The organism is Amycolatopsis sp. NPDC051372 (assembly GCF_040682095.1).
GTDB lineage: Bacteria > Actinomycetota > Actinomycetes > Mycobacteriales > Pseudonocardiaceae > Amycolatopsis.
In genome coordinates this window covers 169,122-213,978 of the sequence record NZ_JBFBAF010000015.1, presented here as the reverse complement: position 1 = coordinate 213,978, position 44,857 = coordinate 169,122, and the positions used below count along the sequence as shown (strand labels likewise).

46 protein-coding genes and 1 pseudogene (1 of these 47 running past the window's edge) are annotated in these 44,857 nt (G+C 71.1%); 24 read left to right on the top strand and 23 right to left on the bottom strand.

Features of this window, described 5'->3' with window-relative positions; genetic code table 11:
• The 3 genes and pseudogenes from AB0M56_RS23745 to AB0M56_RS23735 form a co-directional block, all read right to left on the bottom strand.
• Positions 1–113: pseudogene (locus AB0M56_RS23745) on the bottom strand (lipoyl synthase); the annotation flags it as partial.
• 37 nt (positions 114–150) lie between these two features.
• Positions 151–1,101, bottom strand: coding sequence for an oxidoreductase (locus AB0M56_RS23740; RefSeq protein ID WP_364179602.1), 951 nt, complete (start codon positions 1,099–1,101; stop codon positions 151–153).
• Positions 1,102–1,136: 35 nt separating this feature from the next.
• The gene (locus AB0M56_RS23735) at positions 1,137–1,682 is read right to left on the bottom strand and encodes a hypothetical protein (RefSeq protein WP_364179600.1); all 546 of its coding nucleotides are present in this window, start codon (positions 1,680–1,682) and stop codon (positions 1,137–1,139) included.
• A 132-nt stretch (positions 1,683–1,814) separates the two neighbouring features.
• On the opposite strand from AB0M56_RS23735, the gene AB0M56_RS23730 reads away from it, so the two are divergent.
• Together AB0M56_RS23730 and AB0M56_RS23725 are read left to right on the top strand one after the other, a co-directional pair.
• Positions 1,815–2,435, top strand: coding sequence for a TetR/AcrR family transcriptional regulator (locus tag AB0M56_RS23730; RefSeq protein ID WP_364179598.1), 621 nt, complete (start codon positions 1,815–1,817; stop codon positions 2,433–2,435).
• A gap of 25 nt (positions 2,436–2,460) precedes the next feature.
• Positions 2,461–3,393 carry an LLM class F420-dependent oxidoreductase gene (locus tag AB0M56_RS23725; RefSeq protein WP_364179596.1) on the top strand — a complete coding sequence of 311 codons (933 nt, stop codon included), beginning with the start codon at positions 2,461–2,463 and terminating at the stop codon, positions 3,391–3,393.
• Between the two features lie 65 nt (positions 3,394–3,458).
• On the opposite strand, the gene lipB is transcribed toward AB0M56_RS23725, so the two are convergent.
• From lipB to lpdA, 5 genes are all read right to left on the bottom strand, one after another.
• Positions 3,459–4,202 carry a lipoyl(octanoyl) transferase LipB gene (gene lipB, locus AB0M56_RS23720; RefSeq protein ID WP_364179594.1) on the bottom strand — a complete coding sequence of 248 codons (744 nt, stop codon included), beginning with the start codon at positions 4,200–4,202 and terminating at the stop codon, positions 3,459–3,461.
• Entirely contained in the window at positions 4,199–4,828 is a 630-nt protein-coding gene (locus AB0M56_RS23715) for a phosphatase PAP2 family protein (RefSeq protein ID WP_364179592.1), read from the bottom strand. The genes lipB and AB0M56_RS23715 overlap by 4 nt, the downstream gene beginning before the upstream one ends.
• Positions 4,825–5,709: a TIGR01777 family oxidoreductase gene (locus AB0M56_RS23710; protein ID WP_364179590.1), complete on the bottom strand. Its 885-nt coding sequence runs from the start codon at positions 5,707–5,709 to the stop codon at positions 4,825–4,827. The genes AB0M56_RS23715 and AB0M56_RS23710 overlap by 4 nt, the downstream gene beginning before the upstream one ends.
• A 238-nt stretch (positions 5,710–5,947) precedes the next feature.
• The gene (gene sucB / locus AB0M56_RS23705) at positions 5,948–7,750 is read right to left on the bottom strand and encodes a 2-oxoglutarate dehydrogenase, E2 component, dihydrolipoamide succinyltransferase (protein WP_364179588.1); all 1,803 of its coding nucleotides are present in this window, start codon (positions 7,748–7,750) and stop codon (positions 5,948–5,950) included.
• A 56-nt stretch (positions 7,751–7,806) separates the two neighbouring features.
• A complete protein-coding gene (gene lpdA / locus AB0M56_RS23700; protein ID WP_364179586.1) occupies positions 7,807–9,180 on the bottom strand; it encodes a dihydrolipoyl dehydrogenase in 1,374 nt (457 codons plus the stop codon).
• Positions 9,181–9,362: 182 nt separating this feature from the next.
• Here lpdA and AB0M56_RS23695 point away from each other — a divergent pair, with 182 nt between their 5' ends.
• Entirely contained in the window at positions 9,363–9,707 is a 345-nt protein-coding gene (locus AB0M56_RS23695) for an oxidoreductase (RefSeq protein ID WP_220237928.1), read from the top strand.
• Here the strand turns inward: AB0M56_RS23695 and AB0M56_RS23690 are convergent.
• On the bottom strand, positions 9,704–10,672 hold the full coding sequence (locus tag AB0M56_RS23690) for an SMI1/KNR4 family protein (protein ID WP_364179584.1): 969 nt from the start codon (positions 10,670–10,672) through the stop codon (positions 9,704–9,706). The genes AB0M56_RS23695 and AB0M56_RS23690 overlap by 4 nt on opposite strands.
• 68 nt (positions 10,673–10,740) lie before the next feature.
• Positions 10,741–12,243: a leucyl aminopeptidase gene (locus AB0M56_RS23685; RefSeq protein WP_364179582.1), complete on the bottom strand. Its 1,503-nt coding sequence runs from the start codon at positions 12,241–12,243 to the stop codon at positions 10,741–10,743.
• A 102-nt stretch (positions 12,244–12,345) separates the two neighbouring features.
• Between AB0M56_RS23685 and AB0M56_RS23680 the strand changes: the two genes are divergently transcribed.
• Together AB0M56_RS23680 and AB0M56_RS23675 are read left to right on the top strand one after the other, a co-directional pair.
• On the top strand, positions 12,346–13,203 hold the full coding sequence (locus AB0M56_RS23680) for a sulfatase (RefSeq protein WP_364179580.1): 858 nt from the start codon (positions 12,346–12,348) through the stop codon (positions 13,201–13,203).
• Positions 13,190–13,822, top strand: coding sequence for a DUF402 domain-containing protein (locus AB0M56_RS23675; protein WP_364179579.1), 633 nt, complete (start codon positions 13,190–13,192; stop codon positions 13,820–13,822). The genes AB0M56_RS23680 and AB0M56_RS23675 overlap by 14 nt, the downstream gene beginning before the upstream one ends.
• A gap of 15 nt (positions 13,823–13,837) precedes the next feature.
• Here AB0M56_RS23675 and AB0M56_RS23670 read toward each other — a convergent pair whose 3' ends face one another.
• Positions 13,838–14,143, bottom strand: a complete 306-nt coding sequence (locus AB0M56_RS23670) for a hypothetical protein (RefSeq protein ID WP_364179577.1) — start codon at positions 14,141–14,143, stop codon at positions 13,838–13,840.
• A 112-nt stretch (positions 14,144–14,255) separates the two neighbouring features.
• Between AB0M56_RS23670 and AB0M56_RS23665 the strand changes: the two genes are divergently transcribed.
• Positions 14,256–15,359 carry a branched-chain amino acid aminotransferase gene (locus tag AB0M56_RS23665; protein ID WP_364179575.1) on the top strand — a complete coding sequence of 368 codons (1,104 nt, stop codon included), beginning with the start codon at positions 14,256–14,258 and terminating at the stop codon, positions 15,357–15,359.
• Positions 15,360–15,423: 64 nt separating this feature from the next.
• On the opposite strand, the gene cobT is transcribed toward AB0M56_RS23665, so the two are convergent.
• Positions 15,424–16,503: a nicotinate-nucleotide--dimethylbenzimidazole phosphoribosyltransferase gene (gene cobT / locus AB0M56_RS23660; RefSeq protein ID WP_364179573.1), complete on the bottom strand. Its 1,080-nt coding sequence runs from the start codon at positions 16,501–16,503 to the stop codon at positions 15,424–15,426.
• 152 nt (positions 16,504–16,655) lie between these two features.
• Here cobT and AB0M56_RS23655 point away from each other — a divergent pair, with 152 nt between their 5' ends.
• Complete coding sequence (locus AB0M56_RS23655) at positions 16,656–17,225, top strand: dihydrofolate reductase family protein (RefSeq protein ID WP_364179571.1); 570 nt, start codon at positions 16,656–16,658, stop codon at positions 17,223–17,225.
• Between the two features lie 11 nt (positions 17,226–17,236).
• Positions 17,237–17,926, top strand: coding sequence for an IspD/TarI family cytidylyltransferase (locus AB0M56_RS23650; protein ID WP_364179570.1), 690 nt, complete (start codon positions 17,237–17,239; stop codon positions 17,924–17,926).
• Between the two features lie 22 nt (positions 17,927–17,948).
• Here the strand turns inward: AB0M56_RS23650 and AB0M56_RS23645 are convergent, their stop codons facing one another.
• Together AB0M56_RS23645 and AB0M56_RS23640 are read right to left on the bottom strand one after the other, a co-directional pair.
• A complete protein-coding gene (locus AB0M56_RS23645; protein WP_364179568.1) occupies positions 17,949–18,944 on the bottom strand; it encodes an aldo/keto reductase family protein in 996 nt (331 codons plus the stop codon).
• A 192-nt stretch (positions 18,945–19,136) separates the two neighbouring features.
• Positions 19,137–19,784: a DUF3043 domain-containing protein gene (locus AB0M56_RS23640; protein WP_364179566.1), complete on the bottom strand. Its 648-nt coding sequence runs from the start codon at positions 19,782–19,784 to the stop codon at positions 19,137–19,139.
• A gap of 145 nt (positions 19,785–19,929) precedes the next feature.
• On the opposite strand from AB0M56_RS23640, the gene AB0M56_RS23635 reads away from it, so the two are divergent.
• Positions 19,930–20,307, top strand: a complete 378-nt coding sequence (locus AB0M56_RS23635; RefSeq protein WP_220237940.1) for an iron-sulfur cluster assembly accessory protein — start codon at positions 19,930–19,932, stop codon at positions 20,305–20,307.
• A gap of 91 nt (positions 20,308–20,398) precedes the next feature.
• On the opposite strand, the gene AB0M56_RS23630 is transcribed toward AB0M56_RS23635, so the two are convergent.
• Entirely contained in the window at positions 20,399–20,581 is a 183-nt protein-coding gene (locus AB0M56_RS23630) for a hypothetical protein (protein WP_220237941.1), read from the bottom strand.
• Between the two features lie 145 nt (positions 20,582–20,726).
• Here AB0M56_RS23630 and AB0M56_RS23625 point away from each other — a divergent pair, with 145 nt between their 5' ends.
• Positions 20,727–21,716, top strand: a complete 990-nt coding sequence (locus tag AB0M56_RS23625; RefSeq protein WP_364179564.1) for a carbohydrate kinase family protein — start codon at positions 20,727–20,729, stop codon at positions 21,714–21,716.
• 130 nt (positions 21,717–21,846) lie between these two features.
• On the opposite strand, the gene asnB is transcribed toward AB0M56_RS23625, so the two are convergent.
• On the bottom strand, positions 21,847–23,781 hold the full coding sequence (asnB, locus tag AB0M56_RS23620) for an asparagine synthase (glutamine-hydrolyzing) (RefSeq protein ID WP_364179562.1): 1,935 nt from the start codon (positions 23,779–23,781) through the stop codon (positions 21,847–21,849).
• A gap of 195 nt (positions 23,782–23,976) precedes the next feature.
• Between asnB and coxB the strand changes: the two genes are divergently transcribed.
• Both coxB and AB0M56_RS23610 read left to right on the top strand, forming a co-directional pair.
• On the top strand, positions 23,977–24,924 hold the full coding sequence (gene coxB, locus AB0M56_RS23615) for a cytochrome c oxidase subunit II (RefSeq protein WP_364179561.1): 948 nt from the start codon (positions 23,977–23,979) through the stop codon (positions 24,922–24,924).
• 39 nt (positions 24,925–24,963) lie between these two features.
• Positions 24,964–25,386 carry a cytochrome c oxidase subunit 4 gene (locus AB0M56_RS23610; protein WP_220237945.1) on the top strand — a complete coding sequence of 141 codons (423 nt, stop codon included), beginning with the start codon at positions 24,964–24,966 and terminating at the stop codon, positions 25,384–25,386.
• On the opposite strand, the gene AB0M56_RS23605 is transcribed toward AB0M56_RS23610, so the two are convergent.
• Positions 25,331–26,275, bottom strand: coding sequence for a DMT family transporter (locus AB0M56_RS23605; protein WP_364179559.1), 945 nt, complete (start codon positions 26,273–26,275; stop codon positions 25,331–25,333). The two genes, AB0M56_RS23610 and AB0M56_RS23605, sit on opposite strands and share 56 nt — an antisense overlap.
• 83 nt (positions 26,276–26,358) lie before the next feature.
• Between AB0M56_RS23605 and AB0M56_RS23600 the strand changes: the two genes are divergently transcribed.
• Positions 26,359–27,330, top strand: coding sequence for a helix-turn-helix domain-containing protein (locus AB0M56_RS23600; protein ID WP_364179557.1), 972 nt, complete (start codon positions 26,359–26,361; stop codon positions 27,328–27,330).
• An 82-nt stretch (positions 27,331–27,412) separates the two neighbouring features.
• On the opposite strand, the gene trpD is transcribed toward AB0M56_RS23600, so the two are convergent.
• From trpD to AB0M56_RS23585, 3 genes are read right to left on the bottom strand one after another with little or no spacing between them, the layout of a single operon-like run.
• Entirely contained in the window at positions 27,413–28,462 is a 1,050-nt protein-coding gene (trpD, locus tag AB0M56_RS23595; RefSeq protein WP_364179555.1) for an anthranilate phosphoribosyltransferase, read from the bottom strand.
• A gap of 7 nt (positions 28,463–28,469) precedes the next feature.
• Positions 28,470–28,880: a hypothetical protein gene (locus tag AB0M56_RS23590; RefSeq protein WP_354863944.1), complete on the bottom strand. Its 411-nt coding sequence runs from the start codon at positions 28,878–28,880 to the stop codon at positions 28,470–28,472.
• Positions 28,881–28,940: 60 nt separating this feature from the next.
• Complete coding sequence (locus tag AB0M56_RS23585; protein WP_364179553.1) at positions 28,941–29,366, bottom strand: ribonuclease E inhibitor RraB; 426 nt, start codon at positions 29,364–29,366, stop codon at positions 28,941–28,943.
• 95 nt (positions 29,367–29,461) lie between these two features.
• Between AB0M56_RS23585 and AB0M56_RS23580 the strand changes: the two genes are divergently transcribed.
• From AB0M56_RS23580 to AB0M56_RS23565, 4 genes are read left to right on the top strand one after another with little or no spacing between them, the layout of a single operon-like run.
• Positions 29,462–30,088 (top strand): heme-copper oxidase subunit III, encoded by a 627-nt coding sequence (locus AB0M56_RS23580; protein ID WP_285969328.1) that lies wholly within the window; start codon positions 29,462–29,464, stop codon positions 30,086–30,088.
• 54 nt (positions 30,089–30,142) lie between these two features.
• Positions 30,143–30,961: a c-type cytochrome gene (locus AB0M56_RS23575; protein ID WP_364179551.1), complete on the top strand. Its 819-nt coding sequence runs from the start codon at positions 30,143–30,145 to the stop codon at positions 30,959–30,961.
• The gene (locus tag AB0M56_RS23570) at positions 30,958–32,109 is read left to right on the top strand and encodes a ubiquinol-cytochrome c reductase iron-sulfur subunit (protein ID WP_364179549.1); all 1,152 of its coding nucleotides are present in this window, start codon (positions 30,958–30,960) and stop codon (positions 32,107–32,109) included. The genes AB0M56_RS23575 and AB0M56_RS23570 overlap by 4 nt, the downstream gene beginning before the upstream one ends.
• Entirely contained in the window at positions 32,106–33,803 is a 1,698-nt protein-coding gene (locus AB0M56_RS23565; RefSeq protein ID WP_364179547.1) for a cytochrome bc complex cytochrome b subunit, read from the top strand. The genes AB0M56_RS23570 and AB0M56_RS23565 overlap by 4 nt, the downstream gene beginning before the upstream one ends.
• Before the next feature lie 69 nt (positions 33,804–33,872).
• On the opposite strand, the gene AB0M56_RS23560 is transcribed toward AB0M56_RS23565, so the two are convergent.
• Positions 33,873–34,157, bottom strand: a complete 285-nt coding sequence (locus AB0M56_RS23560) for an Lrp/AsnC ligand binding domain-containing protein (protein WP_220237955.1) — start codon at positions 34,155–34,157, stop codon at positions 33,873–33,875.
• 52 nt (positions 34,158–34,209) lie between these two features.
• Positions 34,210–35,928, bottom strand: a complete 1,719-nt coding sequence (locus tag AB0M56_RS23555; protein ID WP_364179545.1) for a DEDD exonuclease domain-containing protein — start codon at positions 35,926–35,928, stop codon at positions 34,210–34,212.
• Positions 35,929–36,070: 142 nt separating this feature from the next.
• On the opposite strand from AB0M56_RS23555, the gene AB0M56_RS23550 reads away from it, so the two are divergent.
• From AB0M56_RS23550 to AB0M56_RS23535, 4 genes are all read left to right on the top strand, one after another.
• Positions 36,071–37,495, top strand: a complete 1,425-nt coding sequence (locus AB0M56_RS23550) for an NYN domain-containing protein (RefSeq protein ID WP_364179543.1) — start codon at positions 36,071–36,073, stop codon at positions 37,493–37,495.
• Positions 37,496–37,752: 257 nt separating this feature from the next.
• Complete coding sequence (locus AB0M56_RS23545) at positions 37,753–37,944, top strand: hypothetical protein (RefSeq protein ID WP_364179624.1); 192 nt, start codon at positions 37,753–37,755, stop codon at positions 37,942–37,944.
• 425 nt (positions 37,945–38,369) lie between these two features.
• Positions 38,370–39,434 (top strand): NlpC/P60 family protein, encoded by a 1,065-nt coding sequence (locus AB0M56_RS23540; RefSeq protein WP_364179542.1) that lies wholly within the window; start codon positions 38,370–38,372, stop codon positions 39,432–39,434.
• Between the two features lie 105 nt (positions 39,435–39,539).
• Positions 39,540–40,697: a glycosyltransferase family 4 protein gene (locus tag AB0M56_RS23535; protein ID WP_364179541.1), complete on the top strand. Its 1,158-nt coding sequence runs from the start codon at positions 39,540–39,542 to the stop codon at positions 40,695–40,697.
• A 10-nt stretch (positions 40,698–40,707) separates the two neighbouring features.
• Here AB0M56_RS23535 and AB0M56_RS23530 read toward each other — a convergent pair whose 3' ends face one another.
• Positions 40,708–41,334, bottom strand: a complete 627-nt coding sequence (locus AB0M56_RS23530; RefSeq protein ID WP_364179540.1) for a uridine kinase — start codon at positions 41,332–41,334, stop codon at positions 40,708–40,710.
• A gap of 134 nt (positions 41,335–41,468) precedes the next feature.
• On the opposite strand from AB0M56_RS23530, the gene AB0M56_RS23525 reads away from it, so the two are divergent.
• From AB0M56_RS23525 to AB0M56_RS23515, 3 genes are all read left to right on the top strand, one after another.
• A complete protein-coding gene (locus AB0M56_RS23525) occupies positions 41,469–42,638 on the top strand; it encodes a cytochrome P450 (RefSeq protein ID WP_364179623.1) in 1,170 nt (389 codons plus the stop codon).
• A 44-nt stretch (positions 42,639–42,682) separates the two neighbouring features.
• A complete protein-coding gene (locus tag AB0M56_RS23520; protein ID WP_364179538.1) occupies positions 42,683–43,969 on the top strand; it encodes an adenosylmethionine--8-amino-7-oxononanoate transaminase in 1,287 nt (428 codons plus the stop codon).
• Positions 43,970–44,198: 229 nt separating this feature from the next.
• Positions 44,199–44,857, top strand: partial view of a bifunctional SulP family inorganic anion transporter/carbonic anhydrase gene (locus AB0M56_RS23515; protein ID WP_364179536.1) — the 5' end (the start) only. Its footprint extends 1,600 nt past the window's final position; the window shows 659 of its 2,259 coding nt (coding positions 1–659); the start codon lies at positions 44,199–44,201; its stop codon lies off the right edge, out of view.

Here is a 44,857-nt window from a genome sequence, read left to right as displayed (position 1 = left end):
TCCGGCCCCATCCGCACCTTCGTCCTGATCCACGACGGCTTCTTCTCAATCGGCGTCTCGCTGTTGCGGACCTCCAGCCGCAGCAACTTCCGCCCTTCAGGCGCAGCAGTCACGTCCACCACACTACGCCCGCGGTACCGGGCGAATCGCCTACTGCGGGTCGGGCGTGACGTTCGTCAAGCGGGCCGTCAAGTCCCACAATGCGGTCGCAGTCGCGAGGTCGCGGGCGGCAGCGAGCGGGCGCACCTTGGTGGGGTGGCCGCGGGAGCCGGACAGCCGGTCGGGGCCGTAGTAGTCGCCGCCCTCGACGTCGGGCTGCGTGGCCGCGTAGAGCTGCGGCAGGGCGCCGTGCGCGATGTCCTGGCCCACCAGCAAGTTGCCGAGCCACATGGTCCCCTGCATGACGTTGCGGACGACGGCGTTGCTGTACGACTTCGCCATGGCGGGCTGCAGGCCGGTCGATGTGTAGCCGGGGTGGGCGAGCACGCTGATCACCGGGGAGGCGGCCGCGCGCAGCCGCCGGTCGAGCTCCAGCCCGAAGATCTGGTCCGCGAGCTTCGACTGCCCGTAGGCGGCGGCCGTGTGGAATCGGCCGTGCTCGAAGTTCGGGTCCGCCAGCCGGATTCGCGCGCCCGTCGCGGCGATGCTGGAGAGCGTGACCACGCGTGCCGCCGTGCCGCCGCGTAGCGCGGGCATGAGCAGCCACGTGAGCGCGGCCGGCCCGAGGTAGTTGGTGCCGAATTGCAGCTCGAAGCCGTCGGCCGTCCGGCCCTGGGGCGTGCCCATGAGGCCGGCGTTGTTCACGAGCACGTCGAGCGCGTCACCGGTCAGCTCGCGCACCGACGTGGCCGCCTTGCGAACCGACGCGAGGTCGGCCAGATCCAACTGCACGAGCTCCGGCGCGGCACCGGAGGCCACCGAACGCACACGCTCGAGAGCGGCGGCACCGCGCTCGGCCGAACGGCACGCGATGAGCACCCGCGCGCCGCGGCCGGCGAGGACCTCCGCCGTGCGCAGACCGAGGCCCGAGTTGGCGCCGGTGACCAGGACGGTCCGGCCGGTCTGGTCGGCCAGGTCGGCCTCGGTCCACGGTCGGTTCATGGGGTTCACCTAACTACACGCCTGTAACTACGCGGTCACGCGCTGGGTGCGAGCAGGCGCATGAGGTGTCCCATGGGGCTGCGCCGTCGCACCGGGCAGGCCGCGCGGTCCGAGCGGTCACTGCCGGCGCGCACCAGCGAATCGAAGGCGTAGCCGACGCGGGTGATCTCCTCGGTGGGCTCACCGGGCGAGGCCAGCCCCGCGGTGAGCGCCAGCGTGCGCAGCTCGCCCTCGTGCAGGTTCACCAGCGACGGGTGCCGGGTCAGCGCGCCGTCGAGCACCGCACGCAGCGTCTCGTGCTCGGACTGCGCGCGCCGCCACGCGCGGGAAACGGCGTCGACCTGGTCGCCGACGCCGTCGGCCGCGGCGTCCTCCGGGTCGGCCAGCTCGGCGCGCAGGTGCCCCCCGAGCACCTGCGTCCACTTGTACTGCAGCGCCAGCAGCAGGTTCTCTTCACAGCCGAAAACGTCGGTGGCGCCAGGGATCTCGGCGAGAACGAGCGGCTCACCCGGGGTGCGCTGCGCGTGGCGCACGGCCGCCTCGAGGATCTCCCGGCGTCGGTAGAAGTCGGTCCAGCTCATGGTGTGGGCTCCCCTTCCGTGACCCGGGTCGTACCGCGGGTTTGCGGCATACTCCCGGTACGGACCTGACGCAGTGAACATACCATGGGTATGGAGATCGCCGTCCGGCGTAAGGTTGTGAGGGTGCCGACAATGAGGTCCAGACGACTCGACTACTCGGAGTCCACACGATCCGCCCTGGTCGACAGCGCCGTCGAGCTGTTCACGAAACGCGGTTACGCGGGTACCTCGCTCGACGAGGTGGCCAAACGCGCCCGCGTGACGAAGGGCGCGCTGTACCACCACTTCAGCGGCAAGCAAGCCCTGTTCGAAGCCGCGTTCGACTCCGTGGAAAGCCTGGTCTACGACCGGCTGGAGAAGATCATGACCGGCCCCGGCACGCCGTGGGAACGGGTGCTGGGCGCGCTCAACGCGTTCATCAAGAGCTGCCTCGACCCGGCCTACCAGCGCATCGCGATCCACGAGGCGCCGGTGGTGATGGGCTGGGAACGCTGGCGTGAGGCCGAGGAGCAGTGCAGCTTCGGGCTCGTGCGGGCGGGCCTGCAGTCGCTCGTGGACGCCGGCGAGGTCGAGCCCGTGCCGGTCGACATCACCGCGCGGCTCCTGTTCGGCGCGCTGTCGTCCGCGGCCACGGAGATCGCGAGCGCGGCCGACCCGAAGAAGATCGGTGAGCAGATCGAAGGCGTGATCGTGCGGATGCTGCTGCGCCTGCGTCAGCCCGGCGAAGCGGGGGAGCGACCGGCCGCGAGCTGAGCGGCTCCGTGGCTAGGCTGGCGCCATGGACTTGAGGATCTTCACGGAGCCCCAGCAGGGCGCCACGTACGACGACCTCCTGCGCGTCGCCAAGGCGACCGAGGCCGCCGGTTTCGACGCGTTCTTCCGCAGCGATCACTACCTGAAGATGGGCGACGGCGACGGCCTGCCCGGGCCCACCGACGCGTGGATCACCTTGGCCGGGCTCGCCCGTGAGACCAAGCGGATCCGGCTCGGCACGCTCGTCACCGCAGCGACGTTCCGCCACCCCGGCCCGCTCGCGATCTCCGTGGCGCAGGTCGACCAGATGTCGGGCGGGCGCGTGGAGTTCGGTCTCGGCGCGGGCTGGTTCGACACCGAGCACACCGCCTACGCGCTCACGCTGCCGCCGCTGAAGGAGCGCTTCGACCGCTACGCCGAGCAGCTGGAGATCATCACCGGCTTGTGGAAGACGCCGGTGGGCGAGACGTTCTCGTTCTCCGGTGAGCACTACACCGTCGTCGACTCGCCCGCGCTGCCGAAGCCGGCGCAGTCGCCCGCGCCGCCCGTGATCATCGGTGGCGGGGGCAAGAAGCGCACGCCCGAGCTGGCCGCGCGCTTCGCCGACGAGTTCAACCTGCCGTTCGCGAGCCCGGAAGCCGCGCTGGCGCAGTTCGAGCGCGTGGCCGCCGCGGCCGAGGCCGTGGGCCGCGACCCCAAGGAGATCCTGCGTTCGGTGGCGCTCACCGTCGCGATCGGCCGCGACGACGCCGAGGTGGCGCGCCGGGCCGGAGCCATCGGCCGTGACCTCGCTGAGCTGCGCGAGTCCGGCCTGGCCGGCACGGCGGCCCAGGTCGTCGACCGCATCGGGCAGTGGCGCGAGAAGACTGGTATCACGCGGCTCTACCTGCAGGTTCTCGACCTGCAGGACCTGGACCACCTCGAGTTCATCGCCTCGGACGTGGCACCGCAGCTGTGACTTGCTCGTGAGGGGCGGCGCCGGTTCGGTTCTTGTTCGAACGCAGCGCGGCCCCTCACGAGTTCTCAGTTCTGCAGGGCGAAGGTGACGCCCGGCGCCGAAGGCGCTTCCGGGCGCGGCAGCCAGCGGTCGTCACGCACGACCAGCTCACCTTCTAGCGCGGCCAGCACGGCGTCGCGCACCATCGGCAGCACCTCCGCCACGGTGATGTCGCGCTGCAGTTCGTAGGACAGCGAAGTGACGCCGGCGTCGCGGATGCCGCACGGCACGATCGAGTCGAACGCGCCGAGGTCGGCGTTGCAGTTCAACTCGAGGCCGTGCATGGTCACGCCGCGCTGCACGCGGATGCCGATCGCGGCGATCTTGCGCTCGATCCCGCGGTCGTCGGCCGCGATCCACACGCCGCTGCGGCCCTCGACGCGGCCGGTGTGCACACCGAGCCGCTCGCACACCACGATCAGCGCCTCCTCGAGGCGCCGCACGTAATGCATGACGTCGATCGGGTCGGCGAGCTCGATGATCGGGTAACCGACGAGCTGGCCGGGGCCGTGCCACGTGATCTTGCCGCCGCGGTCCACGTCGATCACCGGGGTGCCGTCGGTCGGCCGATCCTCGGGCTCCGTGCGCTTGCCCGCGGTGTAGACCGACGGGTGCTCCAGCAGCAGCAGGGTGTCCGGTCCGGTCTGGTCGGCGCGCGCGGTGAGGATCTCGCGCTGCAGGTTCCAGGCCTCGGTGTAGTCGATCGTGCCGAGCTCCCGGACTACGACGGGTTCGGTGGCGGCACGGCAGGAATCGGTCGAAGAACTCACTCGTCGAGGCTACGCCCGTCAGGCCTGCGAAAGGGCACGAGCCGAAGTGCCGTCGCCGACACCAGGCCCATTCCCAGCACCGCGAGCGCGGCGCCGACGGTGTCCGTGACCCAATGCACACCCAGCACGACCCGGCAGGCCGCCGCCACGACGGTCGCGGCCACGGCGATCCCCACCGCCCACCGGACGAACCGCGGCGCGAACCAGCCACACACGAGCACCACGACCAGTCCGGTCGAGGCCACCGCGACGACGTGGCCGCTGGGGTAGCTCAGGTCCGGGTACTCGCGCGGACGCTGGCGCAGGAACACGGGTTTGAACGTCAGGCTCGTCAGCCGGCACAGCACCAGCACCACAGCCAGCCGCACGCACAACGACAGCTTCGAGCGGTCCCGCAACGCCAGTGCGAGCAGCGCCACGCCCAGCACCCAGGGCAGCACGGGACCGAGGACGTTCGTGACGACCCCCGCGACCAGCCCGGCCGGGCGGGTGTCCTGGCCGCGCAACACGTTCGCGACCTCCGTGTCGAACTGCAGCGGCTGCCGGTCGACGAGCAGGCCGAGCGCGAGGAACGCGGCGAACAGCACCACACCGGTCACGACCCAGCGGACGCGCGGCACGGTCATGTCGCCGCGGCCAGCGCGCTCTCCAGAGTGCGGTGGCGGAACTCGTAACCCGTGTGCTCCAGCCGCCGCGGGACGGCGCGCTGGCCGTACAACGCCATTTCCTCGCCGGCCTGCCCGAGCGCGAGCTTCAGCGCGACCCCCGGAACCCACCACGGCGCGGGCCGGTGCAGGGCTTGGCCGAGGGCTTTCGTGAACTCGGCGTTGGTGGCGGGCGCGGGGCCGGCGAGGTTGACCGGGCCGGCCAGCGTTTCGTGCTCCAGCGCGTGGACGAGGGCGCCGACCTCGTCGTCGAGCGAGATCCACGGCATGAACTGGCGGCCGTCGCCGAGGCGACCGCCGAGGGCGAAGCCGAACAGCGGCCGCAGCACGTCGAGCAGGCCGCCCTTGCGCGCGAGCACGAGGCCGGTGCGGACGAGCACCACGCGGGCGCCGGCCGTGGCGGCGGGGGCGGTCGCGCCTTCCCACGCCGTGCAGAGCTCAGCCAGGAAACCCGTGCCCGTACCGGCGGTTTCGTCGACCACGCGGGAACCGGTGTTGCCGTAGAACCCGACCGCGGAGGCGTTCACGAGCACCTGCACGCCGTGTTCGGCCACGGCTTCGGCGAGCACCTCCGTGGGCTCGACGCGGCTGTCGAGCAGCACCTGCTTGCGCATCGCGCTCCAGCGGCCCGGCAGCAGAGGCGCGCCGCAGAGGTTCACGACGGCGTCGACCCCGTCGAACGCGCCCTCGTCGATCCGCGCCGACGGCGGGTCCCAGCCGTGTTCGTCGGCCGCCCGCGCGGTGCGCCGCACGAGGCGGCGCACGTCGTGGCCGGCCGAGCGCAGCCGCGCCGCCAGTGCCGTGCCGATGAGCCCGCCGGACCCCGCGATGAGTACCCGCATGCCTGAGATCGTGTCCTATCCGTGCGTGTTCCGCACCCCCGGCCCGTGGTCGGCGACCCCGTGCGGGACCGTCCGGAATGGACAGGACGGGGGTGACCGTGGCACCGCCAGTGTCCCAGCCCGGCCCCCGGTCCCGCCACGGCGGACCGCGGCCGACCGTCTACATCGGACACCCGAGAACGGCGAAGGCCCCGCACCCCTGGAGGAGTGCGGGGCCTTCGACAGACCGGCTACCGCGTCAGAGGCCGAGCTCGTCCTCGAACTTGCCCTCTTCCAGACGCTGCTTGATCGTCGTGAGGAAGCGGCCGGCGTCGGCGCCGTCGACCAGGCGGTGGTCGTAGGTCAGCGGCAGGAACGCCATCGAGCGGACGGCGATCGTGTCGTTGCCCTCGGCGTCGGACACGACGACCGGGCGCTTCACGACGGCGCCGGTGCCGAGCATGCCGGACTGCGGCTGCACGATGATCGGCGTGTCGAACAGGGCGCCGTTGCTGCCGATGTTCGTGACGGTGAAGGTGCCACCGGTCAGCTCGTCCGGCTTGATGTGGTTGGCCCGGGCCCGCGCCGCCAGGTCGGCGATGCGGTGCGCGAGACCGGCCAGGCTCAGCTCACCCGCGTCGTGGATCACGACCGACAGCAGGCCGCGGTCGGTGTCCACCGCGATGCCCAGGTGCACGGCGCCGTGGTAGGTGATCTCCTTCGTGTCCTCGTTGTAGGACGCGTTGACGTTCGGGTGCTGCTTGAGCGCCTCGACGGTGGCCTTCGCAAAGAACGGCAGGAACGTGAGGTTCACGCCCTCGCGCTCGCGGAAGGCCGCCTTCGCGCGCTGGCGCAGCTTGGCGATCTTCGTCACGTCCACCTCGTGCACCTGCGTGAGCTGCGCGGAAACCTGCAGCGACTCGCGGGTCTTGGTGGCCGTGATCTGCCGGATCCGGCTGGCCTTCTGCACCGTGCCGCGCAGGGCGGCGATGTCCGGCGAGACCGCGGCCGGAGCCGACGGGGCAGCCGCGGCGGGAGCCGGGGCCTGCGCAGCCGGGGCCGGGGCAGCAGCCGCGGGCGCCGGCGCGGCCGCCTTCTGCTTGGCCTCGGCCGCCGCGAGCACGTCCTGCTTGCGGATGCGGCCGCCGACACCGCTGCCGGTCAGCGTCGCCAGGTCGATGTCGTGCTCGGACGCGAGCTTGCGCACCAGCGGCGTGACATACGGGCCGTCGGCCGAACCGTTGTCCTCGGCCTTGGCGGCCGGGGCGGCAGCGGCCGGAGCCGGAGCGGCCGGAGCCGGAGCAGCCGGGGCGGGCGCGGCAGGCGCCGGGGCAGGAGCGGGCTTGCTCTCCTGAACCGGGGCCGGAGCCGGGGCAGCCGGGGCCGGAGCGGCGGGCGCCGGGGCGGCGGCCGGAGCCGCACCCGCGTCACCGATCACCGCGAGAACCCCACCGACCTCGACGGTCTCGTCCTCACCGGCGCGGATCTCGAGCACCGTGCCGGCGACCGGCGACGGGACCTCGGTGTCGACCTTGTCCGTGGAGATCTCGAGCAGCGGCTCGTCGACCTCGACCGGGTCGCCGACCTGCTTGAGCCAGCGGGTCACGGTGCCCTCGGTGACGCTCTCGCCCAGCTCGGGCAGCTTCACCTCGGTGCCCTGGCCACCCGACGCCGGCGCGGTGTCCGGACGCGACGGGGCCTCGGCCTGAGGAGCCTGCGCGGCGGGCGCCGGCGTCGGCTCGGGCTCGGGCGCCGCCTGCGGCTCCGGAGCGGCTTCCTGCGCGGGCGCGGCGGCCGGCTCGGCAGCGGCGGGGACGCCGCCGGTGCCGTCGTCGATCACCGCGAGCTCGCCGCCGACCTCGACGGTCTCGTCCTCACCGGCGCTGATCTTCACCAGGGTGCCGGCCACGGGGGACGGGACCTCGGTGTCGACCTTGTCGGTGGAGATCTCGAGCAACGGCTCGTCGACCGCGACGGTGTCGCCTTCCTGCTTCAACCACCGGGTGACGGTGCCTTCAGTGACGCTCTCACCGAGCTCCGGCAACGTGACGGAGTAGGCCATCGTTCGCTGACTCCCTTGATCTGTAAGACGTAGGTTTGGATTGTGCTGGTGAGACGTCAGCTGTGCACGTGCAGCGGCTTGCCCGCGAGGGCGAGGAACGCTTCACCGAGGGCCTCGGTCTGGGTGGGGTGCGCGTGGATGAGGGGGGCGACGTCCTCCGGGAACGCCTCCCAGTTGTAGACCAGCTGCGCTTCGCCGATCAGCTCGCCGACGCGGTCGCCCACCATGTGCACGCCGACGACCGGGCCGTCGGGCGCCTTGACCAGCTTCACGCCACCGGAGGTCTTGAGGATCTGGCTCTTGCCGTTGCCGCCGAGGTCGTAGGTGTAGGTGGTGACGTCGTTGCCGTACTTCTCCTTGGCCTGCGACTCGGTGAGCCCGACCGAGGCGACCTCGGGGTGCGAGTAGGTGACGCGCGGGATGCCCTTCTCGTCGATCACGCGCGGGGCGAGCCCGGCGATCTCCTCGGCGACGAAGATGCCCTGCTGGAAGCCGCGGTGGGCCAGCTGCAGGCCCGGCACGATGTCGCCGACGGCGTAGACGTTCGGCAGGTTCGTGCGCAGGCGGTCGTCGGTGAGGACGAAGCCGCGGTCGATCTTGACGCCGGCCTCCTCGTAGCCGTGGCCCGCGGAGTTCGGGCCGCGGCCGACGGCGACCAGCAGCAGGTCGGCGTCGATGGTCTCGCCGGACTCCAGGGACACGCTCACGCCGTTGTCGTCCTGCTTCGCGCCGGTGAACCGCACGCCCGTCTTGAAGGCGATCTTGCGGCGGCGGAACGCGCGCTCGAGCTGCTTGGACGCGAACTCGTCCTCGGCGGGCACCAAACGCGGCAGGGCCTCGACCACGGTGACGTCGACGCCGAAGGAGGCCCAGACGCTCGCGAACTCCACGCCGATCACGCCGCCGCCGAGCACCACGACCTTCTTCGGCACCCAGTCGAGCGCGAGCGCCTGCTCGCTGGCGATGATCCGGCCGCCGAGCTCCAGACCGGGCAGGGTCCGCGAGTACGAACCGGTGGCGAGGATGACGTTCTTGCCCGTGTAGCGGGTGCCCTCGACCTCGACGGTCGTGCCGCCGACGAAGGTGCCGGTGCCCTCGACCAGGTTGACCTTGTGGGCCTTGGCCAGACCCTGCAGGCCCTTGTACAGGCGGGCGACGACGCCGTCCTTGTACTTGTTGACCCCGGCGATGTCGATGCCTTCGAACACGGCCTTGACCCCGACCGACTCCGATTCGCGAGTTTCGTCGGCGACTTCGGCGGCGTGGAGCAGGGCCTTGGTCGGGATGCACCCACGGTGCAGGCAGGTCCCGCCCAGCTTGTCCTTCTCGATCAGCGTGACGGAAAGGCCCAGCTCGGCCGCGCGGAAAGCCGCGGCGTAGCCGCCCGATCCGCCTCCCAGGATCACAAGGTCGGCGGAGGTGTCGCTCACTTCAATAACTCCTCGGCAGCGGTGTAGGGGTGAAGCTCGGTCGTCGCGCAGCCCCGGTATAACCGCGCGCGCGACACCAGCCATCTTGTCACTACGCCGATCCGGCCGACCAACCCGGCCGTGCGACACCGACCACACCTGATCGTGGGAATAATGGAGTTCGTACTCCTGCAGGAAGAGAGGTGGTCGGAGTGGGGATCTTCGACTCGCTGCGTCGGCGAGGCCGAGGCGGCAGACGTCCGGGAACGATGCGCAAGGCCACCTCCGAAGACACCCGTCACCTGGAGGAATGGGCCGCATCGCGGCGTGGCGTGGAGGCCTACGTCGAGCCCCGCACCACCGTGACGGAAGCCACTGTGGTCCTCATCGCCCACGACGGCGAGTGGACCCGTCGGCGCATCGGCAGTCTCCAGGCGGCACTGCACTTCGGCGAGAAGCGGTCGATTCCCGTGTATGAGGTGTCGCGGGTCGGTTACCCCAAGCGCATGCGTGAATACACGGAGCGGAAGAAGCGCGGCCAGGTCTAGCGGCTCGCTTCGAGCAGGCCGAGGTGGTGTTCGAGCAGCGCGCGGAATGTCGGGTGCGCGGTGCTGCCGAACGCGAGGTCGACCTCCACGGCGTGGCCGGTCGCGGTCAGCAGCACGAGTGCGGGGTCGGAGACGATGACGACACCGTTGTCGGCGCGCAGTTCCTGCGCGGGCAGCAGGCGCGGGAAGGTGACGTCGTCGGGGAGGCCGTTCGTTGTGCGGAGGAACTCGCGGTAGTCGGCGGGCAGTGTCGTGGCGAGCCGGCGTTCGGCCTCTTGGAGGTCTCCTTCGGACGCCGGTGGCGGAGCCGTCTGGCCGCGTTCGTGCATGATCGCCGCAACGAGCTCCGGCCAGCTGTCCGGCTGCGTCGGGTAACGCTCGCGCAGCGCGGCGATCAGGGCACCGGCGCACTGATCGGGCCAGTCCGGGCCGAGGTCGAGCGGATCGGCGCCGGCGACGAGCCGTGAGGCGAGCGCGCGCGTCGCGGCCAGTGCGGCGACGTCTGGAGCCGGGTGAGAGGCAACGAGCTCCGCCCACGCCTCGAGGTCGCCCTCCGCCAGGGCCGTACGGACGCGGTCGGGACGGCCCGGGGCGAGGGCGGACACGACGCCCGCGACGGGGGAGCCGTCGAGGACACCGTCCAGATCGGACACCCGGCGGGTCAGGAAGGCTTGGTGCGCCTGCTCTTCGGCGTCGAGGTCGAGCGGGATGAGTTCGTCCGCCCACTGTGGACGGTCGCCGCGCGCCTCGAACAGCATCGCCCACGCGCGCGCCCGCACGGCGTCGTCGGCGAGTTGCGTGGCCGGGCGGCCCGTGACCGCGCGCCAGTGCGTGACGAGCCGGTCGGCGTCGGCGCCCGCCGTGGCCAGCAGCAGGGCGGTGTGCCCGACGCGGCGATCGAGGGCCGGCTCGTCGGCGGTGAGGACGTCGCGGATCGCGGCTTCGAGGTAGGCGTCACGGTCCATGGTCGCGAGGGTGCCACAAAAGAAGGCCCCCCACCGCGCGCGGTGAGGGGCCTGGCGTCGAGAACGGGTCAGCCGCGGTCGGCGATGTCGGCCAGGACGGCGGCGATGGTGCGGACGGGGACGCCCGTGCCGCCCTTGCCGGTGTAGCCCCAGGGGCCGCCGGTGTTGAAGGCGGGGCCCGCGACGTCGATGTGGGCCCACGGCAGGCCCTCGGCCACGAACTCCTTGAGGAACAGGCCGGCCGCGAGCATGCCGCCCCAGCGGTGGCCCGTGACGTTGGCCAGGTCGGCCAGGCGGGAGTCGAGGTCGGCGCGCAGCTCCTCGGGCAGCGGCATGGCCCAGCCGCCCTCGCCGGTGGCCTGCATGATGCCCGCGACGCGGTCACGGAACTCGTCGGAGCCCATCACACCGGCGGTGCGGTTGCCGAGCGCCACGACCTGCGCGCCGGTGAGGGTGGCGGTCTCGATGAGGTAGTCGGGGTTCTCCTCGGCGGCGCGCACCATCGCGTCGGCCAGGACCAGGCGGCCCTCGGCGTCGGTGTTGAGGACCTCGACGGTCTTGCCGCCGTACATGGTCAGGACATCGCCCGGACGGTAGGAGCTGCCCGACGGCAGGTTCTCCGCCAGCGGGATGTGCGCGGTGACCTCGAGCGGGTACTTCAGCTTCGCGGCCAGCACGACCGACGCCAGCACCGCGGCGGCACCGGACATGTCCGAGGTCATGTGGTCCATGCCCGCGGCAGGCTTGATCGAGATGCCGCCCGAGTCGAACGTGATGCCCTTGCCGACCAGCGCCACGCGCTTGCTCGCCTTGGCCGGCTTCCAGCCCACGCGCAGCAGACGCGGCGGACGCTCGGAACCGCCGCCGACGCCCAGGATGCCGCCGAAGCCCTTGCGCTTCAGCTGCTTCTCGTCGAGCACCTCGAAGTCGAGGCCGTTGTCCTCGGCGAGCTTCTTCGCGCGGTCGGCGAACGAGGCCGGGAACAGGTCGTTGGGCGGGGTGTTGATCAGGTCGCGGGTGATGATCACCGACTCCGCGATGGCGGTGGCGGCTTTCAGCGTCGCCTTGTGCTCGCGTGCGGTGCCGTCCTCCGGGCTGACGAAGTCGGCCTTGGCCAGCGGGGCGTCGCCCTTCGAGGAGCGGTACTCGGTGAAGGTGTACGCGCCGAGCGCGGTGCCTTCGACGGCGGCCTGCAGGTCGAGCGCCGAGAGCGTGACGAATGCGCGCTCCGTGCCGGCCAGCGCCCGCGCGGCGGCACCGGCGGCGCGGCGGACCTGCTCGGCCGTCACGGCACCGTCGGTCGCCTTGCCCAGGCCCACGGCCAGCACGACGCCGGCGGTGAGCTTGCCCAGTGTGGGCAGCTTCACGACTTGCTCGGCCTTGCCGGTGGCGCCGAGCGTGGCGAGCACCTCGGTGAGCTTGCCGTCGAACGCGGCGTCGGCGCCCGCGGCGCCCGCGGCGAGCACCGGGCCGTCCTCGCCCTGGAGGGTGCCGATCACCACCACGTCGGCGCGGGTCTTGGTGAGCGCCGCCTCGGTGTTCTCGGACAGGGCAAGCTTCGGCACGGTCACTTCTGGCTCCTCGCGCGTTCGCGGTGGTACCGGGCGACGTGCCCGGACGGATCGTGAGCCATGCTAATGACAAGCGCGGCCGGACGTCGGGAGGGGACCATCGTGCGACTCGGGGGCGGGCTCCTCGTGGTGCTGGCGGTGGGGGCCGCCGGGGCCGGCTACTGGGTGCTGGCGGGCGTCGTGCTCGCGGCGATCGCCGCCGGTGTCACGGCCCGGCTGCCCCCGCTCGGCGACACGCAGGCCGAGCGCTGGACCGGCGGGATCACGCGGCTGGCGCTGGTGGCTGTGCAGGCGATCGTCTTCGGCGCGTACGTCGTCCCGGCGCAACCCGCGTACGCGGCGGCCGGGCTCGTGGTCGTGGTCGCCGTGACCGATTTCGCCGGCCTGCGGCTGCCCGCCGCCTTGGTCCGCTGGCTCACGATCGTGCTGATCGCCGCCGCGGTGGTGCTGATCGTGCTGTGCGCCGTCGTGGCCCCGGTCGTGACGACCTCGCCGATCGCCGCGCCGGACGTCGCCGGGGTCATCGTGGCGGCCGTGGTCACGCTGCCGTTCCTGCTGCCGGTCGCCGCGGACCGCGTCACCCTGCGCGCGCTGACGCTCGGCGGGCTCGCGGTGCTGGTCACGATCGTCGCGCTCGTGCAGCTCGGCCCGGACCGGCTCGGGCTTTCGGCCACGTCGATCCGCGACCTCCTCTACGCCGCCGACGCGGGTCAGCTGCAGCCGGTGCTCACCGTGGTCGTCGTGCTCGCGACGGTCCCCGCGGCCCTCACCACGTACACCGACGCCCGCGAGCGGTACGCACCGGACAAGGGCTGGCTCGCCGCCGCGGGAGCCGTCGTCACGCTGGCCGCGGCGCTGTTCGCGACGCCGTACGCGGTGCTGGTCGTGGCCGGGCTCGGCACCGTGCTGGAGCTGGTGCTGCGGGCCCGCCGCTACCGTGACGCCCATGCCCGCGAGTGATCACCTCTGGGAGTCGGGGGAGACCGTCGTCGAACGCTTCCTGCGGCCCGACGGCAGCATCGGCCAGCACCACCCCCTGCGCGTGGTGTCCGACGACGGGCAGGTGCTGCTCGGCTGGCTCCCGATGGGCACGCCGATCGTCGGCAGCCGGCTCACCGACGGCCGCACGATGCGCGAGGCCCCGCTGGAAGAGCGCTTCCGCGTGCCGCGTGTGCCGGTGCCCGACACGTGGCGCGGCACCTCGACGCTGCGGATGATCCCCGAGGGCCAGTGGTCCTCGGTGTGGTGGTTCTTCGAGCCGGACGGCACGTTCCGCGACTGGTACGTGAATCTCGAGATCCCGCTCGGGCGCACCGCGAGCGGCCCGGACCGCATCGACGGCGTGCTCGACGTAGTGGTGACACCCGGTATCGGCTGGCGCTGGGACGACGAGGACGAGGCAGAAGAAGCGCTCGCCGCCGGCCGGCTCACGGCCGGGCAGCTCGACCGGCTGCGCGCGGAGGGGGAGCGGATCGGGGCATTGGCCGACGCCGGCGCGTTCCCGTTCGACGGCACGCACACGGACTTCCGGCCGGACCCGTCGTGGCCCGCGCCGGAACTGCCGGCCGCGCTGCTGTGACTCCTGGACCGAGGCTCAGGCCGCGGTGAGCAACAGGATCGCGGCGAGCACGACGTTCACCACGAGCAGGATGATCACCGACCGAGTCGGCAGGTCCCGTGCGAACACCTGGCCGTGGAGGCTGCGCCACCAGTAGACGCCGAAACCGCCCGCGGCGAGGCCGAGAACAGCGCCGAAGCCGCTGCCCAGCAGCGCCCAGCCCACCATGCCGAGCAGGCCGACGCCGAACGTCAGCAGCACCGCGGTCGCGAAGGTCTTCACGTCGGGGCCGGCGCCCGGCTGTGCGGGTCGACGTCCCTGGGAGGTCGCTGGGAAGCTCACCTGTCCATCGTAAGGGCATCCGCGTCTCACGCACCGAACGTGCGGGTGTGCGGCGCGTGAAACAGGAGGTCTTCCGACTAACGCGCTTCCGACCAAGCGCTAAAGTTGGGCCATGACGACAGCGACGCACTTCTCCCGAGTCCCGCACCCGAACCCCGCGACTCCCGAGCGCGTCGCCGAGGTACTCGACAAGCCCGGGTTCGGTCTGTACTTCACCGACCACATGGTCACGGTGCGCTGGAGCGAGGAGCGCGGCTGGCACGACGCCAAGGTCGGGCCGTACGAACCGTTCTCCCTCGACCCGGCCACGTCGGTGCTGCACTACGGGCAGGCGATCTTCGAAGGCCTCAAGGCCTACCGCCAGGCCGACGGCACGGTCGCCGCGTTCCGGCCCGACGCCAACGCCGAGCGCTTCCAGGCCTCGGCCGAGCGCCTGGCGATGCCGCAGCTGCCCGTGGAGGTCTTCCTCGAGTCGTTGCGCGAGCTGATCGCGGTCGACGAGCGCTGGGTGCCGACCCGCAAGGGCGACTCGCTCTACCTGCGGCCGTTCATGATCTCCACCTCGACCGGGCTCGGCGTGAACAAGCCGGCCACCGAATACCTGTACACGCTCATCGCCTCGCCCGCCGGCTCGTACTTCGCCGGTGGCGTGAAGCCGGTCAGCGTGTGGCTGTCCACGGAGTACGTGCGGGCGGCGCCGGGCGGCACCGGCGCGGCGAAGTGCGCCGGCAACTACGCGGCGTCGTTCGTGGCGCAGGCGCAGGCCGTGGAACAGGGCTGCGACCAGGTGGTGTGGCTCGACGCAGTGGAGCGCCGCTGGGTCGAGGAGATGGGCGGGATGAACCTGTTCTTCGTCTTCGGCTCGGGTTCCGACGCCCGCGTGGTCACGCCGGAGCTGTCCGGCTCGCTGCTGCCGGGCATCACGCGCAAGTCGCTGCTGCAGCTGGCCGAGACCGCGGGTCACCGCGTCGAGGAGCGCCGGATCTCCACCGACGAGTGGGAGAAAGCCGCCGCTTCCGGCGAGCTGACCGAGGTCTTCGCCTGCGGCACCGCGGCCGTGATCACGCCCGTCGGGCACGTGAAGCACGCCGGTGGCGAGTTCACGATCGGCGACGGGCAGCCGGGTCCGATCACCATGAAGCTGCGGGAGGAACTGGTCGGCATGCAGGAAGGTGACCTGGCCTTCCCGGACGGCTGGATGCGTCCGCTGATCTGATCCACTGTGGACACGAGAAGGGCCGCCCGGGTTCGTCCCGGGCGGCCCTTCTCGTTGACTGGCTTCAGGAAGCCGGCACCGGTGTAAGCGGGCCGGACACTCCGGACTGCTCGTGCGTGGTCATCTCCGCGAGCACGCGCGCGGCCATCATCAGCAGCGGCAGCGCGGTGACGGCGCCGGTGCCCTCGCCGAGGCGGACGTCGAGGTCGAGCAGCGCGCCGAGGTCGAGGTGTTCCAGGGCGAGGGCGTGGGCGGGCTCGCCGGTGAGCTGGCCGGACATCCACCAGCGGCGCGCACCGGGGGCGAGCTCCTCGGCCACCATCGCCGCCGCGCAGACGACGAGACCGTCGAGGACGACCGGGGTACGGCGGACGGCCGCCTGGGCCAGGAAGCCCGCCATGGCGGCGATGTCGGCGCCGCTGGAGGTGCGCAGCAGGGCCAGCGGGTCGGCGAGGACCACGCGGGCGCGGCGCAGCGCGTCGCGCACGGCGGTGGCCTTGCGCATCCACGCGTTGTCGTCGATGCCCGAACCGCGCCCGACCACGGCCACGGGCTCGGTGCCGGTGAGCGCGGCGACCAGCACGGACGCCGGGGTGCTGTTGCCGATGCCCAGGTCGCCCGCGATGAGGAGGTCGGCGCCGCCGTCCACCTCGGCGTCGGCGACCTTCATGCCGGCGAGCACGGCCGCGCGCACCTCGTCGTCGGTGAGGGCGTCCTCGACGTCGATCGAGCCGGAGCCGCGGCGGACCTTGTACTCGCCGATGGAGCGCATGGCCGACTCTCCGGTGTCCACGGCCATGTCGACCACGCGCACGCTGGCGCCGGCCGCGGCGGCGAGCACGTTGATGGCCGCGCCGCCGGTCAGCATCGTGCCGACGAGCTGCGACGTGACCTCCGCCGGATAGGCGGACACGCCCTTCCTCGCGATGCCGTGGTCGCCGGCGAACACCACGACCCGGGGCCGCGTGAACGGCCGCGGCGGCGCCTGGCCCTGGCACGACGAGATCCACACGCCGAGCTCCTCGAGCCGGCCGAGCGATCCCGCGGGCTTCACGAGCTTGCCGTGCAGGGCGATCGCCGCCGACCGGGCCTGGTCGCTGGGTGGTTCGATCTCGCCGAACTCGATGCTGGTGTCCGCGTCCACGCCAGGCCTTTCTCTCGCGGGAGTCCTCACGGGTCAACCTACCGGCCGCCGGAGAAAAAACTTCCGCGACCGTGTCGAACCGCGGCGGTACCGTTCGACGCGTCTTCGAGAGCCGCCCACCTCGGGCGGAACCGGACGGAGGGGAGCACCCGATGGGCAGGATCGTCAACGCCACGTTCATGACGCTCGACGGCGACATCACCAACATGGCCGACTGGCACTGGGACTACTTCAGTGAGGAGGCCACCGCCGCCGCGCAGGCTCAGCTCGATCGCAGCGACGCCCTCATCATGGGCCGCAAGACCTACGACGGGTTCTCCGCCGCGTGGCCGCAGCGGTCCGGCACCGACCTGTTCGCCGACCGGATGAACTCGATCGACAAGTACGTCGTCTCCTCGTCGCTGACCGATCCCCAGTGGACGAACAGCCACGTGCTCGGCGGTGCCGGCGGTGACGCTGTGGCCGCGGTGCGCGAGGTCAAGGAGCGCACCGACCGCGACATCCTGCAGTACGGCTTCGGTGATGTCACCCGGCTGCTGCTGGCCAACGGCCTGCTCGACGAGCTGCGCGTGTGGCTGCACCCCGTGATCTCCGGTGCGGCCAAGCCCGACGAGCTGCTTTACCGCGACACCGCGAAGGCGAGCTTCACGTTCAACGGCAGCGAAGTGTTCGGCAACGGGATGGTGATCCTCAGCTACACCCCGGCGAACGCGGCCCAGTAGGGTCGCCGACCGTGGAGACGACAGCGGCAGGGGTCGTGCTGGCCAGCGGCGCCGGCACGAGGGTCGGCGCGGCGCTCAACAAGGTGTACCTGCCGATGGCGGGCCGCCGGGTCGTGGAGTGGTCGCTGGCGGCGTTCGCCGCGGTGCCCGAGGTCGGCGTGCTGGTGCTCGTGATCCGCGAGCAGGACACCGAGCTGGCCGACGAGGTGCTGGCCGCGCACCCGGGGAAGGTCGAGGTCGTCACCGGGGGTGCGACGCGGCAGGGGTCCGAGTTGAACGCCCTGCGCCACCTCGCCCCGCGCATCGAGTCGGGCGCCGTCGACGCCGTGCTCATCCACGACGCCGCCCGCCCGCTCGCGACTCCCGCTCTGATCGGCGACGTCCTCGCCCGGACCCGCGAGTTCGGCGGCGCAGTGCCGGGGCTGGCCGCCGACGACGTGGTCTCGATGGCCGCCGACGGTTCGGTCGCCGCGCCGCTGCCGGGCGCGATCCGCGTGCAGACGCCGCAGGGCTTCCGCGCCGAGCCGCTGCTGGCGGCCTACGAACAGGCCGAGACCGAGGGCTTCCTGGGCACGGACACGGCTTCGTGCATGGAACGGTTCTCCGCGCTGCCGGTGCACTGGGTGCCCGGCGGCGCGGAGAACCTGAAGATCACCTACCCGCACGACCTCGCGGTGGCCGAGCGGCTGCTGTCCCGCTGAACAGGCTGCCCAGCGGGACAGATCACAGCGACGGGCTGCGGGTCAGCGACGCGTCGCGCTCGACAACGGACTCGAGCGCCTCGTCGATCGCCGTCAGCAGGTCGGCGTCGAGCTTCACGCCGACGGCCTTGACGTTCTCGTGCACCTGCGCCGGGCGGGAGGCGCCGATGATCGCCGAGGCGACGTTCGGGTTCTGCAGGACCCACGCCACGGCCAGCTGCGCCATGCTCAGTCCGGCCTGCGCGGCCAGCGGCTCCAGCTTGGCGACCGCGGTCAGCGTCTCGTCGTTGAGGAAGCGCTTGACCATGTTCGCGCCGCCGTTCTGGTCGGTCGCGCGCGAACCCTCGGGCAGGGGCTGGCCGGCCTTGTACTTGCCGGTGAGCACGCCCTGCGCGATCGGCGACCAGACGATCTGGCTGAGCCCTTCGCGCTCGGACGCCGGCACGACCTGCGACTCGATGACGCGCCACAGCATCGAGTACTGCGGCTGGTTGGAGATGAACGGCACCTTCAGCTCACGCGCGAGCGCCGCGCCCTGCGTGATCTGGTCGGCCGACCACTCCGAGACGCCGATGTAGAGGACCTTGCCCTGGCGGACGAGGTCGGCGAACGCGGTCATCGTCTCTTCGAGCGGCGTGTTGTGGTCGAACCGGTGCGCCTGGTAGAGGTCGAGGTAGTCGGTGCCGAGCCGCTGCAGCGACGCGGTGGCCGACTCCATGATGTGCTTGCGCGAGAGGCCCTTGTCGTTCTGGCCCTTCGGCCCGCTCGGCCAGAACACCTTCGTGAAGATCTCGAGGCTCTCCCGGCGCTGGCCCTTCAGGCCCCGCCCGAGCACCGACTCCGCCGCCGTGTTCGCGTACACGTCGGCCGTGTCGAAGGTCGTGATTCCGGCGTCGAGCGCCGCCTTGATACAGGCCTGGGCCTGCTCCTCTTCGACCTGGGACCCGTGGGTGAGCCAGTTGCCGTAGGAGATCTCACTGATGTTGAGGCCGCTGCGGCCGAGTCGTCGAAACTCCATGCCGCTCAGCCTAGGCGGAGGTTGTTCGCGTTGCTAACGAACCTCCCCGATCGGGAAGTGGTGGTGCTCACGGATGGTCGGCGCCGGCGTTCAAGGTGCGTGCACAGCGCTCACCGGGTACTCGCCGGCAAGCAGCCGGACATGACAACGGCCGCCCCACCCGTGAAGGTGTGGCGGCCGTCACGAAAGCGCTCAGCCGGGGATCGGGTCGCCCGGGCGCAGGCGCGGCTTCGGGACCCGCAGCTTGCGGATCTGGCTCGCGCGCACGAAGGCGTACCAGCCGACGCCTCGGGTGGGCTCCTTCGGGAACCGCTCCCGGGCCAGACGGGAGATCTTGCGGCCGTTGACCACGCCCTCGATGGCCATGACCAGCAGCATCGCCATGCAGATGAGGGTGATGTACTGCTGCGCCGCGGGAACCGGGATCAGCAGCGCGAGGAACACGAGGATCGCGAGCGGCATGAACAGGCCCAGGATGTTGCGGCGGGAGTCCACGAGGTCGCGCACGTACGCCTTGACCGGGCCCCGGTCGCGCACGGGCAGGTACTTGTCGTCACCCGACATCATGCGTTCGCGGCGCTGCTTGGCGGCCGCCCGGCGGTCGTCCTTGCTGACCGGGTTCTCCTTGCGGAGCTGCTTGTTGCGCTTCATCGCCTCGCGCATGCTGGTGGGTGGCGGGGCGACCGGGCCCCGCTTGCGCCCTTCCGCTTCCCGCCGCGACGGTGTAGCCCGGCCTTTGCCCGGCGTATACGCCTTCCCGGTGGTCGACGCGGGGTCGACCACGTCGGCGTCGACGTCGTCGGCGGGGGTCTTGGTGGTGCTTCGGCGCAGGAACCTCACCTCACCAGGGTATTGCAGGCGTCACGACGATGTTCGGCAGGTCGTGCGATGTGCAACCATGGAGGGGGAACAGATCGGGTACCCGGAGAGTTGAACTGTTTCGGACGAGAAGTACCCGCAGTGAGTTCGACCTAGAGGGAGTGCCATGACGACCGCTGAGCAGACCGGTGCGGCGCAGGCCGAGACCGCCGAGGAGACCCACGGCGTGACCTTGACCGACGCCGCGGCGGTCAAGGCGAAGGCCCTGCTCGAGCAGGAGGGCCGCGACGACATGCACCTGCGCATCGCCGTCCAGCCCGGTGGCTGCGCGGGCCTGCGCTACCAGCTGTTCTTCGACGAGCGCGAGCTCGACGGTGACCTCTTCCGCGACTTCGACGGTCTGCGCGTGGCGGTCGACCGGATGAGCGCTCCGTACGTGTCCGAGGCCGTGATCGACTTCGTCGACTCGATCGAGAAGCAGGGCTTCACGATCGACAACCCGAACGCGACCGGCTCGTGCGCGTGCGGTGACAGCTTCCACTGAGCCGCGCGCTCAGCCAGCACAGACACGAAGAAGGGCCCCCGCCGAGTCGGTGGGGGCCCTTCTTCGTGCTCGGAGGTGGGGTGCCGGGGTCTCAGACGTAGGCGTCGAGGTCGGCGACCTGCGCGTGGCAGGCGTCGTCGACCTGCCACGGCCGCGCGGCCCGCGGGTGCGGCATCCGGTCGGTGGTGAGTCCCTCGCTGCGGAGCGCGGACGGGATGTGGGCGCAATCGGCGATGAGCTCGCCGAGGTCTTCCGGTTCAGTGGCCGTGTTCACTTCCGTAACGCTATTGATCCTTCAGCGACTGGGAAAGCGGTACCAGCCGGTAGTGTCGGCCGAGGCGTGGGAACTACCCGGACGGGTCATGACCTGCGGGTAACCGCGCCAGAGTCGCATGCACACGACAGCCAGAGGAGAACCGGTGGCAGACAAGGCCAGGATCGCCGTGTCCGGCAGCATCGCAACCGATCACCTGATGCACTTCCCCGGCAGGTTCGCCGAGCAGCTCGTGAAGGAACAGCTCCACCGGGTTTCCCTGAGCTTCCTGGCCGACGACCTCGTCGTCCGCCGCGGCGGCATCGGCGCCAACATCGCGTTCGGTCTCGGCGTGCTGGGCGTGAACCCCGTACTCGTGGGTGCCGTGGGCTCCGACTGGGCCGACTACGCGTCGTGGCTGGAGCGCCACGGGGTGGACACCTCCGGGGTGCTCGTGTCCGAGGTCGCGCACACCGCGCGGTTCGTGTGCACCACCGACGAGGACCTGTGCCAGATCGCGACGTTCTACGCCGGCGCCATGGCCGAGTCGCGCAACATCGAGCTCAAGCCCATCGCCGACCGCGCCGGCGCGCTGAGTCTCGTGCTGATCAGCCCGGACGACCCCGAGGGCATGGTCCGCCACGCGCAGGAGTGCCGCCAGCGTGGCTACACCTTCGCCGTCGACCCGTCGCAACAGCTGGCCCGCATGGACGGCGCCCAGGTGCGCGACTTCATCGCGGGCGCCAAGTACCTGTTCAGCAACGACTACGAGTGGGAGCTGCTGCTCCAGAAGTCGGGCTGGACCGAGGCCGACGTGCTGGAGCGCGTGGGCATGCGCATCACGACGCTGGGCGAGAAGGGCGTGGAGATCATCGGCCGCGACGGCCTCGCCCTGCAGATCGGCGCCGTCCCGGAGCGCGGCAAGGCCGACCCGACGGGCGTCGGCGACGGCTTCCGCGCCGGCTTCCTCGCCGCGCTCGACGGCGGCCTGGAGCTGGAGCGCGCCGCGCAGCTCGGCTCGCTCATCGCGGTGCTGGTCCTGGAGACCGTCGGCACGCAGGAGTGGATCTTCGACCGCACCGACGTCCTGGCGCGCCTCGGCGACGCGTTCGGCCCGGAAGCGGCGGACGAGATCGCCACGGTGCTGCCGGCCTGACGCACCTCACGACTGTGGCCGCCCCGGACGTCCGGGGCGGCCACAGTCGTGTCCGGGGTCGTCGCGGCCCTCGCGGAACCGCTGCCGGACGGCGTCCGGGGTGACGTTGGCCACCCCGGACGCCGGAAGCTCAGAGCTTCACCGGGTACACCGGCTCCGGAATCTCCGGCTTGATGCGGTGCTCGACGAAGATGCCGTGCCACAGCATGAACACCAGCAGCGCCCAGATCTGGCGGCTGCGGTCGAGCTGGCCCGCCTTGTGCTCCTCCAGCAGGCGCAGCACGGCGGGCTTGTCGAGCAGCTCGTCGGTCTTCGAATCGTTGATGATGCCGCGCGCCCAGTCGTACATCTCGTTGCGCAGCCACAGGCGGATCGGCACGGGGAAGCCGAGCTTGCGCCGGTTGAGCACGTGGGCCGGGATGATCTTCGCGAGTGCCTGGCGCAGCGCGTACTTCGTGGTGCCGTGCGCGAGTTTCTGGTCCAGGGGAATGGAAGCGGCGACCTTGAACACCTCGGCGTCGAGGAACGGCACGCGCAGCTCCAGCGAGTTGGCCATGGTGACCTTGTCGGCCTTCACGAGGATGTCGCCGCGCAGCCAGGTGAACAGGTCCACGTGCTGCATGCGCGCCACCGGGTCCCAGCCGCGCGAGACGTCGTACCAGGGCGCGGTGACGTCCTTGAAGCCCACACCGTCCTGATAGGTCCGCAGCACGTTGCGCAGCTGGTCGTCGCGGAAGTTGCGGGCGTTGCCGTAGTAGCGGTCCTCCAGCGGCAGCGCGCCGCGGCGCAGCAAGTCCTTGCCCCGCGTGCCTTCCGGGATCTTCGTGGACACCTTGCCGATGAGCTTGCGCACCCCGCCGGGCACCTTTTCGAACGGTGCCAGCGAAATCGGCTCGTTGTAGATCGTGTAGCCGCCGAACAGCTCGTCGGCGCCCTCGCCGGAAAGCACGGCCTTCACATGCTTTCGGGCCTCGCGCGCGATGAACCACAGCGGCACCAGCGCCGGGTCGGCCACCGGGTCGTCGAGGTACCAGACGATGAGCGGCAGGGCCTCCATCATCTCGTCGGCCGAAACCGTGCGCACCACGTGCTTCACGCCGATCGCCGCGGCCGATTCGGCGGCGACGTCCACTTCGGAGTAACCCTCGCGCTCGAACCCGGTGGTGAACGCGATGAGGTTCGGGTTGTGCTCCTTCGCCAGCGTCGCCGTGGCGGTGGAGTCGATGCCGCCGGACAGGAACGCGCCGACCGTCACGTCCGGGTCGGAGATCATGTGCTTGCCCACCGAGTCGCGCATCACATCGGCGATGCGCTGGTACAGCTCCTCGGCCTCACCGGTGCCGTTCACGGGCTTCGCCGAGAACTGCGGGTGGAAGTAGCGGGTGAACTCGACCTGCCCGCCCGGCACCACGCGGAACGACGTGCCCGACTCGACGCGGCGCACCGCCGTGTGCAGCGATTCCGGCTCCGGCACGTACTGCAGCACCAGGTAGTGCTGCAGGGCCTTGCGGTCCAGCTCCAGGGCCACGCCGAGGGTGTCCGCGAGCTCCAGCAGGCTCTTCTTCTCGCTGGAGAACGCCACGCCCTGGGGGCCGGCGGAGTAGAACAACGGCTTGATGCCGAACGGGTCCCGCGCGCCGAACACGACCTTGTCGGCGGAGTCCCAGATCATGAAGGCGAACATGCCGCGCAGCTTCTTCACCGCGTCGGCGCCCAGGTAGTGGTACGCCGCGACGATGGCCTCGCCGTCGCCTTCGGTCTCGAACTTCGCGCCGAACTTTTCAGCGAGCTCTTCGCGCAGCTCGCGGTAGTTGTAGATCTCGCCGTTGAAGTTCATGGTGTAGCGGCCCGGCGCCTCCGACGGACCCCAGTGCAGCGGCTGGTGGGCGTGGTCGACGTCGATGAACGCCAGCCGGTTGAAGCCGTAGACGACCTCGCCGTCGGCCCAGGTGTCCTGCTCGTCGGGGCCGCGGTGGCGCTGGCAGCGCATCGCCGTGCCCACGGCTTCACGGGCGTTCGCCGCGTCGGTCTCGGTGCCGCAGATCAGTCCAAGCAGGCCGCACACGCGTACTCACACACCTCAGGGTCTTCGCCGGTCCGGGAAGGGCACAGTATGCCGCGAACCGTGCACCGCGGACCGCATCGGGTGGACGCGCGCGCGTTGTGGTCACCCCTTGGACAGCGGGAACCGTGAACTCGGCTAGGCTCCGCCTGTCACGAAGATCGGTCGAGGAGGCTCTGGGTGAAAGGGCGAGGCGCAGTGGGAAAACCAGCGCGCACCCACGGGAGTAAGCGTGTCGGCCGGGTCGCCGCGCTGGCCGTGCTGGTGGCGCTGACCGCGACGGGCTGCTCCGGGGACGAGATCCTCCGATTCGGCTGGCCGGTCGGGGTCACCCCGCAGGCCGAAGAGATGCAGAACCTCTGGACGTGGACGGTCGTCGCCGCGCTCGCCGTCGGTGTCATCGTGTGGGCCCTGATCTTTTGGACCGCGACGTTCCACCGCAAGAAGAAGAACTCTGCGGTCGAGGGGCCTGACGACCTCCCGCGGCAGTTCCAGTACAACATCCCGCTCGAGATCTTCACGGTCGTCGTCCCGACGATCATGGTCTGCGTGCTGTTCTTCTTCACCGCGACGACCGAGAGCAACGTCCTGGACAAGAAGCCCGACCCGGACGTGACCGTCGACGTGGTGGCCTTCCAGTGGAACTGGGAGTTCAAGTACGACGACGCGAACGCGAAGCGTCCGGACGGCAGCCAGGTCAGCACCGTCGGTTCCTCCGGCGAGATCCCGCTGCTGGTGCTCCCCACGAACAAGACGATCGAGTACCGCCTCCGGTCCACCGACGTCATCCACTCGTTCTGGGTCCCGGAGTTCCACTTCAAGCGCGACGTCTTCCCGGACCCCGAGAAGAACAACCAGGACAGCTCCTTCCAGAACTCGATCGACCGCGAAGGCTCCTTCGTCGGCCGGTGTGCGGAACTCTGCGGCACGTACCACTCGGTGATGAACTTCGAGGTCCGCGCGCTCTCGCCGGACAAGTACGACCAGTACATCAAGCTGCGCACGGAAACGAACCCGAAGACGGGCCAGCCGAACACGGCTTCCGAGGCGCTGGCGGCGATGAACTGCGGCGAGCTGTGCACCCCGCACGCGGTGACCACGCAGCCGTTCAACACCGACCGCACCGCGCGTACCGCGTCCAACTGACCGGTTCCGGCGAACCAGAGGAGTAGGGGAGAAAGTCCCATGAAGGTCGAAGCCCGGATTTTCTACATGGTGGCGGCGTTCGCCGTCGTCATGGCCGTCATCTACTGGGTCATGACCGCCCTCTACGCGACCGACCAGAAGGCCGAGCCCGTCGGCATCGTCTCGCTATTCCTGACCGGTGGTCTCGCGTTCCTCGCGGGCAGCTACATGCAGTTCGTGTCCCGCCGGATCGAACCGCGCCCCGAGGACCGCGAGGACGCCGAGATCAGCGACGGTGCGGGCGAGCTCGGCTTCTTCAGCCCGGGCAGCTACTGGCCGATCGCCATGGCGGCCTCGGCCGCGCTGGGTGGTCTCGCGCTCGCGTTCTTCCACATCTGGCTGCTGGTCATGGCGCTCGTCGCCCTGCTCATCGCCGTGGGCGGGCTGGTGTTCGAGTACCACACGGGTCCGAACCACGAGTGACGCTTTCCCCGGCCGTTCGCGACCGGGACCTGCCGCCGCGCTGGGGTGCCAGCGCGGCGGCGAGCACCGCCAACATGCCCAGGCCCTCCGGCCACGACAGCCGGTGGCCGAACGCCAGCACGTCCACCACCACCGCGACCACCGGGTAGAGGTAGGACAGCAGCGCCACCGTCGTGGTGGGCAGCTTGCCGATGCTCGCGTACATCAGCACGTACATCACCGCCGTGTGCACGGTGCCGAGCAGCACCAGCCACAGCAGCCCCGGAACCGAGTGCGGTAGCGGCGTGAACGCCAGCGCCGGGGCCAGCAGTACCGTCCCCACCGCCAGCTGCACCGCCGCGAGCAGGTGCGGGCGCACGTGGGTGAGCTGCTTCGCCACGAACGACGTGCCGGCGTAGAGCACCGCCGCGCCCAGCGCGAGCGCGATCCCCGCGAACCGCACCGGTTGCCCGTCGTCGCCGTGCGCCGAAAGGGAGATCACCACCACGCCGGCGAACGCGAAGCCCGCCCGCGCCAAGTGCGTCTTCGCGACTTTTTCACCCAGGAACGCCGCCGCCAGACCCACCAGGATGAGCGGCTGCGTGTGGTACACGACGGTGCTCACGCCGATCGACGACAGCGTGTACGACGTGAACAGCAGCACCCAGTTGGCCACCAGCAGCACGCCCCCCAGCGCGGCCAGCAGCAGGTCGCGCAGGGACGGTCGCCAGCTGCGCAGATAGCCGCGCGCGAGGCACCACACCACGAGCAGGACACCGCCGACGAGACAGCGGGCGAACGCGACGGCGGGCGCGGCGGCACCGCTTTCCAGCACTACCGCGCCGATCGTGCCCGACAGGGCCATGGCGGCCGACCACTGCAGGACCGGGCGGGTTTCGGGGTTTTTCATGCCTCACAGATTCGGCCCGCGAGCCCCGCGCGAACAGTGTCAGAGATGACAACGACCGCAAAACTTGTGACACGCTGGGGTGCGTGGATGTGCAACGGGTCGCGGTGGTGCTGGCCGACCGGGTCTCACCGTTCGAGCTGGGCGTCGCGTGCGAGGTGTTCGGCACCGACCGCAGCGCGGACGGAATCGAGGGCTGGGAGTTCGGCGTGTGCTCGCCGAAGGGGGCCGAAAACCACACAGTGGACACCTGGTCCGGTTTCGGGCTCACGGGACTGTCCGGATTGGACTTCGCCGCGTCGGCCGATCTGCTGATCGTGCCGACGTGCGAACCGCGCATGGTGGCGCCGCCGGAACCGGTTCTGGAGGTCCTCCGGGACGCCAGGGAGCGCGGCGCGTGGGTCGCCGGTTTCTGCGCAGGTGTGTTCTCCCTCGGCTACGCGGGCCTGCTCGACGGCCGCCGCTGCACGGTGCACTGGGTGTACGAACAGGACTTCCGCAGGCTCTTCCCGAAGGCCCTTGTGGACCCGCAGGCGCTGTACGCGGACGACGACGGCGTGTCGACGAGCGCGGGCACCGTCGCGGCCGTCGACCTGTGCCTGCACCTCGTGCGGCGGCTGCGCGGCGTCGCGGCGGCCACCACGCTCGCGCGGCGGATGGTCGCGGCGCCGCACCGCGCGGGCGGGCAGGCGCAGTTCGTCGAGGCACCGCTGCCCGCCACCGCCTCGCCGGACGACGCCGTGGTCGCCGAGGCGCTGGAGTGGGTGGAACGGCGGCTGGACCGGCCGTTCACGGTCGCGGAGCTCGCGCGCCGCAGCGGGCTGGGGGAGCGGACGTTCCTGCGCCGGTTCTCCGCCGCCACGGGCACCACGCCGCACCGCTGGCTCACCGAACGCCGGCTCGACCGCGCGCAGGCGCTGCTGGAGGAGGGCCGGCTGTCCGTCGAGGACATCGCGACGGCCTGCGGCTACGCCTCAGCGGCCGCGCTGCGCCACCAGTTCACGCGCCTGCGGGCCACCACCCCGAGCGCCTACCGCGCGGCTTTCCAGGGCTCCTGAGCCGCTTTTGTCCCCGGCACCGCTCCCGCGCACGACGAAGGCGGCACCGGAAGATTCCGATGCCGCCTTCGTCGTGGTCGGGTCAGCGAGACGCCGAGGAGAACTTGATCCAGCGCTCCAGCAGGGCCGCCGCCGCGCCGGAGTCGATGGCGCGGTTGGCCTGCTCCAGCCCGGTGGCCAGATCGTCCTCCAGCGAACCGGAGAAGCCCCGGAACGCGGCGAGCGCGGCTGCCGCGTTGAGCACCACGGCGTCGCGCACCGGACCGGTCTTGCCGGCCACGAGCTGGCGCACCACTTCGGCGTTGGCGGTCGCGTCGCCGCCGCGAAGGTCCTCGGCCGTGGCGCGCGGGATGCCGAGCGCGCCGGGGTCGAAGCTGCGTTCGGTCACAGTGCCGTCCGAGACCACCCAGACCGACGTGGTCGTGGTGGTGGTGATCTCGTCGAGGCCGTCGTCGCCGCGGGCCACGAGCACCGAGAAACCGCGCTGTGCGAACACTTCCGCCAGCACGCGGGTCTTGTCCGCGTACGCGCAGCCGATCAGCGCGCTGCGCGGCTGGGCCGGGTTGGTGAGCGGGCCGAGCAGGTTGAACGTCGTCGGCACGCCCAGCTCCCGCCGCGGCGGCCCGGTGTGGCGAAACGCCGGGTGGAACGCGGGCGCGAAGCAGAAGCCGATGCCGATCTCACGCAACGACCGGTGCACCGCGTCCGGCGGCAATTCGATCGCGACGCCGAGCGTCTCCAAAACGTCGGCCGCGCCCGACTTCGACGAAGCGCTGCGGTTGCCGTGCTTGGCCACGGGCGCGCCCGCGGCCGCTGTGACGATCGTCGCCATCGTGGAGATGTTGACCGAGTTGGACCGGTCGCCACCCGTGCCGACGATGTCGACGGCGGGCGCGTCCAGCTCGATGCGGCGCGCGTGCGCCAGCATCGCCTCGGCCATGCCGGAGATCTCCTCCGGCGTCTCGCCCTTGGCGCGCAACGCGATCGCGAACCCGGCGATCTGCGCCTGCGTGGCCGCCCCGGACATGATCTGGTCCATGGCCCAGGCCGTGTCGTCGGCGGACAGGTCCGAGCGCCCGATCAGCTGCGTCAGCAGGCCGGACCAGGTGTGGGGGACCGGGGTGGTGCCCATCCCCGGCTCAGCCGTTGACGGCGGGCACGCGCCCGGCGCGCAGCACGCCGGCGACGGTCTCCGCCGCGGTCAGCGGGTCGAGTGGGTGCACCAGCACGGCGTCGGCCTGCGACCAGGTGGCGAGCCAGCGGTCGTCCTTGCGCCGCACGGCCACCACGATCGGGGGGCAGTCGGTGATCTCGTTCTTGAGCTGGCGGGTCAGGCCGATGCCGCCGGTGGGCTGGGCCTCGCCGTCGAGGATCGCGAGGTCGACGGTGCCGGCGTCCACCTCGGACAGCACGTCGGCGATCCCGGCCGCCTCGACGTACTCCACGCGGCCCAGGTCGGCGGCGGGCCGCCGGCCGACGGCGTTGATGATCGCGTCGCGGACCTCGGCCTTGTGGCTGAACACCAGGATCCGCTTCGTCTGCTCGCCCATTGAGCACGCCTCCGTCTCGTCACGGGTGGAACTTCGCGATCGTATCGGCCGAGATGCATCTCACGCGGACGCGGTGGGCGACTCACCCGGTTGCCGCGCGTCCCAGCCGAGCGCGTCGCCGCCGAGGCGCTGCGCCAGACCGGCCATTCGCGACCGTTCCTGGGCGCAGTGCAGGGCGTCGAGCACCTGCACCCGCAGGGCGTGGACCAGCACTCGGTCGCCGTCGGGACCTTGCTCGCGCAGCTCCCACCCGTCCTGGGCGAGGATCGCCGCCGCCTCGGCCACGCGCTCGGGCGGCAGGCTCAGGTGGTGGACGAAGACCGCGGGGGCGGACGCGACCCAGCCGGGTGAATTCGTGAGCACGGCCGAGTCCGCCACGGCGGGGTCGAACGCCTCCGCGACGATCACCAAACCGGGTGCATCAGGCGTCAGAGCGGGACTTTCGCGCTTTCGGGCCAGGTCACGAAGCCGACCGAGCAAACTCACGAGTAGCTCCTGCCTGTGCCGGGTTCGGGTGTGATGCGAAGCTCCCACGACCCGCCGTGGACCCGAAGGGCGGGGTGCCCGCGCGGGAGGACATAATGCGATCCGTGACAACGGCAGCTCCCACCATCAGCCAGCGGGTCCACTCGCTGAACCGGCCGAACATGGTCAGCGTCGGCACAGTCGTGTGGCTGTCCAGCGAACTGATGTTCTTCGCCGGACTGTTCGCCATGTTCTTCACCGTCAAGGCGCAGAACGCGGCCGGCGCACCCTGGCCGCCGCCCCTGCACGGCGAGGAATTCCACCTCAACATCCCGTACGCGATCCCGTTCACGGTGATCCTGGTGCTGTCCTCGCTGACGTGCCAGTTCGGCGTGTTCGCCGCGGAGCGCGGGGACGTCTACGGGCTCCGGCGCTGGTACATCGTCACGTTGATCATGGGCGCGATCTTCGTCGCGGGCCAGGCCAACGAGTACCACAACCTGGTGAACGAGGGACTCACGATCCCGTCCGGCCCGTTCGGCACGGTGTTCTACCTCGCCACCGGTTTCCACGGCCTGCACGTGATCGGCGGGCTCATCGCGTTCGTGTACCTGCTGATCCGCACCAAGCTCAGCAAGTTCACGCCCGCGCAGGCCACCTCGGCGATCGTCGTGTCGTACTACTGGCACTTCGTCGACATCGTGTGGGTGGGCCTCTTCGCGGTGATCTACATCCTCCCCTGATCCCGCCCGCCGCCACCACCATCGGCCTGAACTGACAGCAAGGGTTGCCGCAAGATGACCACCAGCAAGAAGTCCCCGGAGCGCCGGTTCCGCGCGCGTTCGAAGCTGCGCAGGCGTTTCGCCGGCCTGCTCGCACTCGGTGTCGCGCTGGTGGGAGCCGGCGCCCTGTACGCCGTGTTCGCGCCCGAGCCCCAGACCGCGCAGGCCCAGGGCGACCCGGCTCTGCTGCGGCAGGGCGAGCAGGTCTACAACAACACCTGCATCGAGTGCCACGGCAAGAACCTCGAGGGCGTGCAGGACCGCGGTCCGAGCCTCATCGGCGTCGGCGACGCGGCCGTGTACTTCCAGACCTCGTCCGGTCGCATGCCTGCCGCGCGCCAGGAGGCGCAGATCGAGCGCAAGCCGCCGAAGCTCACGCCGAGCGAGATCGACGCCGTCGGCGCCTTCGTGCAGGCCCACGGCGGCGGCGCGCAGCGCCCCGACGAGACCGGTGCCGCGCTGCGCGGCAGCGACCCGGCGCGCGGTGGCGAGCTGTTCCGCCTCAACTGCGCGTCGTGCCACAACTTCACCGGTCGCGGTGGCGCGCTCTCCGCGGGCAAGTACGCGCCGAACCTCGACCCGGCCACCGAAGAGCAGATCTACGACGCGATGCTCACGGGGCCGCAGAACATGCCGAAATTCTCCGACCGGCAGCTCAACCCGGAGGAGAAGAAAGACATCATCGCTTATGTAAAGTCGGTGTCAGACGGCAACAACAACCCGGGTGGTAACGGCCTCGGCGGGTTCGGTCCCGCTTCCGAAGGCCTTATCGCTTTCGTCGTCGGAATTGTCGCGCTCGTGGGCATCACACTGTGGATTGGATCGAAGGCATGAGTGCCGAAGGGCCCCAGCCGCCCTCGGAGGCGGAACTGGCCAAGATGGACCGCGACCAGCTGCTCAAGCTGGGCGGTCAGCTGGACGGCGTCGAGATCGTCGACTATCCGGAACCGTGGCCGGTCAAGGACACCCGCGCCGAACGCCGCGCGCAGCGGCTCGTCGCGTTCTGGTTCGCCCTGTCCGCGCTCGCGGGCCTGGCGTTCGTCGTGGTCGTCGCGTGGCCGCACTGGTGGGAGTACAAGGACCCGAGCGACGCGAGCGGGCACGCCACCTACAGCCTGTACACCCCGGCGCTGGGCGTCACGCTCGGCATCGCGGTGCTCGCGCTCGGCATCGGCGTGATCCTGTACACGAAGAAGTTCGTGCCGCAGGAGAACGCGGTGCAGCAGCGCAGCGACGGCCCGTCGGCCGAGGTCGACCGCGCCACGATCCTCGCGCACCTGGCCGACGCCGGGGCCCGCAGCACCATCGCCCGCCGGTCGCTGATCAAGCGCACGGCCGGCGCGAGTGCCGGTGTGCTGGGTCTCGCGGTCGCGGCCCTGCCGCTGGCGTCCTTCATCAAGGACCCGTGGAAGGACACCGACAACGAGAACTCGCTGTGGCACACCGGCTGGCAGCCGCAGCACCCGGGTGAGGTCGTCTACCTGCGCGCCAACACCGGCAGCCTGGACGACGACGTCGAAAAGGGCGTGACCCTGCTGCGCGTCGAAGACCTCGACGCCGGCGGCATGGAGACGGTGTTCCCGTACCGCAAGACCGAGGCGGGCAACCGCGAGGCGCTGGCCGCCGCGCTGACCCGCGTCGACAACCCGGTGATGCTCATCCGGCTGCGCCCCACCGACGCCGCGCGCGTGGTGAAGCGGAAGGGCCAGGAGGACTACAACTTCGGCGACTACTACGCGTACACGAAGATCTGCAGCCACGTCGGCTGCCCGACCTCCCTGTACGAGCAGCGCACGAACCGCATCCTCTGCCCGTGTCACCAGTCGCAGTTCGACGCCCTGCACTACGCCAAGCCCATCTTCGGCCCGGCGACGCGTCCGCTGGCTCAGCTGCCGATCACGGTTGACTCAGAGGGATACTTGATCGCACGGGGCGACTTCAACGAGGCCATCGGTCCGGCCTTTTGGGAGCGTAAGTCATGAGCTCACTGACCACGCCCACCAAGGGCACGAGCGCGCTGGAGCAACACCTCGGCGAGGCCGCGGACAATGCGGACCAGCGGTACAAGCTGGCCAAGGGCCTGCGTCACCAGATGAACAAGGTCTTCCCCACGCACTGGTCGTTCCTGCTGGGCGAGATCGCGCTGTACAGCTTCATCATCATCCTGCTCTCGGGTGTGTACCTGACGCTGTTCTTCGACCCCTCCATGCAGGAAGTCACCTACCACGGGAGCTTCCAGAACCTGCAGGGCGTCGAGATGTCGCAGGCGTTCCGCACCACGCTGGACATCTCGTTCGACGTGCGCGGCGGCCTCTTCGTGCGCCAGCTGCACCACTGGGCGGCGCTGATCTTCGTCGCCTCGATGATGATCCACATGTTCCGGATCTTCTTCACCGGCGCGTTCCGCAAGCCGCGTGAGGCCAACTGGATCATCGGTGGCCTGCTGCTGGTCCTGGGCATGTTCGAAGGCTTCTTCGGCTACTCGCTCCCGGACGACCTGCTCTCCGGTACCGGTATCCGCGCGACGCTGTCGGGCATCGTGCTCTCCGTGCCGGTCATCGGCACCTGGATCCACTGGGCGCTGTTCGGCGGCGAGTTCCCGGGCGACCAGATCATCCCGCGCCTGTACACGCTGCACATCCTGCTGATCCCGGGCATCATGCTCGCGCTGATCGGTGTGCACCTGGCGCTGGTCTGGTACCAGAAGCACACGCAGTTCCCGGGCGTGCGGCGCAAGGAGACCAACGTCGTCGGCGTGCGCATCATGCCGTACTTCGCCCTCAAGGGCGGCGCGTTCTTCACGCTGGTCACAGGTGTCATCGCGCTGATGTCGGGCCTGTTCCAGATCAACCCGGTGTGGAACTTCGGGCCGTACAACCCCTCGATGGTGTCGGCCGGCTCGCAACCCGACTTCTACATGGCCTGGGCCGACGGCATGCTGCGCATCTGGCCCGCGTGGGAGGTCTACCTCGGGAACTACACGATTCCGGCGGTGTTCTTCCCCGGCGCGGTGGGCATGCCGCTGCTGATCGGGCTGCTGCTGGCGTACCCGTTCCTGGAGCGCAAGCTGTCGAAGGACAACGCGGCGCACAACCTGCTCCAGCGGCCGCGCGACGCACCGGTCCGCACCGCGCTGGGCATGATGGCGCTCGGGTTCTTCCTGGTCATCGAGCTGTCGGGCTTCAACGACATCATCGCCGACCAGTTCGACATCTCGCTGAACGCCACCACGTGGGCCGGCCGCATCGGCGTGCTGATCCTGCCGCCGATCGCCTACTACATCACCTACCGGATCTGCCTGGGTCTGCAGCGGGCCGACCACGAGGTGCTGGAGCACGGCGTGGAGACGGGCATCATCAAGCGCCTGCCGCACGGTGAGTTCATCGAGGTCCACCAGCCGCTGGGCGGCGTGGACGGCCACGGCCACGCGGTGCCGCTCGAGTACCAGGGTGCGCCGGTGCCGAAGAAGATGAACAAGCTCGGCACCGCCGGGCACGCCGTCCCCGGCTCGCTCTGGACCGCGGACCCGCCGGAGGAGTCGGCCGCTCTCGAGCGCGCTGCCCACGAAGGCAACGGCGACGGGCACGGCCAGGCCGCCGAAGGCGACACCTCCAAGCTGGGCAGCCCGCAGCTGACCAGCGCCCAGCCGTCGGATTCGCGCGGCTCCGGGCACTGAGTTCCCGCTGACACGGCGAAGGCCCCTCCACCCGTCTCGGGTCGGAGGGGCCTTCGCCGTTCGCAGGTGTCAGGCGCCTTCGACGCCGATCTCGAACGCGGAGTCCGTGTCGGCCCGTGAGTACGAGCGGAACGCGATGTGCGTGACGGTGTCCAGCACGCCGCTCACCTTGCCGATGCGGCCGGGGATGAGGTCGGCCAGGTCCTCGTGGGCCTTCACGCGCACAGTGGCGATCAGGTCGACGTCACCGGCGCACGAGTAGACCTCGTTGACCCCTTCGAGGTCCGCGATCGCCTGTGCGGCCTGCGGGATCTCCTCGGCCTCTACGTTGATCAGCACGATCGCCGTGATCACAGCGTTCCTCCACTCCCTGGCGGTACCCGACGAGCGCTGATCGTAGCCTTCATCACCCCGCCACCCGCTCCAGCGTCCGGGCACCGGCGGCCAGATCGAGCCAACCACGCCACCCGGCGACGGCGGTGGGTTCGGCCCAGGGCCGCGTGGTGCGCACGAGCCGCACGCCGGGCCGGGCGAGCCAGCGCAGCAGCACCGTGACTTCTTCTCCCGACGAGCCGCGCAACGGCCCTTCGCCGGGCAGCACCGTCTCCGCGGCGGCGACCAGGTGTTCCACCACCGGCATCGGCGGGACTCCGCGGCGGGCGACGCCGGCGGACGCCAGGCGGCCGTGGCGGATCACGGAGAGCTCCCAGCCGCCGTTGCCGTCCGGGTTGGCGGCGATGAGCTCGGCGATGTCGGCGAGCGCGGCTTGCCGGTGGGACCGGCCGACGGCACGCACGAGGTCCGCCAGCTCGTCGCGATGGCGTGCGGCCTGCTCGTAGTGCCGGCCCTCCGAGAGCCGGTCGAGCTGAGCCGCGGCGATCTTCAGGGGACGCCCGTCGTGACCGGAGATGAGGTCGCGGGCGGCCACGACGGCGGGGGAGTAGTCGTCCACGCTCTGGCGGCCGGCGCACGGCGCGCCACAGCGGCCCAGCTCGGCGAGCACGCACGGGGTCGCGGAGCCGCCGCGCGCCGAGATTCGCATCGTGCACGTGCGCAGCCCGGCGGCGCCCGCGAGCGTGTCGGCGGCCGTGCGGGCATCGGCCTGGCTGCGGAAGGGGCCGAGGGTGCCTTCGCGCGGCAGCCGGACCACGGACAGGCGCGGGAAGGCCTCGTCGGTGAGCCCGACCCACCACGCGTGGTGCGGGTTCTTCGAGCGCCGGTTGTACATCGGCCGGTGGGCCGCGATGAGCCGCAGCTCGCGGATCTCGGCTTCCAGCGAGTGGGCGCATTCGATGGCCTCCACGCGTTCGGCCAGCGCCACCATCTCGCGGATGCGCCCGCGGCTTTCCGAGCCCGTGAAGTACTGCCGCACGCGCCGGCGCAGATCCCGCGCGGTGCCGACGTAGAGGACCTCCTCGCGGGGGCCGCGAAACAGGTACACGCCGGGCCGCGCCGGCAGGTCGGCCGCGAGGTGGCGTTTGCGCCGCTGCGCGGTGGTCACCTCGGGCAGGTAGTCCACGAGCTCTTCGACCGTGTGCACGCCGACGTTGCCGACCCGCTCCAGCAGCGCGTGGAGGACGTCGACGGTGGCACGGGCGTCGTCGAGCGCGCGGTGCGTGGGCCGGGTGCGGGAGCCGAGCAGCATCGCCAGGTTCGAAAGCCGGTAGCTGCGGGCCTCCTCGCGCGGGATCACGCGCCGGGCGAGCTTCACCGTGCAGATCACCGTGGCGCGCGGCCAGACGTAGCCGTGGCCTTCGCAGGCGGCCCGCATGAAGCCCGTGTCGAACCCCGAGTTGTGGGCCACGAGCACCGCGCCGGAGATGAACTCGAGGAACGCGGGCAGCACGCGCTCGATGCGCGGCGCGTCGTAGACCATCGCCTGCGTGATGCCCGTGAGCTCCACCACCTGCGGCGGGATCGGCGAACCCGGGTTCACCAGCGTCGCGAACTCGGCCACCACCTCACCGCCGCGCACCTTCACGGCCCCGATCTCGGTGATCGCGTCCGGTCCCGGCTTCGTGCCCGTGGTCTCGAGGTCGAAGACGACGAACGTGATGTCCCGCAACGGGGTGCCGAGCTCGTCGAAGGCCAGCTGCGCCTGGCCGGGCCGCGGTCGGGTGTCCATGATCGCGCACCTTAGGACCGCCCACCGACAATCCCGGACGGCGCGATCCGTGTGACGGGTGTGGCGCGGGTGCCTGGTGGGGTGGGTCCCACGTCCGGTGACCAGCGGCGCGCGATCCGGCCCTGGGGCCTACCCTGGTCCAATGCACCCCCAGCCCGTGGATCCGGTCGCACCCGAGGAGGCCGCCGGCCCCTCGGCCGTGCCGGCGCGGGCTGACGCGACCGCGGTGCCGGCCGAGACCGGCGCGGCCGAGATCCCCGAAGCCGACACGGCGGCGCCCGAGCCCGCTTCCTGGACGGGCCTGCCGGACGCCGTGCGCGAGCGCATCGCCGAGCTGGCGGCCACCGCCGTCGCGAAGCTGCCGCCCACCGACGTGCCGCGGCAGCTGCGTCCCGTCGCGAAGTTCGCGCCCGCGAAGCGCGCGAAGCTCGGCGGCGCGGCGTTGCTGGCCGCGCTGGGCGACTCCGCGCAGTTCCGCACCGCCGTGATCGAGTGGCTGCGCGAACACCGCACCGACGCGCTGGATCCCAACGCCGCCGATTCCGTCGTCGGCGCGGCCGCCGCCGTGCTGCTGGGGGAGTCGGGCGCGGCCGGGCGCGTGCGGCTCGTCGCGAAGAACGCGGAAGAGACGGCGCTGCGGGCCGAACGCGACGCCGCGCTGGTTCGGAACCAGAAGCTCGAGGCGGAGCTCGCCGAGCTGCGGGGGGAACTGGACCAGGCGCGCGGCGCCGTGGAGGCCGCTCGCGGCGAACGCGAGGCCGAGGTCGAGAAGCTGCTGCGCCGGTTGCGTGAGCAGGGTGTGCAGCTGCGCAACGCCCGCGACGCAGCCGAGCAGGCCCTCGCCGAGGTCGCGCGCGGCGGCACGGCGAAGGCCGAGGAGATCGACGCGCTGACCACGCAGCTGGACCGCGAGCGTCGCCGCGTGGCGGCCGAGCGCGCGCGGGCGGAGCGGGCGGTCGCCGATGCGGAGATCGCCCGTCAGTCGGCTCGTGAGGCCCGGGAAGCCGACGAGGTGCGCCTGGCGCTGCTCGTCGACACGATCGACGGTGCCGTGACCGGTCTGCGCCGCGAGCTGATGCTGAGCGACCGCGGCGCGCGGCCCGCCGACATGGTGCGCGGCGCCACGTCGGGGCTCGGCCCGGGCGGGCGCGTGCAGGACGTCGGGGCGCTCGACCGCTACCTCGCGCTACCCAACGTGCACCTCATCGTCGACGGCTACAACGTCACCAAGACCGGCTACCCCGAGCTGGCGCTGGCCGACCAGCGCGACCGGCTCATCCACCAGCTCTCCGCCCTCGCCGCGCGCACGAGCGCCGAGGTCACGGTGGTGTTCGACGGGGCCGGCGTGCTGTCCGTGCCGGCGTCGGTGCCGCGCGGCGTGCGCGTGCTGTTCTCCGACCGCGGCGTGCTGGCCGACGACGTGATCCGCTCGATCGTGGCGGCCGAGCCGAAGGGCCGGCCGATGGTCGTCGCGACATCCGACCGGGCGGTCGCCGACTCGGTCCGCGCGACCGGTGCGCACTCGGCGCCCTCGGCGGTGCTGGTCAGCCGCCTGAGCCGCGTCTGAGACCCGTCCGGGGGACGGCTGAGGCCGGCGGGACGGAAACTGTCGGTGGTGGCTCCTACCGTGCGTCCCAGGAAGCACGACAGCCAATTTGCGGTGAGGAGCCTCCCGTGACCGAGAACACGAACCACCACCCGCCCGACTGGACCGACTTCGACGAACCGGCCGATCGCGACCTCGATCTCGGCAGCGTTGATTTCGGCGACGTCGATCTCGGCAGCGTCGATCTCGGCGAGGTCGACCCGGCGGACCTCGACACGCTGGTCGTCGACTGCGACCGCTGCGCCGTGCGGGGCCACGCGTGCCACGACTGTGTGGTGAGCGTGCTGCTCGGCCCGCCGGTCGCCCTGGCGTGGGACGCGGACGAACGGCGAGCCATCGACGCGCTCGCCGAGGCGGGGATGGTGCCCCGGCTGCGCTTGGTTTCGGAGCCCGAACGTAAGCCAGCGTGACACTTGTGGGTGATAACGACGCGACGAGTGGTCGATCTAGTCGGATGAACGGTCGGTAGCGAATTCACGCAATTCTGACACCACAGAGTATGACCGCGATCACACAAACCCTCCCTCGCTGGTCCGATGGTGTTTCGGCGAACTACGGAGAGTTTTTATGTGGGGCCCGGTGGACGCGGTGACGGTCTTTTCGTAACCTGTCCGAGATCTCGCGGCCAGCAGTCGTCGGCAAGACGGCGACGCGAGATCGCCGCCGGAAAAGGCTTTGTCGGGGAGCCAACACCGGAACCACACCGTGCGCGTGAGGCTGTTGCAGTGAAACGCGGCCGGAACGCGCGGGGTGGACGCAGCGAAGAGGGCCCCCGACCTCTTCGGCGTCACGAGGTTCCGACGGCGGCCCGACAGCAAAGGAGACACGCGCGACCGTGCAGTCGCATCCAGTGAAGCGCGTGGTGTCAGGTGCCCTCGCGGCAGCTTCGGTGATCGCCATGGTCACCATCGCCCAGCCCTCGGCCACGGCCATCGCAGCTCCCATCCCCGCCCTTCAGACCCCGCCCGACTCCGGCTCGAGCGCCCTCGCGAAGTACCGCGATCTGGCCTCGCAGGCCGAAAAGGCCAACGAAGACCTTCTCAAGGCCCAGGACGACCAAGCGGCCCGCCAGAAGGACCTCGACAAGGCCAACGCCGACGTCGAGAACGCGAAGAAGTCCGCGCAGCAGGCCGAGAACAACGAGAAGCTCTACCGCGTCGACGTCGACAAGTTCGCCGGCGCCTCGTTCCTCAGCGGCGTGCAGATGAACAAGCTCTCGGCGCTGCTCGCGGGCACATCGACGCAGGAGTTCCTCGAGCGCTCTTCCGCGCTGGACCAGATCGCGTCCCAGAAGGACGCCGCGCTCGACGCGCTGGCCGGTGCCGTGAAGCAGGCTCAGGACGCCACGAAGCAGGCCGCCGACGCCGCCAAGCGCGCGACGGACGCCCGTGACGCGGCCGCGAAGCTCGCGAACGACATCAAGACCAAGCAGAAGACGCTCAACGACCAGATCGCGGAGCTCAAGAAGACCGAGCCGGAGCTGTCGTCGCTGGACCAGGCCCTGCGCGGCGACAAGGGCAGTGACGCGCCCGTGAACATCAAGGCGCCCGGGCCCGCGGCCCAGGCGGCCGTGGACGCGGCGCTGAGCCGGCTCGGCGACGCCTACGTGTGGGGCGCCACCGGACCGAGCACGTTCGACTGCTCGGGCCTGATGCAGTGGGCCTACCGGCAGGCGGGCATCACGCTGCCGCGTTCGAGCCGGGAGCAGTCGACCTTCGGCACCCCGATCCCGCGCAGCCAGCTCCAGCCGGGCGACCTGGTATTCTACTACACCCCGGTCTCCCACGTGGGCATGTACATCGGCGAAGGCAAGATGGTGCACGCTCCGACCACCGGCGACGTCGTGAAGATCTCGCCGCTGCAGAGCCAGTACGTGGGCGCCCGCCGCCCCAGCAGCTGAGCAGCAACCCTTCCCTGACGACGGGGCGGTACCGCGCACGCGGTGCCGCCCCGTCGTCGTTGGTGGGCCCACAGCGCCGGCGAGCGTGCCCAGTAGCCTGCCCGTGTGCTGAGGACGCTGCTCGTGACCAACGACTTCCCGCCGCGGCCCGGGGGGATCCAGAACTACCTCAACTCGCTGGCCACGCGGCTTCCGGCCGACGACCTGGTGGTCTACGCGCCGTCGTGGGAAGGGAAAGCCGGCTCGCACGTCGACTTCGACGCCGAGGCGCCGTTCGAGGTCGTGCGGCACCCGACGTCGCTGATGCTGCCGACGCCCGACGTGCTGCGCCGCGCGAAGCAGATCATGCGGGCCCGCGACTGCGAAGCCGTGTGGTTCGGTGCGGCCGCGCCGCTGGCGCTGCTGGGGCACCCGCTGCGCCAGGCCGGCGCGAGGCGGGTCGTCGCGTCCACGCACGGGCACGAGGTCGGCTGGTCGATGCTGCCGGGTTCGCGCCAGGCGCTGCGGCGCATCGGCGACACGGTCGACGTGCTCACCTACGTCAGCAAGTACACGCGCCGCCGCTTCGGCGCGGCGTTCGGGCCGATGGCGGGGCTCGAGATGCTGCCGTCCGGCGTCGACACCACGCTCTTCGCACCCGACGCGGGGGCGCGCGAGGAGATCCGCGCGCGCCACGGCCTGGGCGACCGGCCGACGGTCGTGTGCGTTTCGCGGCTCGTGCCGCGCAAGGGCCAGGACATGCTCATCCGCACGCTGCCGAAGCTGCGCAAGCGCGTGCCGGACGTGGCGCTGCTGCTCGTCGGCGGCGGTCCGTACCGCAAGCGGCTCACGGAGCTCGTCGCCGAGCTCGGCGTGGCCGGCAACGTGGTCATCACCGGCTCCGTGCCGTGGGCCGAGCTGCCGGCGCACTACAACGCGGGCGACGTCTTCGCGATGCCCGCGCGCACCCGCGGCAAGGGGCTCGACGTGGAGGCGTTGGGGATCGTCTACCTGGAGGCGTCGGCGACCGGCTTGCCCGTGGTGGCCGGCACGTCGGGCGGCGCGCCCGAGGCGGTGCTCGACGAGGTGACCGGCCACGTCGTGGACGGCCGTGACGTCGGCCAGCTGCGCGACACCCTCGAGGCCCTCCTGGCCGACCCCGTACGGGCCCGGCGAATGGGCGAGGCGGGGCGCGCGTGGGTCGCGGAGAACTGGCGCTGGGATGTGATGGCGCAGCGCCTGTCCGGCCTGCTGGACGGCGATCCGGTCGCCGCCGTGCGCTAGGTCGACGAAGTCAGGGCTCGTACACGGCCGGGTGCCGCGGGTCGTCGACACGGACGGTGACGTCGGCGAGCGCGCTCGGGTCGACCTCCGACTCGTACCGCTCGTACGCGGGCAGCGCCCACGCGTCGTCGTCGGGCAGGCGGCGGTGCAGCGCGGCGGGGGAGAGCCACAGGTGCACCACGAGGTCGAACGCGAGGCCGGCGCCGAGCAGGAACTCGCCGTTGACGAGGACCACGCCGCCTTCGGGCACGGGCACGCGCGCCATCCGCGTGGCGCGGTCGCGCTCGGTGTCCCACAGTGCCGGCAGCACCTCGCCGCTGCCAACGCCGGCGAGCGGGTCGAGAACTTCCCGCCGCAGGGCGCCGAGGTCGAGCCAGTCGGTGTAGCGCGCGTCGGGGTTGCGCTTGCCGTGCTCGAACCGCAGCGACGCCGGGCGCAGGAACCCGCGTGCGGGTATACGGACCGCGGCGCGGCCCAGCAGCCGCAACGGGTCCACGAGCGCGTCGGCGAGGCCCGCGGTGTCGGTGGCACCGTCGGCGCCGTCCACGGCGACCGCCAGCCGGCGGTGCGGCAGGGCCGCGACGCGCTCGGTCAGCTCGGCGGCCAGGACGTCGGGGGAGATCGGTCGGTAGCGCACGGAAACCCATCCTGCCCTCGGGCCACACGCAGCACACCGGTGCGTGGGCATACTGGGGAGCACGTGACCAATCAGACGGAAACCTTGGGGGCGAAGTGGCCGTCGGAGAAATCCCCGTGATAGACGACGAGTTCATGCAGCACACGCACGAGACGCTGAGGCACTTGCACGAGCGAGGCGCCGTGTGCCCGATCCGGATGCCGCGCGGCACGCCGTCGTACCTCGTGACCGGCTACGACGAGGCGCGGGCGCTGCTCGCGGACCCGCGGCTGAGCAAGGACAACCGTGGCGCCTACGACCTGATGATCGCGAAGGTCGGGGCCGAGAACATCAATCGGAACTTCGGTCAGCTGCTCGGCGCGCACATGCTCAACACCGACCCGCCGGACCACTCGCGGCTGCGCAAGCTCGTGAACAAGGCCTTCACCCCGCGCGCGATCGCCGGGTTGCGTCCGCGGATCGAGCAGATCACCACGGAGCTGCTCGACGCGATGGCCGAGCACGAGCAGGTCGACCTCATGGCGGCGTTCGCCGGCCCGGTGCCGATCACCGTGATCTGTGAGCTGCTCGGCGTGCGCGAGGCGGATCGCGGCGAGTTCACCGGCTGGTCCAACATCCTGCTGGGTGCGGGCGACGTCGAGGAGATGCAGGCGGCTGCGATCGCCATGCACACCTACCTCGTGGCGCTCGTCGCGCAGAAGCGCGCGGAACCGGGCGAGGACCTGCTGTCCGGGCTCGTGCACGTGACCGACGAGGGCGACTCGCTGAGCGAGGAAGAGCTCGTCGCAATGGCGTTCCTGCTGCTCGTCGCGGGCCACGAGACCACCGTGAACCTGATCGGCAACGCGGTGCTGGCGTTGCTGCGCGCGCCTGAGCAGCGCGCGAAGCTGGTGGCGGACCCGTCGCTGATGCCCGGCGCCGTCGAGGAGTTCCTGCGTTTCGACGGGCCCATCAACATCGCCACCCTCCGCTACACCGTCGAGGACGTGGAGGTCGGCGACCACAAGATCCCCGCGGGTGAGTTCGTGCAGGTCTCGCTCCTCGCCGCCAACCGGGACGAGGGCCGCTTCCCCGACCCGGACGACCTCGACGTCACACGCGCAGCCGGCGGCCACCTCGCCTTCGGCCACGGCATCCACTACTGCGTCGGCGCCCCGCTGGCGCGCATGGAGGCGGAGATCGCGCTCACGGCGCTGCTCGCGCGGTTCCCGCAGCTGCGAGCGGCCGTGCCGGAGGAGGACCTGGTCTACCGCACGAGCCCGCTAGTGCACGGCGTCAAGACGCTGCCCGTGCTACTCCGCTGAGCTCTTGTGCGCGGAGCGGGCGGGGCGGCACGTAGGGTCGGCGCGTGGAAACCAGCCCCGAACACCTGCTCGCCCTCGACGCCGCGCACGTGTGGCATCCGTACGCGCCGATGCCGGGACGGGTGACGCCGCTGCTCGTCTCCGAGGCGAGCGGGGTGCGGCTGAAGCTCGCGGACGGCCGCGAGCTCGTCGACGGCATGTCGTCGTGGTGGGCGGCGGTGCACGGCTACCGGCACCCGGTGCTCGACGCGGCGCTGGCCGAGCAGGCCGGGCGGATGAGCCACGTGATGTTCGGCGGCCTCACGCACGAGCCGGCGATCACGCTCGCCAAGACCCTGGTGGACCTCACGCCCGAGGGCCTCGAGCACGTGTTCCTGTGCGACTCCGGCTCCGTCTCGGTCGAGGTCGCCGTGAAGATGTGCCTGCAGTACCAGCGTTCGCGCCGGTTGCCGGAGAAGCGGCGGCTGCTCACGTGGCGCGGTGGCTACCACGGTGACACGTTCACGCCCATGAGCGTCTGCGACCCCGACGGCGGCATGCACTCGCTGTGGCGCGGAGTCCTGCCGGAGCAGGTGTTCGTGCCCGAACCGCCGGCCGGCTTCGACGCGCCGGTTGACCAGTCCTATGTGGACACTCTCGCCGCCGCGCTGGAGAAGCACGCGCACGAGCTGGCCGCGGTGATCGTGGAACCGGTGGTGCAGGGCGCCGGCGGCATGCGTTTCCACCACCCCGGCTACCTGCGTGCGCTGCGCGAGCTCACGCGCGAGCACGACGTGCCGCTGGTGTTCGACGAGATCGCCACCGGCTTCGGGCGCACGGGCCGGATGTTCGCGGCCGAGCACGCCGGCGTTACGCCCGATGTGCTGTGCCTCGGCAAGGCGCTCACCGGCGGCTACCTCACGATGGCCGCGGCGCTGTGCACGCCCGAGATCGCCTACGGCATCGCGCGCGGCGACCTGCCGGTGCTGGCCCACGGGCCGACGTTCATGGGCAACCCGCTGGCCTCCGCCGTCGCCAATGCGTCGCTCGGGCTGCTGGTCGAGGGCCGGTGGCACGCGGACGTCTCGCGGATCGAGGCGGGGCTGCGGCGCGGTCTCGAGCCGGCGTGGGACCTGCCGAACGTGCGCGATGTGCGGGTGCTCGGCGCGATCGGCGTGCTGCAGCTCGACCACGAGGTCGACCTCGGCGTGGCCACTGACATCGTGACGGCGGAGGGCGCGTGGCTGCGGCCGTTCCGCGACCTCGTATACGCGATGCCGCCGTACGTCACGGACGACGCGGACCTGGCCGTGATCACCGGCGCGATGCTCGCGGCGGCTGAAAAAGCCTGAATTCACCTGGTCGAGTGTGACCGCGGCCATAAGACACGGGCTGTATACCGTGAGTCACGTAAAGTCGCCGGAACTCTGGGGTTTCCACGCGATCAGGTCTGGGCCGCTTCGTGAGCGTCTGACGGATTGGTGAGCTTTGCCGGAAACGTCCTAGTTCTCCGGTTCACAAGCGAACCCGAAGATCGTTCGCGTAGCGGACTTTTCGATCTTTTTCCGCTTTCCTGTCGCCATGATCGAGATCGTTCGTGGCGAGCACGACACGGGACCCCCGTCGCGCCGCGCCCAAGCCAACCGGACCCTCCAGAACATCCTGCGCCACGACGTGCCGGCCTCGTTGGTCGTCTTCCTCGTGGCCGTTCCGCTCTCCCTCGGCGTCGCCCTCGCTGTCGGCGCGCCGCTGCTCGCGGGCCTCGTCTCCGCCGTCGTCGGCGGCCTGATCGCGAGCCTGCTCGGCGGGTCGGCCCTGCAGGTCAGCGGGCCGTCCGCAGCCCTGACCGTGGTGCTCGCCGACAGCATCGCCACCTACGGCTGGGCCGTCACCTGCGCCGTGACCGTCGGCGCCGGCCTGCTGCAGATCCTCTTCGGGCTCCTGCGCTTCGCCCGCGCCGCGCTGGCCATCTCACCCGCCATCGTCCACGGCCTGCTGGCCGGCATCGGCGTGACGATCGTGCTCGGCCAGCTCCACGTGGTGCTCGGCGGCCGGGCCCAGGGCTCCGCGCTCGCGAACCTCGCGGCGCTGCCCGGGCAGATCGTCGGCCACCACGACCAGGCCGTGCTGATCGGCGTGCTCACCGTGGCAATTCTGCTGGTGTGGCCGAAGCTGCCCGCGCCGGTGCGGAAGGTGCCGGGGCCGCTGGCCGCCGTCACGGTCGCGACGGGGCTGTCCGT

Coding starts and splice junctions, on each gene's coding strand:
- AB0M56_RS23565 (WP_364179547.1), top strand. CDS start 32,106: ATGAGCTCACTGACCACGCCCACCAAGGGCACGAGCGCGCTGGAGCAA.
- AB0M56_RS23605 (WP_364179559.1), bottom strand. CDS start 26,275: ATGAAAAACCCCGAAACCCGCCCGGTCCTGCAGTGGTCGGCCGCCATG.
- AB0M56_RS23575 (WP_364179551.1), top strand. CDS start 30,143: ATGACCACCAGCAAGAAGTCCCCGGAGCGCCGGTTCCGCGCGCGTTCG.
- AB0M56_RS23635 (WP_220237940.1), top strand. CDS start 19,930: ATGACGACCGCTGAGCAGACCGGTGCGGCGCAGGCCGAGACCGCCGAG.
- AB0M56_RS23725 (WP_364179596.1), top strand. CDS start 2,461: ATGGACTTGAGGATCTTCACGGAGCCCCAGCAGGGCGCCACGTACGAC.
- AB0M56_RS23730 (WP_364179598.1), top strand. CDS start 1,815: ATGAGGTCCAGACGACTCGACTACTCGGAGTCCACACGATCCGCCCTG.
- AB0M56_RS23690 (WP_364179584.1), bottom strand. CDS start 10,672: ATGGACCGTGACGCCTACCTCGAAGCCGCGATCCGCGACGTCCTCACC.
- AB0M56_RS23555 (WP_364179545.1), bottom strand. CDS start 35,928: ATGGACACCCGACCGCGGCCCGGCCAGGCGCAGCTGGCCTTCGACGAG.
- AB0M56_RS23655 (WP_364179571.1), top strand. CDS start 16,656: ATGGGCAGGATCGTCAACGCCACGTTCATGACGCTCGACGGCGACATC.
- AB0M56_RS23570 (WP_364179549.1), top strand. CDS start 30,958: ATGAGTGCCGAAGGGCCCCAGCCGCCCTCGGAGGCGGAACTGGCCAAG.
- AB0M56_RS23580 (WP_285969328.1), top strand. CDS start 29,462: ATGCGATCCGTGACAACGGCAGCTCCCACCATCAGCCAGCGGGTCCAC.
- AB0M56_RS23675 (WP_364179579.1), top strand. CDS start 13,190: ATGCCCGCGAGTGATCACCTCTGGGAGTCGGGGGAGACCGTCGTCGAA.
- AB0M56_RS23665 (WP_364179575.1), top strand. CDS start 14,256: ATGACGACAGCGACGCACTTCTCCCGAGTCCCGCACCCGAACCCCGCG.
- AB0M56_RS23715 (WP_364179592.1), bottom strand. CDS start 4,828: ATGACCGTGCCGCGCGTCCGCTGGGTCGTGACCGGTGTGGTGCTGTTC.
- AB0M56_RS23525 (WP_364179623.1), top strand. CDS start 41,469: ATGCAGCACACGCACGAGACGCTGAGGCACTTGCACGAGCGAGGCGCC.
- AB0M56_RS23590 (WP_354863944.1), bottom strand. CDS start 28,880: ATGGGCGAGCAGACGAAGCGGATCCTGGTGTTCAGCCACAAGGCCGAG.
- AB0M56_RS23710 (WP_364179590.1), bottom strand. CDS start 5,709: ATGCGGGTACTCATCGCGGGGTCCGGCGGGCTCATCGGCACGGCACTG.
- AB0M56_RS23610 (WP_220237945.1), top strand. CDS start 24,964: ATGAAGGTCGAAGCCCGGATTTTCTACATGGTGGCGGCGTTCGCCGTC.
- AB0M56_RS23645 (WP_364179568.1), bottom strand. CDS start 18,944: ATGGAGTTTCGACGACTCGGCCGCAGCGGCCTCAACATCAGTGAGATC.
- AB0M56_RS23550 (WP_364179543.1), top strand. CDS start 36,071: ATGCACCCCCAGCCCGTGGATCCGGTCGCACCCGAGGAGGCCGCCGGC.
- AB0M56_RS23735 (WP_364179600.1), bottom strand. CDS start 1,682: ATGAGCTGGACCGACTTCTACCGACGCCGGGAGATCCTCGAGGCGGCC.
- trpD (WP_364179555.1), bottom strand. CDS start 28,462: ATGGGCACCACCCCGGTCCCCCACACCTGGTCCGGCCTGCTGACGCAG.
- AB0M56_RS23740 (WP_364179602.1), bottom strand. CDS start 1,101: ATGAACCGACCGTGGACCGAGGCCGACCTGGCCGACCAGACCGGCCGG.
- sucB (WP_364179588.1), bottom strand. CDS start 7,750: ATGGCCTACTCCGTCACGTTGCCGGAGCTCGGTGAGAGCGTCACTGAA.